The organism is Aerococcus kribbianus (genome assembly GCF_026805545.1).
In the GTDB taxonomy this organism is placed as follows: domain Bacteria; phylum Bacillota; class Bacilli; order Lactobacillales; family Aerococcaceae; genus Aerococcus; species Aerococcus kribbianus.
On record NZ_JAPRFR010000002.1, the window covers coordinates 1 to 57,671 of the forward strand.

General features: G+C 39.6%; 51 protein-coding genes, 1 rRNA gene and 1 riboswitch (1 of these 53 running past the window's edge). Of the genes, 4 read left to right on the top strand and 48 right to left on the bottom strand.

The features are described 5' to 3' along the window. The 4 genes from OW157_RS04990 to OW157_RS05005 form a co-directional block, all read right to left on the bottom strand. A 16S ribosomal RNA gene (locus OW157_RS04990) occupies window positions 1-60 on the bottom strand; the annotation flags it as partial. A gap of 716 nt (window positions 61-776) precedes the next feature. Then, window positions 777-2,120, bottom strand: a complete 1,344-nt coding sequence (locus OW157_RS04995; RefSeq protein ID WP_268752256.1) for a glucose-6-phosphate isomerase — start codon at window positions 2,118-2,120, stop codon at window positions 777-779. After that, the gene (locus OW157_RS05000) at window positions 2,107-2,520 is read right to left on the bottom strand and encodes a CvfD/Ygs/GSP13 family RNA-binding post-transcriptional regulator (RefSeq protein WP_268752257.1); all 414 of its coding nucleotides are present in this window, start codon (window positions 2,518-2,520) and stop codon (window positions 2,107-2,109) included. Before OW157_RS05000 ends, OW157_RS04995 begins: the two co-directional genes overlap by 14 nt. Continuing rightward, entirely contained in the window at window positions 2,520-3,137 is a 618-nt protein-coding gene (locus tag OW157_RS05005) for a peptidylprolyl isomerase (protein ID WP_268752258.1), read from the bottom strand. The genes OW157_RS05000 and OW157_RS05005 overlap by 1 nt, the downstream gene beginning before the upstream one ends. A 137-nt stretch (window positions 3,138-3,274) precedes the next feature. On the opposite strand from OW157_RS05005, the gene OW157_RS05010 reads away from it, so the two are divergent. After that, entirely contained in the window at window positions 3,275-3,784 is a 510-nt protein-coding gene (locus OW157_RS05010) for a divergent PAP2 family protein (protein WP_268752259.1), read from the top strand. 22 nt (window positions 3,785-3,806) lie between these two features. Next, entirely contained in the window at window positions 3,807-4,805 is a 999-nt protein-coding gene (locus tag OW157_RS05015; protein ID WP_268752260.1) for an NAD(P)/FAD-dependent oxidoreductase, read from the top strand. Between the two features lie 155 nt (window positions 4,806-4,960). On the opposite strand, the gene OW157_RS05020 is transcribed toward OW157_RS05015, so the two are convergent. The 40 genes from OW157_RS05020 to OW157_RS05215 all read right to left on the bottom strand — a co-directional run bounded on the left by OW157_RS05020 (window position 4,961) and on the right by OW157_RS05215 (window position 51,366). Next, a complete protein-coding gene (locus OW157_RS05020) occupies window positions 4,961-5,602 on the bottom strand; it encodes a TIGR01906 family membrane protein (protein ID WP_268752261.1) in 642 nt (213 codons plus the stop codon). Between the two features lie 12 nt (window positions 5,603-5,614). Continuing rightward, window positions 5,615-6,421, bottom strand: a complete 807-nt coding sequence (locus tag OW157_RS05025) for an HAD-IIA family hydrolase (protein WP_268752262.1) — start codon at window positions 6,419-6,421, stop codon at window positions 5,615-5,617. Between the two features lie 16 nt (window positions 6,422-6,437). Further along, the gene (locus tag OW157_RS05030; RefSeq protein ID WP_268752263.1) at window positions 6,438-7,058 is read right to left on the bottom strand and encodes a YutD family protein; all 621 of its coding nucleotides are present in this window, start codon (window positions 7,056-7,058) and stop codon (window positions 6,438-6,440) included. 27 nt (window positions 7,059-7,085) lie between these two features. Further along, window positions 7,086-7,559: a MarR family winged helix-turn-helix transcriptional regulator gene (locus tag OW157_RS05035; RefSeq protein WP_268752264.1), complete on the bottom strand. Its 474-nt coding sequence runs from the start codon at window positions 7,557-7,559 to the stop codon at window positions 7,086-7,088. 11 nt (window positions 7,560-7,570) lie between these two features. Continuing rightward, window positions 7,571-8,209 (bottom strand): DnaD domain protein, encoded by a 639-nt coding sequence (locus OW157_RS05040; protein ID WP_268752265.1) that lies wholly within the window; start codon window positions 8,207-8,209, stop codon window positions 7,571-7,573. 8 nt (window positions 8,210-8,217) lie between these two features. Beyond that, window positions 8,218-9,405 carry a pyridoxal phosphate-dependent aminotransferase gene (locus OW157_RS05045; RefSeq protein ID WP_268752266.1) on the bottom strand — a complete coding sequence of 396 codons (1,188 nt, stop codon included), beginning with the start codon at window positions 9,403-9,405 and terminating at the stop codon, window positions 8,218-8,220. A 10-nt stretch (window positions 9,406-9,415) separates the two neighbouring features. Continuing rightward, window positions 9,416-9,892, bottom strand: coding sequence for a cell wall elongation regulator TseB-like domain-containing protein (locus OW157_RS05050; RefSeq protein ID WP_268752267.1), 477 nt, complete (start codon window positions 9,890-9,892; stop codon window positions 9,416-9,418). Window positions 9,893-9,896: 4 nt separating this feature from the next. Beyond that, the gene (locus OW157_RS05055) at window positions 9,897-12,638 is read right to left on the bottom strand and encodes an exonuclease domain-containing protein (protein WP_268752268.1); all 2,742 of its coding nucleotides are present in this window, start codon (window positions 12,636-12,638) and stop codon (window positions 9,897-9,899) included. 17 nt (window positions 12,639-12,655) lie between these two features. Next, window positions 12,656-13,891, bottom strand: coding sequence for a CCA tRNA nucleotidyltransferase (locus OW157_RS05060; protein WP_268752269.1), 1,236 nt, complete (start codon window positions 13,889-13,891; stop codon window positions 12,656-12,658). Next, a complete protein-coding gene (locus OW157_RS05065; protein WP_268752270.1) occupies window positions 13,891-15,180 on the bottom strand; it encodes a tetratricopeptide repeat protein in 1,290 nt (429 codons plus the stop codon). The genes OW157_RS05060 and OW157_RS05065 overlap by 1 nt, the downstream gene beginning before the upstream one ends. Window positions 15,181-15,281: 101 nt before the next feature. Next, window positions 15,282-15,557, bottom strand: coding sequence for an HU family DNA-binding protein (locus OW157_RS05070; protein WP_268752271.1), 276 nt, complete (start codon window positions 15,555-15,557; stop codon window positions 15,282-15,284). A 133-nt stretch (window positions 15,558-15,690) separates the two neighbouring features. Then, window positions 15,691-17,004, bottom strand: a complete 1,314-nt coding sequence (der, locus tag OW157_RS05075; RefSeq protein ID WP_268752272.1) for a ribosome biogenesis GTPase Der — start codon at window positions 17,002-17,004, stop codon at window positions 15,691-15,693. A 79-nt stretch (window positions 17,005-17,083) separates the two neighbouring features. Further along, on the bottom strand, window positions 17,084-18,391 hold the full coding sequence (gene rpsA / locus OW157_RS05080) for a 30S ribosomal protein S1 (protein WP_268752273.1): 1,308 nt from the start codon (window positions 18,389-18,391) through the stop codon (window positions 17,084-17,086). 104 nt (window positions 18,392-18,495) lie between these two features. Then, window positions 18,496-19,185: a (d)CMP kinase gene (cmk, locus tag OW157_RS05085; RefSeq protein ID WP_268752274.1), complete on the bottom strand. Its 690-nt coding sequence runs from the start codon at window positions 19,183-19,185 to the stop codon at window positions 18,496-18,498. 9 nt (window positions 19,186-19,194) lie between these two features. Continuing rightward, a complete protein-coding gene (locus tag OW157_RS05090; protein WP_268752275.1) occupies window positions 19,195-19,989 on the bottom strand; it encodes a LysM peptidoglycan-binding domain-containing protein in 795 nt (264 codons plus the stop codon). A gap of 80 nt (window positions 19,990-20,069) precedes the next feature. Beyond that, the gene (locus OW157_RS05095; RefSeq protein WP_268752276.1) at window positions 20,070-21,551 is read right to left on the bottom strand and encodes a RecQ family ATP-dependent DNA helicase; all 1,482 of its coding nucleotides are present in this window, start codon (window positions 21,549-21,551) and stop codon (window positions 20,070-20,072) included. Then, entirely contained in the window at window positions 21,544-22,566 is a 1,023-nt protein-coding gene (locus OW157_RS05100) for a helix-turn-helix domain-containing protein (RefSeq protein WP_268752277.1), read from the bottom strand. The genes OW157_RS05095 and OW157_RS05100 overlap by 8 nt, the downstream gene beginning before the upstream one ends. Before the next feature lie 59 nt (window positions 22,567-22,625). Further along, window positions 22,626-23,252 carry an ECF transporter S component gene (locus OW157_RS05105; RefSeq protein ID WP_268752278.1) on the bottom strand — a complete coding sequence of 209 codons (627 nt, stop codon included), beginning with the start codon at window positions 23,250-23,252 and terminating at the stop codon, window positions 22,626-22,628. 105 nt (window positions 23,253-23,357) lie between these two features. Further along, a riboswitch (FMN riboswitch) is annotated at window positions 23,358-23,475 on the bottom strand. A 58-nt stretch (window positions 23,476-23,533) separates the two neighbouring features. Then, window positions 23,534-24,256 carry a pseudouridine synthase gene (locus tag OW157_RS05110; protein ID WP_268752279.1) on the bottom strand — a complete coding sequence of 241 codons (723 nt, stop codon included), beginning with the start codon at window positions 24,254-24,256 and terminating at the stop codon, window positions 23,534-23,536. Window positions 24,257-24,269: 13 nt separating this feature from the next. Then, window positions 24,270-24,833, bottom strand: a complete 564-nt coding sequence (scpB, locus tag OW157_RS05115; RefSeq protein ID WP_268752280.1) for an SMC-Scp complex subunit ScpB — start codon at window positions 24,831-24,833, stop codon at window positions 24,270-24,272. Continuing rightward, window positions 24,811-25,566: a segregation and condensation protein A gene (locus OW157_RS05120; protein ID WP_268752281.1), complete on the bottom strand. Its 756-nt coding sequence runs from the start codon at window positions 25,564-25,566 to the stop codon at window positions 24,811-24,813. Before OW157_RS05120 ends, scpB begins: the two co-directional genes overlap by 23 nt. Window positions 25,567-25,573: 7 nt before the next feature. Continuing rightward, window positions 25,574-25,984, bottom strand: a complete 411-nt coding sequence (locus tag OW157_RS05125) for a reductase (protein WP_268752282.1) — start codon at window positions 25,982-25,984, stop codon at window positions 25,574-25,576. A 126-nt stretch (window positions 25,985-26,110) separates the two neighbouring features. Next, on the bottom strand, window positions 26,111-27,382 hold the full coding sequence (locus tag OW157_RS05130) for a ClC family H(+)/Cl(-) exchange transporter (protein ID WP_268752283.1): 1,272 nt from the start codon (window positions 27,380-27,382) through the stop codon (window positions 26,111-26,113). 102 nt (window positions 27,383-27,484) lie between these two features. After that, on the bottom strand, window positions 27,485-28,387 hold the full coding sequence (xerD, locus tag OW157_RS05135; RefSeq protein WP_268752284.1) for a site-specific tyrosine recombinase XerD: 903 nt from the start codon (window positions 28,385-28,387) through the stop codon (window positions 27,485-27,487). A 6-nt stretch (window positions 28,388-28,393) separates the two neighbouring features. Further along, complete coding sequence (locus OW157_RS05140) at window positions 28,394-29,272, bottom strand: CvfB family protein (RefSeq protein WP_268752285.1); 879 nt, start codon at window positions 29,270-29,272, stop codon at window positions 28,394-28,396. A 94-nt stretch (window positions 29,273-29,366) separates the two neighbouring features. Continuing rightward, on the bottom strand, window positions 29,367-31,130 hold the full coding sequence (gene pyk / locus OW157_RS05145) for a pyruvate kinase (RefSeq protein ID WP_268752286.1): 1,764 nt from the start codon (window positions 31,128-31,130) through the stop codon (window positions 29,367-29,369). Between the two features lie 23 nt (window positions 31,131-31,153). Beyond that, entirely contained in the window at window positions 31,154-32,122 is a 969-nt protein-coding gene (gene pfkA / locus OW157_RS05150) for a 6-phosphofructokinase (RefSeq protein WP_268752287.1), read from the bottom strand. Between the two features lie 101 nt (window positions 32,123-32,223). Further along, window positions 32,224-35,622 carry a DNA polymerase III subunit alpha gene (locus tag OW157_RS05155; RefSeq protein WP_268752288.1) on the bottom strand — a complete coding sequence of 1,133 codons (3,399 nt, stop codon included), beginning with the start codon at window positions 35,620-35,622 and terminating at the stop codon, window positions 32,224-32,226. Window positions 35,623-35,681: 59 nt separating this feature from the next. Next, window positions 35,682-36,785, bottom strand: a complete 1,104-nt coding sequence (gene queA, locus OW157_RS05160; RefSeq protein WP_268752289.1) for a tRNA preQ1(34) S-adenosylmethionine ribosyltransferase-isomerase QueA — start codon at window positions 36,783-36,785, stop codon at window positions 35,682-35,684. Window positions 36,786-36,787: 2 nt separating this feature from the next. Further along, window positions 36,788-37,804 carry a Holliday junction branch migration DNA helicase RuvB gene (gene ruvB / locus OW157_RS05165; RefSeq protein ID WP_268752290.1) on the bottom strand — a complete coding sequence of 339 codons (1,017 nt, stop codon included), beginning with the start codon at window positions 37,802-37,804 and terminating at the stop codon, window positions 36,788-36,790. A gap of 17 nt (window positions 37,805-37,821) precedes the next feature. Further along, window positions 37,822-38,427, bottom strand: a complete 606-nt coding sequence (gene ruvA / locus OW157_RS05170; RefSeq protein WP_268752291.1) for a Holliday junction branch migration protein RuvA — start codon at window positions 38,425-38,427, stop codon at window positions 37,822-37,824. Between the two features lie 11 nt (window positions 38,428-38,438). After that, window positions 38,439-38,876, bottom strand: coding sequence for a peptide-methionine (R)-S-oxide reductase MsrB (gene msrB / locus OW157_RS05175; protein ID WP_268752292.1), 438 nt, complete (start codon window positions 38,874-38,876; stop codon window positions 38,439-38,441). Window positions 38,877-38,955: 79 nt separating this feature from the next. After that, window positions 38,956-40,956 (bottom strand): DNA mismatch repair endonuclease MutL, encoded by a 2,001-nt coding sequence (mutL, locus tag OW157_RS05180; protein ID WP_268752293.1) that lies wholly within the window; start codon window positions 40,954-40,956, stop codon window positions 38,956-38,958. Between the two features lies 1 nt (window position 40,957). Further along, window positions 40,958-43,522, bottom strand: coding sequence for a DNA mismatch repair protein MutS (mutS, locus tag OW157_RS05185; protein WP_268752294.1), 2,565 nt, complete (start codon window positions 43,520-43,522; stop codon window positions 40,958-40,960). Window positions 43,523-43,648: 126 nt separating this feature from the next. Continuing rightward, on the bottom strand, window positions 43,649-45,220 hold the full coding sequence (gene rny / locus OW157_RS05190; protein WP_268752295.1) for a ribonuclease Y: 1,572 nt from the start codon (window positions 45,218-45,220) through the stop codon (window positions 43,649-43,651). A 225-nt stretch (window positions 45,221-45,445) separates the two neighbouring features. Further along, complete coding sequence (gene recA / locus OW157_RS05195; RefSeq protein ID WP_268752296.1) at window positions 45,446-46,555, bottom strand: recombinase RecA; 1,110 nt, start codon at window positions 46,553-46,555, stop codon at window positions 45,446-45,448. 80 nt (window positions 46,556-46,635) lie between these two features. After that, complete coding sequence (locus tag OW157_RS05200) at window positions 46,636-47,859, bottom strand: competence/damage-inducible protein A (RefSeq protein WP_268752297.1); 1,224 nt, start codon at window positions 47,857-47,859, stop codon at window positions 46,636-46,638. Window positions 47,860-48,008: 149 nt separating this feature from the next. Then, window positions 48,009-48,587, bottom strand: a complete 579-nt coding sequence (pgsA, locus tag OW157_RS05205) for a CDP-diacylglycerol--glycerol-3-phosphate 3-phosphatidyltransferase (RefSeq protein WP_268752298.1) — start codon at window positions 48,585-48,587, stop codon at window positions 48,009-48,011. Window positions 48,588-48,644: 57 nt separating this feature from the next. Then, window positions 48,645-51,065 (bottom strand): DNA translocase FtsK, encoded by a 2,421-nt coding sequence (locus OW157_RS05210; protein WP_417882749.1) that lies wholly within the window; start codon window positions 51,063-51,065, stop codon window positions 48,645-48,647. Then, window positions 51,016-51,366 (bottom strand): DUF1033 family protein, encoded by a 351-nt coding sequence (locus OW157_RS05215; protein ID WP_268752300.1) that lies wholly within the window; start codon window positions 51,364-51,366, stop codon window positions 51,016-51,018. The genes OW157_RS05210 and OW157_RS05215 overlap by 50 nt, the downstream gene beginning before the upstream one ends. Window positions 51,367-51,515: 149 nt before the next feature. Here OW157_RS05215 and OW157_RS05220 point away from each other — a divergent pair, with 149 nt between their 5' ends. Together OW157_RS05220 and yidC are read left to right on the top strand one after the other, a co-directional pair. After that, a complete protein-coding gene (locus OW157_RS05220; protein ID WP_268752301.1) occupies window positions 51,516-51,794 on the top strand; it encodes an acylphosphatase in 279 nt (92 codons plus the stop codon). A 75-nt stretch (window positions 51,795-51,869) separates the two neighbouring features. Then, entirely contained in the window at window positions 51,870-52,808 is a 939-nt protein-coding gene (yidC, locus tag OW157_RS05225; protein WP_268752302.1) for a membrane protein insertase YidC, read from the top strand. A gap of 116 nt (window positions 52,809-52,924) precedes the next feature. Here yidC and OW157_RS05230 read toward each other — a convergent pair whose 3' ends face one another. The 4 genes from OW157_RS05230 to OW157_RS05245 form a co-directional block, all read right to left on the bottom strand. Further along, a complete protein-coding gene (locus OW157_RS05230; protein WP_268752303.1) occupies window positions 52,925-54,706 on the bottom strand; it encodes an ABC transporter ATP-binding protein in 1,782 nt (593 codons plus the stop codon). Next, window positions 54,706-56,421, bottom strand: coding sequence for an ABC transporter ATP-binding protein (locus OW157_RS05235; protein WP_268752304.1), 1,716 nt, complete (start codon window positions 56,419-56,421; stop codon window positions 54,706-54,708). The genes OW157_RS05230 and OW157_RS05235 overlap by 1 nt, the downstream gene beginning before the upstream one ends. A gap of 505 nt (window positions 56,422-56,926) precedes the next feature. After that, window positions 56,927-57,067 carry a hypothetical protein gene (locus tag OW157_RS05240; protein WP_268752305.1) on the bottom strand — a complete coding sequence of 47 codons (141 nt, stop codon included), beginning with the start codon at window positions 57,065-57,067 and terminating at the stop codon, window positions 56,927-56,929. Between the two features lie 94 nt (window positions 57,068-57,161). Next, window positions 57,162-57,671, bottom strand: the final stretch of a protein-coding gene (locus OW157_RS05245) for a sensor histidine kinase (RefSeq protein WP_268752306.1). It continues 573 nt past the right edge of the window; 510 of the gene's 1,083 nt are visible here — the last part of the coding sequence; the start codon falls outside the window, past its right edge; its stop codon occupies window positions 57,162-57,164.

Below are 57,671 nucleotides of genomic sequence, written 5' to 3' on the forward strand. Positions count from 1 at the left end.
TTGCATGTATTAGGCACGCCGCCAGCGTTCGTCCTGAGCCAGGATCAAACTCTCATGAAAGATTGTTTCATGAGCTTCTAGCTCATTTTATTGCTGACTTATTTATAGTAGTTCGCACTACTTTGAACTGTTTGGGTTGTTAACTTCTGTTAACTCCCTACACAAATTGGTTCGTCTTCTTTGTTCAGTTTTCAAAGGTCTATGTCGTTGCGTTTGCTGCAACTTTTATATCATATCACAAGCGATAAATGCTTGTCAATAGATTTTTAAAAAATATTTTTAGAGCATTTTGTGCTCCGTTGCTCTCTTGAAGCAACTCAATCAGTATATCAAGGACTTGATTCCTTGTCAATAACTTTTTTGAAAAAAATATTTTGTCGCTAAAACTTCTAAGTCATTTCCTAGTACTGTTTCAGCGGCTGATAAATATATTACCACCATTCAATAACTTTGTAAAGACTTTGTAAATATATTTTTTGAGTAAATTTACATTCCTTATAAAGAGATAGCGTAATACCTTATACCGATAAATTAAAACGATTGGACCATTCGTCCAATCGCTTTAAAATTTAATTTAAAAAATTTTATATTCGAGACTTAACGTTTTTTATTTCATCCTTTTAGTCTGGCTCCAAAAGTCAGAACAGACTGCCTTTCCCAAAATCCCTCAGATGGCTGTTTGCCATCTTTCAAGTTTTAGACCAAGGCCTCTGTTCTTAACGACTTGTGTCATGCCCATTAATTGAGTTCTGGAATGCAGTTCCTTCGACTTTTGATTAAAGACGTTGATTCAAGTCTTTTGCTAAGTCTTCAAATCCTGGTTTTCCTAACAAGGCGAACATGTTTTTCTTATAGGCTTCTACACCCGGTTGGTCAAAAGGATTTACTCCATTAAGATAACCTGAAATTCCCACCGCAATCTCAAAGAAGTAAATTAAATAGCCTAAAGAATAAGCATCCATTTTTGGAATTTCAACAATTAGATTAGGGACTTGACCATCAGTATGGGCTAGTACAGTTCCTTGGAAAGCTTTAGTATTTACATAGTCGACATCTTTTCCTTGTAAGTAAGCCAAACCGTCTAAGTCTTCTGCTAATTCTGGAATTGTAACATTTTTTTCAGCTTCTGCTACTTTAATAACAGTTTCAAAAATATTCCGCCGTCCTTCTTGGATGTATTGTCCTAGAGAATGAAGATCGGTTGTAAAATTAGCGCTTGAAGGGTAAATGCCGCGTTGATCTTTACCTTCTGATTCACCGAATAATTGTTTCCACCATTCTGAGAAGTAACGCATTTTTGGCTCATAATTGATTAATAGTTCAGTAACCTTACCTTTACGGTATAAGATATTCCGTAAGGCAGCATAGCGATAAGCCGCATTTTTATCAATATCAGCTTGACTAAAGTCATCCATAGCAGCTTCTGCTCCTGCTAGCAAGGCATCTGTATCTGCTCCTGAAACAGCAATAGGTAATAAACCTACCGCAGTTAAAACGGTAAAACGTCCACCAACAGCATCAGGGATAACAAAGCTCTCGTAACCTTCTTTATCGGCTTCTGATTTTAAGGCACCGCGCGCTTTGTCAGTGGTAGCGTAAATTCGTTCATTAGCTGCTTCACCATATTTTTTATGGAGTAAATCTTTAAAAATACGAAAAGCTACTGCTGTTTCTGTTGTTGTTCCTGATTTTGAAATCACATTAACTGAAAAATCACGATCACCAATAATTTCAATAAGATCAGCAAGATAAGTTGAGCTTAAGCTGTTTCCAGCAAATAAAATTTGTGGCGTCTTACGATCATCAGCGCTTTGAAAATCAGCAAAACTATGTGACAAGAAATCAATCGCTGACTTAGCCCCTAAATAAGAACCGCCAATACCTAAAACAACTAGGACTTCAGAGTCACTTTGAATCTTCTTAGCAGCTTCTTTAATTCGAGCATATTCTTCTTTGTCATAGTCGCGAGGTAGGTTTACCCAGCCAGTAAAGTCATGACCTGGACCTGTTTTTTCACGCAACATTTTATCAGCGGTGGATACAAATGGTTGCATCGCTTCAAGTTCGTGAGCCGCAACAAAATCAGCAATTTTTGAGTCATCTAATTTAATATGAGTCATGATTTGTCTCCTTTATATCATAATTTTGAATATTGTCTAAGGCCTGATCAATCCAACCAGGCATTTGTTTATCTAAAGATTGAAAACCTATATCAGGCAACTTACGTTTAGGGGGTCGGCCTAACTTTTTAGGTCGTTTAGGTGTTTTTAAAGGTTTTAAAGAACGCGCTGACAGAGAAAGTTTCTGAGTATATTCATCGATATCAATGATTTGTACTTTAATGGCATCACCCACTTGATAATGTTGGTGAATATCACTAACATAACCATGATTTAATTCAGAAATATGAATCAGCCCTTGCTGATATTTATCCAACTTAACAAAGACCCCATAAGGCTGAATACCAGTAATTTGACCTTCAATAATATCACCAATATGATAACTTTGTGCTGTTGTCATTAAGCATCCATCCCAAAACGATCCAACAAGGTCTCATCTTCAATACGAACACTTTCAATCACAATATCTTCTACTGGTTTATCAGCAGAATCAGTAGGTGTTGCCTCAATAGCATAGACAGCATCCATACCCGAAACAACTTGGCCGAAGACAGTATGCTTATGATCAAGCCAAGGAGTACCACCCTTTTCTTGGTAAGTGGTCACTAAGTCTTCAGGCCAGTCAAGGCTCTTCATTTGCGCTATTAGTTGGTCAGGGACAGCTTGGGCTGTGACAATAAAAAACTGTGATCCATTCGTATTTGGGCCTGAATTGGCCATCGATAGTGCCCCATTGAAGTTAAACAATTGCTCAGAAAATTCATCTGCAAAAGCTTGCCCAAAATATGATTGGCCACCAAAGCCTGAGCCACTTGGGTCACCACCTTGAATCATAAAATTAGGAATTACTCGGTGAAAAATTACACCATCATACTTCCCTTCTTTAGCTAAACCAATAAAATTCTCAACCGCTTTTGGTGCCTGGTCGGGAAACAAGACCAAGGATATCTCACCTTGATTAGTGACTAGAGTCACACTACTTTGCTCTCGAGTCACTTGATTTTGTGGAAATGTCATACATCATCCTCCTTCTCTCATATTGTATCAAAGCCAACCCGTTTAGGAAATAATTTATGCCTTTTTTGATTAATTATCATTTAATATCTACGTCTTTTCGTGCTATCATGAGACTAAAGAAAAATTTGGAGGCGGAAATGACAATCACAAGCATTTACCCTTTACTCACCTCATTTTCTGCCATTATCATTACGCAATTATTGAAATATCCCATTGCCTTAATCTTTCGAAAAGCCAATGCCAATCTTTCAATTATTCATGCCACTGGAGGAATGCCGAGTTCTCACTCAGCTGCTGTTACCTCCTTGATAATGGCTCTAATCTTCCAATATGGTTTTCTCTCACCTCATGTCGCCATATCTGTGACCTTTGGGGTAATTATTATGTTTGATGCCATGGGAGTTAGACGGCAAAGTGGTGAACAAGGCGTTTTATTACATTTTCTGGTAAAAACACTCAAAACTAAAGCACGAGAAACTGATGACCAACAACTATTAGAAAGCTTAAATACCCTAGACGAAGATGAAATGGTCATTAATGACTATCTGGGACACAAGCCTTCTGAAGTCATTGGTGGTATGATAACCGGTATAATCATTGCCTTCGTATGGCGGAGTTTATTAATTACTCTAGCCTTACCTATGTAAATCATCTAGAAAAGGAGTTACTATGATTCCCCCAAGAACAGACATTCTTATTGTCGGCGGAGGCCCAGCGGCTTTGTTCGCTGGGTTTTATGCTGGCATGCGACAATTATCCACTCGTATAGTAGAGAGCCATCCCACAATTGGAGGACAGCCAGAAATTCTTTATCCTAATAAAAACATTTTTGATATCCCAGCTTATCCTAAAATCACTGGCCATGCTCTTACTATCAACCTACAAGAACAGCTCGCTCGTTTTGAAAACTCTACTTACTTTTCACTCAATGAAAAAGTCACCCAACTGCAAAAACAAAATGATGGTTTTGCTGTGACCACCCAGAACACAACCTATTACGCTAAAACTGTATTAATTGCGGCAGGTAATGGCGCCTTTGCTCCACGCAAAATTAAGTTGGAGGGCCTCGAAGAAATTGCCGATAAATCTGTAGATTACTTCCTCCCAAAGCCCAATACCTTGCAAGATAAAAAGGTAGTCGTTTGTGGCGGAGGGGATACTGCTTTTGATACTGCTTTGGCCATAGCTGACCAAGCCAAACACGTCTACCTCATTCATCGTCGCAATCGTTTCCGAGCTCATGAACATAGCGTCTATTTAGCTAAAAATCATCCTAAAATTGATTTGCTTACTCCCTACGTACCCCAAACTGTTCAAGGCGATAAGGAGGGTAACTTGACTCAACTTACTTTGCAAAAAGCACGTTCAGAACAAACTATTGACCTAGCAGTTGACCATTTATTAATGGCTTATGGCTATGTTTCTTCCTTAGGCCCAATAAACGATTGGGGGTTAAAGTTTCATGATAATAAAATAATTGTCCATCAAGACATGCAAACTAACTTATTAGGTATCTTCGCTATTGGTGATATTTGCTATTATCCAGGTAAGACCTCTTTAATTGCCCAGGGCTTTAGTGAGGCAAGTATAGCTATCAATGGAATTTACCAATATTTAAACCCTGATCAAGACTTACATCCCTTACATAGTTCCGAAATAATGCACTAGAAAAAAGAAGAAAGGCTGGGATGAAATCCCAGCCTTTTCATATTATCTTTTAGTTGAGCTCGCAAATGCAGGACTGACATACGTTTCCCAAAAGTCTTTGCTAGCTTGTCGCTATCTTCAATCTTTTGGTCCAAGGATTCCGTCCTAGCGCTTTTTCAGCGTTCCCTATTATTTTTTAACTGTGTCAGTCCTAAACGATAAAAGAGCCACAAAAAAAGTTGTAACAAGATAAATACACCCACAAAACAGAGCAGAAAAAATGAGTCATTTAACACTAGAATAATGGGATCGGTGCTTGGATTAAATAACCAGGCATCATTATCAAAAAATATATGATGAAAAGTAGTAAACACCTGATTAAAATTAAACAATAAAACCAAAATAACTAGCAACGGTAAAAATTGCAAAACTTTAAATGATTTTGCCAACTGCCAGAGGCCTTGTTTTTTATTAAGATAGTTTATAAATATAATACTAAAAATTGCTGTAAACAATAATATCCTGTCATTAAATAAGAATAACTGCTTAACCTCATAAAAATGAAAACGAGCTGAATCAGACATTGGAAAATAAGTCAAAGACAGATCATTTATCCAAGGGAAATTTAAATAAGCAATCAAATTCCGATAATCAGCCATTATCTGATTAGGGGATAATCCGACTAATTCATGCAAATTAAATAAGGCTAGATTTAATCGGAACAAAGGGAAAGACCAAATAATAATAAAAATAGCTAGTGACAAGGAAAGGACTACTAGGCTAACAATACCCAAATAATAAATTATTTTTTCTTTCATAATTTCACCTAGTTAAACCCTATTAACTAACAATTGACTTTCTATTAAATCTGCATAATCAGCAAAAACATAGTCAGGATAAATAGCTAAGTGATCACAATCTTTACGATTGTGGACACCAGTTTCAATAAGTAGACTAGTGACATGGGCATTTTTGGCCGCTTGAATATCAGTCAATAAGTTGTCTCCCAAAAAATACGCCTGGTCGGCAGAAATCCCCAACTGTTCCAAGGCGCCTTGGATAATTTTAGCCTGAGGTTTACCACATACAATTGGTTTCGATGCAGAAACATCAGCAATTAAATTACCCAATGCCCCAGCTCCCGGAACAAAACCATCCTCACTAGGAAACTGCACATCAGGATTTGTTAGATAAAAACTCGCCCCTTTTTGGATGGCAAGGCCTGCAAAGGCTAATTCCTTATAAGTCACTTGACTATCTAAACTAACTACGACTGTATCCACATTTTCAGGATCTGACCCTTCAAAAGTGTAACCAAGGTCCGCAATACTGCTCTTTAAATGATCTCCTCCAAAGACATATACCTTTTTTTGGTGATCTTTGGGAAAATTTTCCTGATTCAACAAGCTAACTAGAGTATCTACCGAACTAAAAAATTTACTAGGAGAGACATGAATATCATGATAATTAGCTAAGAAGTCAGCTGCTTCTTGGTGTGAACGCGTCGCATTATTAGTTACAAACAGATAGGGAATATTTGCTTGGTCTAAATAGTGAATAAACGCTTTGGCACCTGCTATCTTGTTCTTCCCTCGGTACATGGTACCGTCTAAATCAATTAAAAAAGCTTTTGTCATAACAATTCCCTATCCCCTATCTAATTTCAAAGGTAGTTGGCTTACGTCCTTTATTCTGTTTAGTTGGTCGACTTGACACCGTCTTAGCTTTATCTTTGGAAATAATTTTATAGTCTTTCTTCGGTCCTTTATTCTTCCCTTTTGTTTTATGTCGGTGATTCTTATTCCGATTTCGTTTAATTTTGTTCCCTTTTTTATGACGTGATTTTTCTTCTTGCTTAAGTTCTTCTAGCTCTAACTTAAGGTTCTTATCACGTTGGATCATGGATTCATGCGACCGCTCTTGTTCTAAAACGAAATAAGCACAGCCGAAACTGCAATATTCAAGAATATAATCAGGGAGATGATTAATTTTTTGATCAAGTTTTCCCGCTTGGGCCTCTTCATAGTAAAATCCCTTGAGTCGTAATTGATCAAAAGACCAATCCCCCACAATATAATCATATTGGTCAAACAAGGCCATATACCGTTGACTCAAAGCTTTCATATCCAAAGCATCCTTATAATTAATCCGTAACATAAAATAACGGCCATTAATTTCCAGTTTATCCTGGTCAATTTTAGCGACTTGGGCTTGAGGATAAGGTAAATTATCATGAATTTCTTTTAATTCTTCCTGGCGCTTCCGCGATAGCATCCTAACCCTCCTTTCCAACTAATGATTTTATTTTTTTTGCTTTACTTTATTTTCTTCAACAATTTCTTGGGCCTTAAATCCTACCTTTTTCATCAAGCTAATATAATTTTGTCGCTCTTGACTAGTTAAATTAGCAAAAATAGCGGCAATACATTGTGTATGACTCGCAAAGGCAGCCTCCATTTTCTCACGGCCCAAATGAGTTATCGAAGCCATTATGATTCGCCGATCATCAGGATTTTTCTCCCGTTTAGCTAATTCTTTGGCCTCTAAGCGATCAATGACATAGGTTAAACTCGAATTAGGAATCAAAATTCGTTGTCCAATTTTTTGAATGGCTTGGGGACCACGGTTGTATAATAATTCTAGCACCGTGAATTCATTTTCACTTAAGCCATATTGGCGCATATCTCGTTTTAATATGTCTAAAATGTATTGGTTGGCACGTAAAGTTACACGCAAGGCATGTAAACTTTCTTGAGCTGTTTTATCTTGGGTCATAAGTCACTTCCTTAGTCGTCAATCCATTTTTCCAAGGACACAGGGGGCAATTTATTGGCCATATCATCACCTGATTGATGACGAAAAGCGGTTTTCTTGCCTTTTTTTCGCCAGTCAATCAAAATTCGATTGATATAACGCAAACTATAGGCTTGATTTAAAACAGCTTCTTTCACTGCTTCCTTAATGGTATCCGGATCAAAATGGTCCTTAGTCATCCACTCTGCTACCGTTTGATACTCAATCGGGGAGAGTTGCCGAGAAAATTCATCTTGAATTAAATTAAAGACACTTTCTTCCTTCTCAGCCGTCTCTCTGGCCTCTTGCTCATGGTTATCCACTTGTTTCAGTTGGTCCAACTTGTAATACAAAGGAGCGAGACTATAATACTCTGCTACCTGTCCTTGCTGGTTTTTATGGGTCTTTATTTGGATAATATTTTTATCAATTAGCCCTTCTATTCCAGCATAAATCTCGGTATCACTATAATTCATCCGCTCTTTCAAGCGTGATAAAGCCGGAAAATCTTCTCCTTGGGCTTGAAAACTAACTATATGAATCAGCAACATCATTTCGTTGTTAGAGATATCAAGTTGGTGATAATTTTCTAATATTCTCGTTCGTAATACAGTATAACGTTCTGCCTTCACAAATAATCCTACTTTCTGCGGTGTGTTTCAATAAAGGCGTGAATACGTTCAATCGCTTGGTTAAAGGTGTCTTGATCAGTAGCATAACTAAGGCGAATATGCTGGTCACTCCCAAAAGCAGATCCAGGAATGACTAAGACATAATATTCAGCTAGTAAGGCGTTGACGAAATCATCAGCAGTGGCAAAACCTGTCAGTTGACAAGCCTCACTAATATCTGGAAACAGATAAAAGGCGCCCCGTGCCTTACTGCTGAGTTGAAAACCAGGAAGCTGACTCACCTTATCATATGCATTTTCTAACCGTTTTGCGAAAGTCATGCGCATATTAGCGAAATCTTCTTGGCTTCCTTGCAAGGCAGCCAAACCAGCATATTGGCTCAAGCCACTAGCATTCGAATTACTTTGGCTAGCTAATTTCGCCAAGGCTTGGATAATTTCTTGGCGCGCAAGTACATACCCTAAACGCCAACCTGTCATGGCATAGGTCTTAGAAAAGCCGTTCACAATAATGACATGATCTAAATTATCAGTTAAAGACATGATTGATTGGGGTTGCGTGTCCCCATAAACCAAACGATAATAAATTTCATCAACCACTAAAAGAATATTATGCTCGCGGCAATAATCAGATATTGCTCTGACTTCATCTCCACTATAAACCATCCCCGTAGGATTAGATGGCGTATTCAAAATTAAAAATTTAGTTTGCTCATTAGCATGTGTGGCCACTTGTTCTACGGTAATTTTATAGTCTTGCTTTTCTTGACTAGGAATAATAACGGCTTGACCACCAGCTAATTTCACTTGTTCCAGGTAGGACACCCAATAAGGGCTAGGTATCAGTACTTGGTCACCTGGATTTAGTAGAATTTGACAAATAAAATACAAGGCCATTTTAGCTCCGTCACAAACAAAGACTTCTTCTTTTTCATAGCGATAACCGTCATGATCAGCGTGAAAATCAGCGATAGCTTGTCGTAATTCCGACATACCTGCACTCGGACTATAATGATGGCCCTTACCTTTATACATTGCCTCATTCACAGCATCCAAAATATATTTAGGCGTAGAAAAATCGGGTTCACCTAAGCCTAATGAAATCACATCTTTGCCTTGGTCCTTAAGCTCACTAGCTAATTGAGCCGACATGGTAGTTTTAGATGGTTTTAATTCATTGATTCGTTGACTTAACATGAAAGCCCTCCTACAAGTTATTTATTGTTTCATACCATTGCGCATCACTGGCATCAATATAATGATAGCCCAAATAGCCATTTTCATCACGGAAAGACACTTCCCAAACATATTCGCCATTCTCGATTCCGATATTAGCGGTTTTAACCTGAACATTACCTAGGTCATTACGCGTTAAGGCAAGGGCATTATCTTCATTCACCAATTCATCAACATTGGCAGTATAGGTTTGATCGTCATCAGGAGAATAAGTAAAGTAAATGGCTTGACCTTCGTCATTCTCACCACTGACAGTGTAATAAGTTTTGTTTTTAGTAAATACATAAAAATTGTTTGCTTGACGCAGTCCAGCTTTATTTTCAGCTAAAGCCAAGGTGTCGGCCTCCCACTGAGCAATATCCTTTTGACTAGAAAAATAAACAGCCCCAGTAGATAGAATGTAGGCAAATAAAATAAAAATAAGTGTATTAATCACCTTATGTTTCATGTGATTATTCCTCACTTTCCTGGTTAAAAGTAAATACATCTGCCAAATGACTCAAGTGAAACCTTAAGCCCTCTGGTAGTGCCCGCTTGATTTGCTGGTGATAAGAACTTTTGATCACTCTTTGATCCACTGAAAACAAGTAGACCTTGTCATCAGTGTTATGAAGGCAACGACCTATAATTTGTTGTAAACTAAGCAACATTTCCGGTAAGGCCACACTCTTGAAATAGTCATGCCCTTGATATTGGGCCCAATCTGCTTTAGCTAGCTCGCGAGCTGCCCTAGGATTAGCAAAAGGCAAACGAGTCATAATGTAAACATTCGCTCCTGATTGAAAATGCACGCCTTCATTAAAGGAATACATTGCCAATAGTACCCCTATCTCTAAACGATTAAATTGTTGACGAATTTTACGACGTGATTGTTGAGAGTTTTGGGCTAACACATTATTTTGCGTAAAAGCAGGAGCCAAAATCTGTAAGCGATCATAAACCTGACTTAGTAATTCTTGTGACTGAAACATCACCTGGATCTTATTGGCTTTTGTTGGCAAAGTATCCAACAAAAACAGGACAACTTGCGCAATATAATCCGCTGCTTGACTATCAGACAACTTATCAATGGAAGGTTGGTCGTTTAATACATAAGCTTCTATTTGTTTATTATACGCAAAAATAGCAGGATAAGTATAGTAATGATAATGCGTGAGACCAAAACTTTTTTCAATCATATCTTGTTGAACCATCAATTCCAGACTAGCTGACATCAAAAAGACTTGGCCAGGCCATGCTTTTAAGGCTGCAAACAAAGCGGACTTACTTTGGTATTTTTCCTGTATTAAGACTAGGTCTGTCTGCTTCTGATCATCTCTAGTCTGCTTTTTTAGTAAATAGTAATGGGCATTCTCTTCTTTAAGCATCTTTTGTATCGTTAGGTCTGCCTGATTTAAATTTTTTAGGACTTCCCATACTTTGCTTGAAAAACGACCGGTACTTTTAGTTGAGAACAGTTTTAGCTGTTGATTCGTCATTTCAATAACCAACTCTAGCCGCTGATAGAAATGGTGTAGCTGCTCTTCTAAAGCGAAACTACGGCTTCGAGATGGCGATAAATAAATTTCCTGGTCTTGATAATGACTGGAATGATAATAGTCTTCTCGGCTAATCTGGTCGATAATTTGACTCAAAGCATGCCACTGCTGACCCAATGCTTGGATATTTTCCTGCCAGTCATAAAAATCATGCCAGTCTTGACCAAGCTTTGGATTAGCCAAAAACTTATCACTTATCTGGGTATATATTTGCCACAAGGAGGCTATATTAATCTGTAAATGATGACTAGACAGCTGATAACGCCCATTTCGGCGACTAATTTCAGGTAGACGATGACATTCATCAATTATTAGCGCTTTATTTGTGAAGTGGGTGAGCTCCTCTAAATGAGCCATAAAAAAAGCATGGTTAGAAATTGTCAAATCTGCTTCTTTGGCCCGGCTAAATTGACGTAAATAAAAGTTATTGGCTAGGTTTTGATCACTTTCCTGGTGAGAATAGCTAGTCATAATCTGCCAATACCGTTGCCAAAATAAGTGATTGCGTAATGATGGGTGCAGTTCATCAAAATCTCCAGTTGATGTTTCTGTCAACCACACCATCGCAGCCATCAAAATCATAGCATCCCTTTTTAACTCGTCATCGACCTGTCGAGTCATATCACGCTTTAACTCGGCTAAGGCTTGAAGATTGACAAAATGTTTGGGACTTTTTAATAAGGCAACCTTTAGCGGCCGCCCCAAATAATCCACCAAAAGTGGCACAGTATCTTCATAAATTTGGTCTTGTAACAAGGTCGTTGGCGTTAAATAAAGCACGCCCTGGTCCGAATGTCTCAATAACCCAATTAAGGAGGCCAAGCTTTTCCCTGTTCCCGCTAGTGCTGAAAGCAAATGAAATTTATCATGCTTATCACGCTCTTGAAGATCAGTAATCATGGCCTCTTGAATCGAATTTAATTGAATGCTAGCGTGGGGATTATCATGTTGGTCGACTGCCAAAAATTGCTTGGGAAAGACCCTTCCCTTCGCCTTATCAGGAGCTAAGACAAAGTCATTCCAATAATAATCATTCTTATTGACATTTTTTGACTCCATGAACCATTGAAAAACATGCTGGCCAGTTTCTCTGATAAAGAAATGCAAAAATGGCTTAATATCTAAAAAGAATTCTCTAGGTAGGTCAGCAATTTTATCTTGAATCAGCATTAAAAGCTTACTTGTCGCTCGTGCATCTGCTAAAGCATTATGAGCATTCTCTAACTCAATCGCTAAATACTCAGAAATTTCACCTAATTTATAGGAAGGTGCCATTGGATAAAAAACTCGGGCCAACTCGACAGTATCAACACCATCTAGGTTAAGATCAGGATAACCTAAATCCTTAAACGAAGCATTTAAAAAACGATAATCAAATTGAATATTATGGGCAACAATGACTGTCCCTTGTAAGGCTTCCCATAAGTCCTCAGCAATATCATCAAACTTAGGTGCTCTTTCCACATCTTTATCATAAATACCGGTTAACTGACTAATGGCTTTGGGAATTGGGGATAAGGGATGGATGTTTTGTTCATAGCTAGCAACTACCTCTCCGGCTTCTACAAAGACAATTCCGATTTGAATTATCCGATCACCCCGCCGATAGGAAGGGCCTGTTGTCTCTAAATCCAAAACTGCATAGCGAATTGGCACAGTTGTCAGCTCCTTTGTTAGTAATCAGTGAGATAAGCAAATAAAGCAGTTGGCTCATTACTTACTTGTCCAAGAACCACGGCTTTTTCTGCTAGTTTTAAAGCTTTTCCTATCCAAGCTTTATTATCAGGGGCAAAATGATGGATGATGTCACGACCATTAATAGCTAAGTCTTTAAGTTGATGGATAGGTAAATTTTGATAACTTTTCTTGACCTGGTCAAGATCCAATATGTGAAAATAAGTAGCAAAATGACTGTCTTGGTCAGCTTGGCCATGGATAAAGCGCTCTAACTTTAATACTTGATCAATATCTTGCTGATATAAAAACCAGCTATCATAAGTCGCATGGTCTGACCGATAAATCAATAAAGCCACGTAAGCAGAAATACGGTCTCGATCTGCGTTAGATATTTTCCAGGCCCTAGCTAGTTTCTTATGGTCATCATCAGCCAAACAACCCGCAGTCCATAATAAAACTGCCCAAGCCAAAGAAGACTCTGTAAAAGCCATGTCAGAACTCAAATCTGCTAATAATTGAGAGAGAGGACTTTCCCAATTTTGGAGGCCAGGGCAATAAGCATAGAGGCCTGTCTGAGTATAGGCTGTTATTCCTTGATGCCAATAAGGGCTCTCCCAAAGTTTGTTCATTTCTACTAAAATACGCTCAATCGCAATTTTTTCTAAGAGTTGAGCGTTGTCACAGATTCCTTGCCAGGTCTCACTAGCAATCGTAAAGCCGAGTTGCCCTGAAAAGCGAACTGCTCGCATCATTCTTAGCGCATCTTCATGAAAACGATCATAAGGATTCCCCACTGCTACGATTTCTTTTTTCGCGATTGCTTGTTGACCAGAAAAATAATCCACAATTTGGCCTTTACTATTTAATGCTAAGGCATTCATAGTAAAATCGCGCCGCAACAAATCTTCCGACAAATCTTGAACAAAGGTCACCGAATCAGGTCGGCGGAAGTCTTGATATTCTGCTTCAGTACGGAAAGTCGTAATCTCATAGGTGTCTTGTTGAAACCAAACCATAACTGTTCCGTGCTCAAGGCCAACATCAAAATGTTTGGGAAAAAGCCTTTGAACTTCCTCAGGATAAGCAGAACTAGCAATATCAATATCATTTATTGGTCGTCCTAATATACCATCACGAACACAACCACCCACAAAGTAAGCATCAAAGCCAGCTGCCTCTAAGCGCTCTACAATCGGTAAGGCAGCTTGGAATTTAGGATTGTCAATTAGCATTAAAAATCCCCCTCCAGTTCCTCATAGCGAGCGATTATCATTTGTAGACTCATGGCTTGACGATAATTAGGATGGTCTCTTAGTAGCTCACCAATTTTTTTCCAATCGCCCATTTCTTGAAGAAAAGCAAAATAATCTTCAATAAAGGAAAGATTGTCAGCAAGGTTAGTGTAAGCCTCATTGTAGAAACTTTTTGCTTGGTCAAAAATGTCAGTTTCTTGGTAGACTTTGGCTTTTAACCATGCGTAATGAGGGTCAACAAAGTCTTGTCGGTCCATATCCATCATTAAGCCACGGGCCAAATCATAATCTTCTTGATCAATAGCTAATTCAAGCATTTTTAGCTGAGCCAAGCTATAATCGGGATCTAAATCAACTGCCTGCTCAAGTAATTTAAAAGCGGATTCCTTATTGCCTAGTTTTTCATCAATTTCAGCAGCCTGCAAATAATTAGGAGCATGGAATGGATTCTTAGCAATTGCCTCTTGGAGTAGTTCTTTTGCTTCTTCGTAATCATAAAAATGCATTTTTGTTGTCGCAAATAATGGTAGGAAGTCATCACTCAATTGCTCATCTTCATTTAATTGTTGAAAAATAGAGTTAGCTTTCTCATAATTAGCCAATTGGTAATAATTAAAAGCTAGTTGCTGCTTCGTATTGATTGAGCGGTCTTTTTCCGGGATGGCTTCCAATAGATCTGTTGCTGCTTCCCAATCTCCTAACCAAGTTAGCGCATAGGCATAATGGTCACGAATTTTAGTCAGGACATCATCATTTAAACCACTAGCATCAGCTAATAAATTCTTATAGAGAGGGAGCGCCTCTTGAAAATGGCCTTGATCAAACTCTAATTCAGCCAATCCAAAAGCAATTGCCTTTTCTTCTGGTGCTATCTGTGCTGCTTCAGTTAATTTTGCCAGGGCTACCTCTGGTAAGGCTAACATCTGATAGGCATCGGCTTGAAGCAAAAGACTATTTAAATAATAGTCACTTTGACTACTAATACTTAAGAGCGCGTCCAAAGCTGCTTCTAAGTCTCCATTATCAACCATTAATTCACCCATTAGAATTGCCCATATTTCATCATTAGGGAATAATTCTTTGCCTAAATTATAGAGACGTTTCGCATAATCAACCATACCTAGTTGAGCAAATTGGTAGCCATTCTCAGCAATCACTTGACTATTAGATTGCTTGAGTGCTCCTAGTAATTCCTCGAAGGCTTGGTCTGCCTTGTCGAGTTGGTTGCTTTGGATGTAGCTAATGACTTCTTCTTGCTTATTGGCCACAAAATCGCTCCTTCACTACTTACTTCAATAACTACTATGATAGCAGTTTTTTTCAACTAATAAAACAAAAAAACTATCTCTTATTGAGATAGTTTTTGTTTTTATTTAACAGCATCTTTTAACCCTTTACCAGGTTTAAAAGCGGGAACCTTGCTTGCTGGAATTTCGATTTCTTCTCCTGTTTGTGGGTTACGTCCTTTACGGGCCGCACGTTCACGAACTTCAAAGTTACCAAATCCAATTACTTGAACCTTTTCCCCGTCAGCTAATTTTTCTTCAATTGTCTCAAAAAGTGCATCTACAATTGGAGCAACAGTCTTTTTAGACTCGTCCACTTTACCAGCAACACTTTGTACTAAATCTGCTTTGTTGGCCATGTGTTTCACCTCCTTCGTCAAGTTACACAAGGCAACTCAAGCTTTAGGAGTATCCTATTTTTCTAAGATAATCCACTTACAATATAACATAGAAAGCCCATGACATCAACGTTTATACCTGATAAAAACGTGATTACTTCCGTTCTCTGGTAATCATATGAATCGGGGTTCCTTCAAAGTCAAAAGCTTCTCTAATTTGATTACTTAAAAAGCGTTCATAAGAGAAATGCATTAATTCCTTGTCATTAACAAAAGCAACAAAAGTGGGTGGACCTACAGAAACTTGCGTTAAATAATAGACACGTAACTTGCGCCCTTTATCTGAAGGAGCGGGATTAATTAAAATTGCTTGGTTAAGTACTTCATTTAAGACAGAAGACTGAACGCGACGTTGATGGTTATCGGCAACACGCTCGATAAGTTCTGGTAATTGTTTTAGACGCTGCTTGGTTTTTGCTGATACAAATAAGATTGGGGCATAATCTAAGAAAGCAAACTGGTAACGAATATCCTCGGTAAACTTCTTCATCGAATGGTTGTCTTTTTCAAGGGCATCCCATTTATTGACTAAGATTATAATAGCTTTACCTGCTTCATGAGCGTAACCAGCAATCGTCTTGTCTTGTTCTTGAATCCCTTCTTCAGCATTCAAGACCAAAACAGCCACCCGAGATCGTTCAATAGCGCGCATAGCACGCATAACAGCATATTTTTCAGTTTTTTCATAAACCTTACCTTTTTTACGGATACCCGCTGTGTCAATCATGGCAAAATCGCGGTTATCGTAGGTAAAGAAGGTATCTACAGCATCCCGAGTCGTTCCTGCTAAATCGGAAACAATTACGCGCTCTTCCCCTAATATGGCATTAACTAATGAAGACTTACCAACATTAGGCCGACCTATAAAAGAGAAGGTAATTAAATCCTCGTCGTCATTCAGATCAGGTTCTTTATGGGCAAGTTGGAAGGCACGTTCCAATAAGTCCCCCAAACCTAGACCATGACTACCAGAAAGAGGATAAGGGTCTCCCAATCCTAGACGATAGAAATCATAAATATCTGCTCTTTGCTCAGGGTTGTCTGCCTTATTCACGGCTAAAATAACGGGCTTATCTGTTTTACGTAACAGTTTAGCAACCATTTCATCAGTTTTTGTAACACCATCTCGGACATCAGTCAACATAATAATCACATCTGCTTCATCCATGGCAATTTCCGCTTGCATATGGATCTGTGACATAAAATCAGCTTGATTAAATTCTAATCCGCCTGTGTCAATAACATTAAGGGACCGGCCTAACCATTCTCCTCGGGCATAAATACGATCACGTGTCACACCAGGAATATCTTCAACAATGCTGACCCGCTCTCCTACTATCCGGTTGAAAATAGTTGATTTACCAACATTAGGACGGCCGACTATTGCTAATGTTAAGGCTTGTGCCATTTGTCTTCCTCCTTCCTATAAATAGAAAAGGTAGGCTAAAATAAATCTAGCCTACCAAAATAAGTGTTTTCACTACTAATTAGTCTTCATCATCAAATGAGAAACCTTTTAATTGGTCTCCTAAGATATCAGACATAGTGAATCCTGTATCGTCATCAGAAACATTTTGTTTGTTTTGACGTGCATTGTTTTTAGGACGTGATTTCTTTTGTCCGCCTGTTGAACGTTTTTTCGCTTCAGAGCGTGAACCTGATTGGTCTTGGCTTTGAGCTGGTGCTTCTTCAAGGGCTTTGATAGACAATGATAAGCGTTGTTCTTCAGGGTTAACATCAAGAACCTTAACTTTGATTTCTTGTCCTTCACTCAATTTGTCAGCAGGAGTTGCCACATGTTCATGAGCGATTTGAGAAATATGAACAAGTCCTTCAACACCTGGGAATACCTCAACAAAGGCACCGAAATCTACTAAGCGACGAACGATACCATCTAGTTCAGCTCCCTTAGGTGCTTTTTCTTCGATATCATCCCATGGTCCAGCTTGTAATTCTTTGATTGATAAAGAAATACGACCATTTTCTTCGTCCACAGATAAAATCTTAACATCAACATCTTCGCCCTCAGTTAAAACATCAGATGGGTGTTTAACATGATGGTGAGCAATTTGAGAAATATGTACAAGACCATCAATACCACCAAGGTCGATAAAGGCACCGAAGTTAGCTAAACGAGCAACCTTACCAGTCACTACAGATCCTTCTTCGAATGATGCTAATTTTTCAGCGCGTTCTTGCTTACGTTTTTCAGCAGCAATTTCTTTGTGTGATAGGATTAAACGATTTTCTTTTGGATCAATTTCAACAATCTTAACTTCTAATTCTTGACCTTGATAAGGAGAGAAATCATCAACGTAATAGTCTTCTACCATTGAAGCAGGGATAAAACCGCGAATACCAGCATCAACAACTAATCCACCTTTAACTACACGAGTTACTGGAACAGTAATTGTTTCATCATTAGCTGCTTTTTCTTCAAGTTCTGCCCAAACTTTTTTCGCTTCTACGCGACGTTTAGATAGTAAGAAAGAACCATTTTCTTTTTCTTTGATTTGTTTAACAACAACGAGATCTACGACATCGCCAACGTTTAATACATCGGTGATTTCTTCGAAAGGTTGTGCTGAAATTTCGTTGTAAGGTACTACCCCTTCAACACCAGCGCCTTCGATTCCAACGATTACTTGTTTATCATCGTCGATAGTTAAAACTTCACCCTTAACAGTGTCGCCAATTTTAACTTCCATAGATTCTGCAAATAGGTCTTCCATTGATGGAATTTCTTCATTTGCTTCTACTTCGTTATTGTTCTGTTGTTCTAATTCATTTGCCATAAACTATATCCTCTCCTAATAAGTACTCACTCATTCGCTAATAAGCCAATGATACAAGCTTTATAATACCATGAACAAGTGAGTAACTCAACTTTTTTCTTAATTTATCCTAGTTTTTTCTTAATTTCAGCTAGTATTAAGCTTTCTACTTCAGCCAAAGTCAAATCCGAACTATCCAATAGAATTGCATCACTAGCTTGTCGCAAGGGACTTTCCTCCCGGTTGGAATCATAGGCGTCTCGTCGTTCGATATCCGCCTGTAACTCAGCTAAACTAGTTTTTGAGTAGCCTTTCGCTTGGTTTTCTGCATAACGTCGTCTTGCTCGCTCTTGAGCTGAGGCTGTTAAGAATATCTTGACCTGTGCATCAGGTAAAACGACCGTGCCAATATCCCGTCCATCCATAATGACGCCACGTCCAGATTCAGCAAAACGTCGTTGTCTTGCTACCATATCTTGACGCACTTCTTTGCGTGCTGAGTAAGCGGACACTGCCTGTGAGACACGATCTTGACGAATTTTTTGGCTGACATCTTGACCATTTAGAAATACCTTTTGACCTAAACCATTCTCTGCCTTAGCAAAGTCAATGCTAATATTTGCCAATAGCGATTTAAGACCCTCTATATCATCAGCAGATACTTGCGCTTGGAGAGCGGCTAAAGTTAAAGCCCGATACATAGCGCCGGTATCCAAATAAATATAATTTAATTCTTGTGCTAATTGTTTGGCCACCGTACTTTTACCTGAGGATGAGGGGCCATCAATAGCAATTTGAAATCCTGTTTTCGTCACTTTATCCACCTAATTCACCTGCAATACTGTTCCTGGTCCAATTGAGGAGCTCGAAGACAAACCATTCAATTCTAACAACTCATCCAAAGTCATGCCATGGTTAACCGCAATACGATATAAATTGTCACCAGGTTGGACTGTATAAGTGCCAGAAGCTTGGCTTTCGGCCTGACTTTCAGCTTCGCTTTCTTGAGCGGCTTGGTTAGCTGCTTCTTGCGATTGGGCAATTGAGGCTTGCTCTGCTTGCCGTTGTGATTCAGCTTGAGCGGCTGCTTGTTCTTGAGATTCTTGGGCTAAACGTGCGTCTTCTTCGGCTTGGCGACTCGATGCTTCCTTAGCCTGAGATTCTGATTCTGCTTTAGCGACAGACTCTGATTCTGCTTTTTTAGAAGCAGCTATCGATTCCGATTCTTTACGACTGGCTTCTTCTTCACTAGAGTTTTGTGTTTTGGAAACCATCACTTGTTCTGCTGTTTCTTTTTCTGGTAGTTTTTGTTGATTGGAGTAATAGCCATAAACTAATACAGGAACTAATATTACCAAGACCGCTAGGAACAGGAGCACCTTTTGCAGTGGTGTCACATTAGCAGATGTTTTCTTCTTGTTACGCGCTGACCGTGAATATTTGCGATTTTTTAAGTTCTCATACTCATCAAAAGATTGGTCTTCAGAACTCACATTATCTTGCTCCTCATCAGAAGCAAGCTTCCAACTCTTAGTGGTATCTTTGTCTTCAATATTTTTTAAGTCATTTTTCGGGTCTTTATCTTTATTTTTTTTATTAAAAGGATTCTTAAATTTCATCTTCTAGCCCCTCTTTCATTCTTCCAAATTGTACCATTATTTAAATTGAAAGTCAGTAACTGACCCTACTTTAAATCACTTTACCCCAGTAATGCTTGCAAATGTTTTTGCCAATCATAAGAAGACTTAGCTTTACTATTTTGCCGACCCATATTTAGATAGGTCTGGTACCAGTCTTGATCCTTATAGTTTTTTTGACAATTGGAACAACACGGTACTTGGCCATATTCCTTTACTTGATTTTGGCTAGACTTTAATAATTGTAATCGAAAACAATCATCAGATTCTAACAATGAGACCACCTGACCTAACTTCTCTTGCTTACGTTGATAATTATATGTTAAATGAGTCAGTGCTGCTTGATAATTACTATAATGTCGATGATAAAAAGTAAGCAAGGCTGCCTGGTTTTCAGGGAGTTTAGCTAACATGGTATCAATGGCTTGCTGAGTGCGTGTTTGCTTCAATTGGAACAAAGCATCTAATAATTGTTGGTTTTCCTGGTAGCTACGGGTCTGTATTTGTTGTAAATGGTTGAGTCGGCTGATTTCCTGGCTATCAACCAACCAAAGAGCCAAAGCTTGTTTACCATCACGACCAGCTCGACCATCTTCTTGAATTAACTCTTCCAAGCTTTGCGGAAAATGATAATGAATGACAAAACGAACATTGTCTTGATTAATTCCCATTCCAAATGCCGACGTCGCCAAAATTACATCAACTTGCCCAGCTAAAAACTGTCCTTGAATCAATTGTCGATCCGCATCAGACCGATCACCATGATAGGATTCTAAATTAAGAGACGTTTGCTGTCGTAACTGCCCTAAGAGCTTTTCCAATTCTTCTTTATGATGGACGTAGACAATTCCTGGTTTAGGTAGATTTTCCAAGGCGGCTACTAGGTAACTTAGTTTATCCTTAGATTCTACATAGTCACGCCCATAAAATATATTGGGGCGATTTGTATCACTAGCCACGAAGGCTAAATTTTCATCCTCTGTAAAAAGTAACTGCTGGATATCAGCAATAATCTCCTGGTCTGCAGTGGCTGACAGAGCTAAGGTAAGTGGTAGGCCTAAATGCTTGCGAGCCTTAAGAAGATCAGCATACTCTGGACGAAAATCAAAGCCCCACTGTGAAATACAATGGGCTTCATCAACCACCAGTAAACGAATAGGTACTTCTTTTAGACGGCGAAGTATTTTATCTTGTAAGAGAGTCTCAGGAGATAAAAAGAGAAATTGCAAGTCTCCCAGTCGATTTAGTAACCAAGCCCTTTCCCTAGTGTCCTGCTGACTATTTAAGCTGGCCACTTTTTGGATTCCTAAGGCTTGACTTTGCCTCACTTGGTCTTGCATCAAGGCAATCAGTGGCGACACTATGACTGTCAAACCCGGTTCTTGATACTGAAACAGCTGATAAATCAAGGATTTTCCACCTGAAGTGGCTAAGATAGCTAAGGTATTTTCTCCAGCAGATAGCTTGTTTAACGCGTCTTCTTGGCCTGGCTTAAAATTCTGAAAGCCTGTCATAGTTCTTAACTGCTCTTCCCACTTAATCATCCCACACACCTCCTAAAGGTAATTGTTTAACCCGATCATAATATTGCCATAAGCGAAAGAGATAAAAAGGCTTATCTACACCGTAAAGCGCTTGAAAATCTGCATAACTTTCGGGTAAGTTTTTGGGCATAGCTTCTAAGTCCTGGCCTAATTGTTGGCAAAAATCTTGCTTAAAAGCCTGGGGAAAATACAAGAGTATTTCTTGCAAATGATCATTAATAGTAGAGACTTTTAAGCCTCTCTTGCGAGCAATTTCTTCCATGCCCAATCCCTCGTTTAAATGACAAAAAGTAATTTCTATGCTTTGGTTCCATGGATGGGCATGCTGAACTAATAACCGAAAAAATTCTCCCAAAACCCCATTAGACTGTATACAAGTAGCCAGCAAAGTATCAAAGTAAGCAGAGCTAATCAAGGCAACTTCCCTACTGTCATAATTAGCTTGACGGGCAACTTGGTCAACGGTAGCCCCTAAGACCTGGTCCCCAGAGAATTGGGGCCAAAACAAATCATTAAGCCCTTGAGGATATTGGTTAGCAAAGCGTTTAATTTCTTCAAAACAAGCCTTAGCAATATCAGCTTTAGTCATGGTCCTATTCTTCTGGCGATAATGGGCAAAATAAAGTTTGACAATATGCTGCGCTTGGTGGGTCTGGCTAATAGGAATAAAACTATTGTTTTGATGACGAGTATAACTTAAACTTTGTAGCAACAAAGCAAAACTTTCCCACCACAGGTTTCGCACCGCTTTAGGGATTTGATTATTAGCTTGTAACCATAAGTCTTTGGCTTCTACCAAACGAATTTTATCCCAATTAGGGCGAGTATTATCCTGGCAAAAGACTTGCCATTGCTCCTTACTTAAATGAGGCAATAAGCCATGAAAGGCTTGCACCTGGGCTTCAACAGCAAAAAAAAGTGTGGTAGCAGTTCGCCTGCCTACCAACACTTGGTAAAGACGGTTGTCTGAAACCGTCTGTCTTTTTTCTTGTAATGAGGCCACAATCATTTTCATTACTGTCATCCTTACTCAATCAAAATCTCACAAGCTAGGGTTGAATGCTACTACACACATTATACCCGATGTTCTTGCCAATTGGCCACACCAAATTTAGCAAGTAATTGAGGTAAGACCTTGACGACAACCACGTGACCTAATATTGAAACAATCACACCTTTGAGAAGATTAAAAGGTAGAACACCATAAATAATATAAGCTCGCATGTCATCAATTGGGAAGTTCATCATGTAAATGTAGAGTGGAGTAATAATAAAATAATTTAAGACAGTCATAATAACGGCCATGGAGAGGGTACCAGAAAGATAGGCCAATAGTTTTCGACCCCATGAAATCTCATGGTCGATAAGATTCTGCGTCATCGCTTTACCTTGCAAAGGCTTTTTTAGAATCCAATAAATAGGTAAAACATAGGCCAATGAAGCGATTAATGAAGCTATATCACCAATAGGTATTCCCATCTCTCCACCTGTGAAGAGATAGTGTAAGCCCCGAGACAAGACGGCTGACATTAATGCACCGATAGGCCCTTGAACCATGGCCACTAAAATTATTGGAATGTCAGCAAAGTCTACCTTTAAAAAAGGTAGGGCTGGCATCACCGGAAACGAAAAGTACATTAATATATAAGATAAAGTGCCCATAACAGTAGCAAGTAGTAGATGTTGTGTTTTTTTACTCATCAGCTTCTCCTTCTACTCCAGAACATTTTACTGAAGATAGAAAAAACTCTTTCTATCTTCAGATAAAAAGAGTTTGAATGCAGATTAAAAAATAAATTGTTCTGTATCCATCTTCTTCCATCCTGACTATACAGTCGGTTCTAGAATCACACTAGATCAATCGCTGACGCGAGTCGCGGACTTTACCGCCGATCGGGAATTTCACCCTGCCCTGAAGATTTAATATTTTTATTCATCTTACATTGTTCATTATACCCCTTATATAAAATTAGTCAAGCGCTTTACTTGTCTTGGCTAATATTTAATAAACGATTAACTTCTTTTTTAAGTAGAGGACGCCATTCACCTGGTTGCATGTTGCCTAATTCGAGGAAGGCATAGGCTTCACGTTTTAATTTGTCAACAGGATAGCCGATTGTTTCTAACATCTTACGAACTTGGCGGTTACGGCCTTCATGAATAATCAATTCAACAATAGCTGTTTGTTTTTTGACATTATGATCAAGAAGACGGGCTTTAGCACGAGCGGTCTTCTTACCATCAATAACCACACCTTTTTGTAATTGAGCTAAGTCTGACTTATTAGGGATACCGTTAACCTTAGCAATATAGCGTTTATTGATTTCATAACGCGGATGCATTAAATGATTCGCAAATTCACCATCGTTTGTTAATAGGAGTAAACCAGAAGTATTATAATCCAAACGACCAATCGGGTAAATCCGTTGCTCCACTTCCGGAAAATAATCGGTAACGACTGGACGATGACGATCGTCTGAAACAGCAGTAATCACACCAGTAGGTTTATAAAACAGGAAGTAAACAGGTTCCTCTTTATAGATAGGCACATCATCTACTTCCACGCGATCATCATTACTAACTTTAGTTCCTAATTCAGTGACCAGTTGACCATTCACCTTAACCCGACCAGCCGTTATCATTTTTTCTGCGTCCCGTCGTGAGGCGATTCCTGCATGGGCAATAACTTTTTGTAAACGTTCCACTTTATTCCCTCCTCTATTGCTCTTCCTCTGATGAAAATAAATCATTAATTTCAGCTGACTCATCGGTAAACAAACTATCCAGGCTTGGTAATTCATCCAGTGAATCAATCCCAAAATACTGGTAGAAATAATCAGAGACTCCATATAATTTAGGACGGCCTGGGGAGTCTTGACGACCAACAACAATCACTAAGTCTCGAAGCTCTAATTTTTGAATCATGGCCTGAGAATTGACACCACGAATCTCGTCAATAGCTAAACGGGTTACTGGCTGCTTGTAGGCAATAATAGTTAAAGTTTCCAAGGCGGCTTGAGATAGTTTCTGGGCAAAGGGGGATTGGGCATAACCCTGAATAATCGAAGCATTTTCAACCTTAGTCACCAACTGATAACGATGGTTAACGACAACTAGCTGCAAGCCACGTTGGGGATCCAAGGCATAGTTGCGTCTTAATTTCGCCAAATTATAGGCCAAATCTGCACGTTTAGTCTCTAACAAAGTAGCTAACTCGTCAAGTGTTAACCCTGCCTCTCCCGAAACAAACAGTAAACTCTCAATTTGACTCATTAAATGCATGATTATCCTCATTTCTCACTAAATTAATCTCTGAAAATAAAGCATCTTGCTGTAAAAAAATATACTTACCCTTAACCAATTCCAGTAAAGCTAAAAATAAAGTTACCACACGCGCACGACTAAGCGGATGCTGGCGTAAAACCGTTGAAAAAGCCAACATTTTCTCCTCTTGTTGATTAAACTGCCCCATAATATTAGTCATGGCTTCCTGAATAGAATATGCATCTCCACTTACCTTGGTTTCAATAGGTGCTTCTTTTTGAAGACGGGCTACCATTTTTTGTAAGGCCATAAATAAATCACTGGTTTCTAACTCATCTTCAGCTAAAGGGATTTTTTCTTGAAAAGCGGTCAAATTGGACGCTTCCTTAGGATATTCTAATTGCCGCTGTTCCTGCTTGGCTTCTAAAATGTGACTAGCTTCCTGTATTTGTTTATAGGCCAAGAGCTGGCGCACTAAGTCCTGACGGGGATCCTCAACTTCTTCTTCATCAAGGCTTTGCGGTTTTGGCAATAAAGTTCTTGTTTTAATCTCAATAAGTTGAGCTGCCATAACAAGGTAGTCACTAGCTAGATCTAACTGCAAAACTTCCATTGCTTCTAGGTAAGCTAAATACTGCTCGGTTACTAGGACAATGGGTATATCAAAAATATCAATTTTTAGCTCTTTAATTAAATGCAAAAGTAAATCTAGCGGCCCTTCAAAAGCCGCTAGATCTACAATTAATGGCATTTTTTCCTTACTCTTTGTCAAAATCAATATCCCTCAGCGCTTCTAATTCTTGAGTAATATTACGTTTATGAGCCCATTTATTTAATAAAGGAGCCATTTTAATTGAACCTGTAATTGTAAAGGTAGGAAATTCATTACGAACACCAGTTAGTAGGTCATAAGACAAGCCTTCCTCACGAAAAGAGGGGTTTAGACTTAAATAACGAATGACAATTGTATCGTCATCTGAATCAAGGTCAAAGCCAATTAAACCTACCATATTATCGGTTTCTTCGTCTTTCCACAAATATAGGTGTCGTTTCCCATCTTTAATTTTTTGTATTTCTTCTGTTAAGAGTTCATAATCTTTAAATTCTTCGATATAAGAGAGTAGGCCCATAACAACCTTCTCATTATTGCTTGTAAATGGCACTAACACAGGCAAACCTCCTTATCAACGTCATTTGCATTAGTGTTAGACTAGCATAAAAGCTATCCTATAGCAATTTCTAAGTCATTTTACCATAATCTCAAACAAAGAAAAGTCATTTGATTACTTTTAACCCTAAGATTTTTCTTCTTGTCCCATTAATTTGAGATATAACATTGTATAAACTGGTTTCACTTGTAAAAATTCCGCCAACATCGCAGCAATTATTGCAGCAATAGCTAATGGCATCAAGGTATTAGGATTAGATGTCATTTCTGAAATCAATAGAATTGACATAAAAGGAGAACGCACCACTGCACATAAAACCGCTACCATACCCAAAATCAAGAAATTCACAAGAGGCAGTTCTATAGGAGCAAATACCAAGGCCACTTGGTGAACCAAAACACCGGTTGCTGCCCCGATAAGAAGAACAGGGAGGAAAATCCCTCCTTGGGCCCCAGAGGCATAAGAAGCAGTAGTAAAAAGCATGTTTCCGATTAAAATAACAAGTATCAAGCCAATACTTGGTGCGTTTTCGACTAAGAGTTCCACCAAATCATGGCCTCCTCCCATTAAATAGGGAAAGCTTTGGCTAACCAGTAAGGATAAAATAAACACTAAAAACAAGAGTTTATCAGTGCTCATCTTCCATCCCTGAAAAAGACGTTGGTTATAATCCAAAACAATATTAAATAAACTTCCTACTAAACCTCCCATTAACCCGACAATAATAATCCAATAATACTGATCAAGAGGAATAGCTGCATCAACTATAAAAGTAAAGGCCGGCTCCACTCCAATCAAATAAAATGAAACAAAGTTAGCCACTACAGAAGCAATCAAAGCCGGTAAAACAATAGGGGCTGCAAAAGAATGATACATTTCTTCTACAGTAAATAAAGTTCCTGCAATAGGTGCATTAAAAGCGGCAGATAAACCAGCTGAAGCACCAGCAGCAATCAAATATTTTTTCTCACTAGGACTACGGTGGTCCCCAATAGCCAGTAATTTAGCAACCATCCCGCCAATTTGAATCGATGGTCCCTCACGACCTAAACTCAAACCAAGAAAATTATTAATCCCCCCACCTAAGAACTTAGAGAGGAGGGTTGGCAAGGGGCGATCAGAAATTTTATCATCTAGTTCTGCATGAATCTGTGGAATACCAGATCCCCCTGAATATGGAGCTAATTTCAATAAGTAAGCCACTAATTTAGCTAATAGCCACATGACAACTAAAATGAATAAGAGCTGCCACCAAGAATCAATAGTAAAAAAACGTAGCTGCCAACCAGTTAAACTTTCTAGAAATAAGCGGTAGGCAACAGACCCCAATCCAGATAGCAATCCGACAAATATACTGTCGACAATTAAACGTTTCATATTAATATTTCTTTCCTTCACTACTTGCTCCCTTCTGCAAACTTTGTGATTATTTTTAACAGGGAGAGTCGATAAGATGATGGTCTCCCCACTCACCCAAAAATTTAACTTCTTCCCAGTCAACTAAGCACGTGGATGGGTTTTATCATAAATTGCCTTCATATGTTGGGCATGAATATGAGTATAGATTTGCGTCGTAGAAATATCACTGTGCCCTAACAGTTCTTGAACAATGCGCAAGTCCGCACCATTCTCTAATAAATGTGTCGCAAAAGAATGTCGCAAAGTATGAGGACTCACTGTTTTTTTAATAGCAGCCAGTTGAACATAATGTTTTAAATTTTTCCAGACTCCTTGCCTAGACAAGGGCCGACCATGAAAATTCAAGAATAGTCGGTTTTGGTCCTTACCATCCTCCCGACATAATTGTGGCCGTCCTGTTTCTAAATACTTGGTCAACCAATCTTCGGCAACTTCGCCTAAAGGAATAATTCGTTCCTTCTGGCCTTTTCCCATGGTTTCAATAAAGCCTAGGTCACTATGCAGGTCAAAAAGTTGCAAATTAACTAATTCGGACACTCGCATGCCCGTCGCATACAAAAGTTCCAAAATGGTACGATCACGTAAGCCAGTTGCTTTCGAGAGATCTGGACTGGCCAATAAACGATCCACTTCCGCTAAACTTAGTACTTGGGGTAAAGATTGCCCAAGTTTCGGCATAGAAATCTGTGCCATAGGATCTTCAGCCAATAAATCTTCTCTTTTTAGAAACTGATAAAAGCGACGCAGACTAGTCAAGTAACGAGAAATAGTGCTTGCTTTAAGTCCTTCTGCCTGCATTATTTGCAACTGCCTAACAATGTCTTCTCGTTTTACCTGTCTAAGGTTCTTAGCTACTTCGTTTTTCTGTATATAGTTTTGCAAACGATCCAAATCATGTTGATAGGCCTTGAGGGTATTGGGCGATAAGGCTTTTTCTACTTGAAGCATAGCAAGAAACTCTTCGATTAAAGCTTGATCTTGCATATTAAATTACTCCTTGCTCTCTTTTAAGGCAATCCCTTGATCTTTTAGATCAATCTTTTTATTTTTTAATAGATTACCGACTGCCCGCTTGAACTGGGCCTTAGAAATATTGAAATAAGCACGAATATCGTCAGGGTCTGATTTATCGTGGTAAGGCAAATAATGATTCGGCTGACGTTCTAATAAGGCGAGTATCATGGCAGCATCATCAGAAATCATTTCGAAAGCACGTGGTCTCAAGGACAGATTTAAGTTCCCATTTTGTCCAACACCAATAACCCGTCCCTTAACTGCTTGACCGAGACGAGGTTCTATGTCACGTTCACTCTCATGGATAAAGGCAAGATGGTACTCCTTGGTTAGTACATAGCTACCTACTAACTTAGCATGGTAAACAAAACCTTCAACTTCTTCATTTTGAAACTTACGTGATCCTGCTGGTAATGGACTAGCTAACTGGGCGATAAGTCCATCGTCAGCCAAGTGGCCCCAAATACGGTCCTTTTTATCAACTTTAAGACTAATCATTAATTGGTCGCCTTTTTTAGGCCATAAACTAGTCTCACTCGGCAAGTCATCAAGAGAAACTACAATTTCCTTATCAGGGAGGCCAATATCCACAAACACCCCTAAATCTTTTCTTACCTTAGTCACGGTAGCAAGTCCATAGCGGCCTTGTCTAATAGCTGGTAAGTTTTCACTTATTACGGCTTGCCCTTTTTGGTTTTCATAAGCAAAGCCACGGACCATCTTCCCTAGTCCCAAAGACTCACGATTGGCCCCTTTCTCAACCCGATAAGTAAGACCATCTAATTGGGCAAAATAATGGCTTTGATTCTCATCAATAATCAGGGCTGATACAACCCTTCCTAAGTGTTGGTTCATCTTCTACCTCCAAAATCATTATCACTGACTTATTAATATAATAACAAAAAGGCTGGGCAAATACCCAGCCTCTGTATCGATTTTATTTAAAAGATTACATTGTAGTTGTTGCACCGTCATAAACAATACCACGGCGAGTATCAACTGTGATGAGTTGTCCATTTTCAATAAGTGATGTCGCGTTTTCAGCACCAACAATCACTGGGACTTGACTGTCAACTGCAATCACTGCTGCATGACTTGTTAAGCCGCCTTGTTCAACAACTACAGCTGCTGCCCGCTTAATGGCGTCATTATAATCAGCATCAGTAGATTTAACAACTAAGATTGAGTTGTCCAATACCTCACGTTTGGCACTAGCAGCATCTTCAGCTAATACTGCATGACCAATCACTGACTTTTGACCAATTCCTTGACCACGAACAATCTTTTCGCCAATTAATTGGATCTTCATGATATTAGTTGTACCACGTTCGCCAACTGGAACACCCGCTGAAATCAAGATTAAATCACCAACTTGAGCATAGCCAGATTCAACCGCTATCTCAGCTGCTTTAGCCATCATTTCATCGGTAGATTCTGGTTTATCCATAACATAAGGCTCTACACCCCATGCTAAAACAAGCTTGTTGGCTTGGCTTTCAGAGAAAGTTGCTGCCAAAATAGTTGCGTTAGGACGGTATTTAGAAATCATCTTAGCTGTATGACCAGATTCGGTAGCAGCAACAATCGTATTAATATTCAAGTTGCGTGCAGTATGGGCCACAGATTGACTAATTGCCTCAGCCATGTCGTGCTTAGAATTTTGTTTCAAGACTAGAGAGTCTTGACCAGTTAATTGGGCTTCTGTAGAAAGAGCAATCCGGTACATGGTTTGTACAGCTTCTACTGGATAGTCACCTGCCGCTGTTTCACCAGAAAGCATGATGGCATCCGTACCATCATAAATGGCATTCGCAACGTCAGACGCTTCGGCCCGAGTTGGACGTGGGTTACGTTGCATAGAATCTAACATTTGTGTGGCGGTAATAACCGGTTTACCTAATTGGTTACATTTATGAATCATATCCTTTTGTACAGCTGGGACAGATTCAGTTGGAATTTCTACCCCTAAGTCACCACGGGCAACCATTAAACCATCAGAAACAGACAAGATATCATCTAGATTGTCTACCCCTTCTTGGTTTTCAATTTTTGGAATAATTTGAACAGTTTCATTACCTGTTTCTTCCAAAATTTCCCGAATTTCTAAAACATCAGAAGGTTTACGCACAAATGAAGCAGCGATATAGTCGATATCGTTTTCTAAACCAAAGCGAATATCATTGGCATCTTTTTCAGTAATACCTGGTAATTGCACAGAAACACCTGGTACATTAACGCCTTTTTTATCTTTGATAATACCACTATTTTCAACCACTGTAACAATTTCACCATTGGCCTTGTCTATAGCAGTAACACGGAGGTCAACTAAACCATCATCAATCAAGATATGAGAATCTTCAGCAACATCATTGATTAAATCAGTATAAGTTACGGAGAACTTGCTAGCGTCACCCTCAACTTCAGTCATTGATACGCGGACTTCAGAGCCCTTTTCTAATAAAACTGCTTCATGGTTTTTCATATTATGAGTACGAATTTCAGGTCCCTTAGTATCTAATAAGATACCCACTCGTTGGCCAGTATTTTCAGCTGCCTGACGGATATTTTTTAGACGAGCCAAATGTTCTTCATGGTCACCATGAGAGAAGTTTAACCGAGCAACATTCATTCCTGAGCGAATTAATTGCTCTAGAGTCTCAACGGATTCAGAAGCAGGTCCAATAGTACATACAATCTTAGTTCGTTTTTGCATAATGAGTGGTCTCCTTTTTTCTACTAATATGAAATTTCTTTATTGATATCGTATAAGGACATGTAGGATTGATGGTTTGATCCACCAGCTAAGACGTCCGTTAATTCATTGTAAACAATATCTTTTCCTTGAATACCGACACAAACACCAGATTTTCCTTGGTTCAATAACTCAACAGCAGTGTAACCAAAGACACTAGCTAAAACACGGTCACGGGCAGATGGTGAGCCTCCCCGTTGCACATGGCCTAGAACTGTTACCCGAGCATGGTAATCGCCACGAGCATTCAATTTTTCTTCGAATTCTGCTCCACGCATGACACCTTCAGCTAAAATAATGATGGTATGTTTCTTGCCTCGATCACGACCGGTATCGATTTCAGAAACAATTTTATCCATATCAAACTCAGCCTCAGGAACAATAATTTGTTCTGCACCTGAACCTAAGCCAGTCCATAAGGCAATGTCTCCAGCATCACGACCCATAACCTCTACAATAAAAGTCCGCATATGGGAAGTGGCAGTGTCACGTAACTTGTCAACAGCATCTAAGGCTGTATTGCAAGCAGTATCGAAACCAATTGTAAAATCGGTTCCAGGAATATCATTATCGATGGTTCCAGGAATTCCAACAGTTGGGAAGCCAGCTTTAGATAGGGCCTCAGCTCCGTGATAGGAACCGTCACCACCAATAACAATCAAAGAATCGATTCCAAAGCGTTCTAATTGGGCAATGGCTTTTTCTTGACCTGCTTTTTCTTTGAATTCTGGGTAGCGGGCTGTATAAAGCATTGTCCCACCCTTACTCAAAGTATCAGACACGTCATTAATCGACAATTGTTTAATTTCACCTTCTGCAAGGCCTTTATAACCGTTACGAATACCATAGATCTCATTTCCATCAAAAATTACTTTACGAGCAATTGCACGGATAGCGGCATTCATACCAGGGGCATCCCCACCACTTGTCAAAACTCCAATGCGTTTAACCATGTCTCTTTCACCTCATCATTGTTAATCATTTCACCATAAGTTTAGCATTATTTGCTAAAAATGTCTTTTGTTTTCATCTATTTCCTTAGATGTAAACGTTTTTAATACACTTTGACATTATTCGCACCATAAATTGTTTTTAAATCTTTTATCGTACTAGTATTAGCGGCTAAATCATAATGCCGTCCTAAATTATAGCTTTTTTGCTCCGCTAACATAGTAAAACGAATAGTCAACTTACCAGGATGTTTTTTTCCCAAGGCAAGTAAGTCTGCCTTTTTGGCAGTAGCTTCTTGGCGATTGGCTACCTGTATCTCAACTCCATGACATGTTGACAAATAGTTATTAGATAACTTTTCCAGTAAGTCATCATTTAAATGTTGGGTTTGTTGAACAATTAATTGTAGGTAACCCTTACGCTCTTCTACACGTCCTTGGCAGTAGAGATCATGGTCAAGTCTAACTCGGCCAGCTTCAGAAACATAAGTATCAGGAAATAGTGTCAAAGAAATTTCCCCACTCTCATCTTCTAAATTTGCAAAAGCCATGGGATCACCTTTTTTGGTGTGAATTTTCTTTAGACTGCTGACACGTCCAATAACTGCGACAGTCTCCTTAGCTTTAACTTCAGCAATAGGACGCAATAAGCCTTGGCGATAGAAGAAGTCATAGTCTGCATAAGGATTAATAGACAGGGCTTGCCCCAAAGTCCCTATTTCACCAGTCATTAACTCATGGTCAGTATACTCCTCCTTATTAATAATTTCTGGTTTAAAAAGATCATCATAGGAGGTTTGACCATGAAAATTCAGCTGACCCTGTTGGTTCTGGCTATGACCGAAAAGGTCAATATGGGCCAACATTTTAGGGATAGCTTCTTCCACCAGTGTGCGTCGATTAAAACCAAAGCAGTCAAGCGCTCCCGCCATGGCTAAACGGTTCAGAGGATCAGGGCGCAAAGCTTGTTGGGGCAAACGATTAACAAAATCGAAAAAGTCTTTATACGATCCCTGACTTTGTCGGTCGTTAACAATATCATAGCTAACTTGTTTGGGTAGGCCCTTAATGTTTAATAGACCCAAACGTAGATGCTGGCTATCCGTTACCGTCAAGCCGATATAGGAAGCATTCACATCGGGCAAACAGGTCTGAATACCATGCTGTTTAGCCTCTAAAATCAGTTGTTTCCCCTTACTATCATAAGGGTTAATCACTGCCAAGTTACCATAATAAAAGGCCACTGGATAATACACCTTCAACCAAGCCAAGGCATAAGCCAAATAAGAATAGGCAAAGGCATGGGATTTATTGAAACCATAGTTAGCAAAAGCTTCTATATAATGGTAAATCGATTCGGCCACTTCACGATCGTATCCTTGGTCTTGAGCCCCTTGAATAAAGGCAAGCTGCATTTCTTCCATTGCCTTTTGATTCTTTTTAGAGATGGCTCGGCGTAATAAATCAGCCTCTCCCAATGAAAAGCCGGCAATTTTTTGAGTTACCTGCATGACTTGTTCTTGGTAGACCATGACGCCATATGTAGGGGCTAAAATATCGGCCAAATCAGGATGGGGATAAGCAATATTTTCCTGTCCATGTTTACGTTTGCTAAAATGATTAATCTGTTGCATAGGTCCAGGTCTAAACAAGGCATTAACTGCAGCCAAATCTTCCATGGAAGATGGTTGAACTTGTCGCAACACTTGGCGAATTCCATCTGACTCAAATTGAAAAATCCCTAGAGTATCTGCCTTACGAAATAAGGAATAAACACGGTCATCTTGACGGTCAATTTGGCTGGGGTCCAAGTCTTTATGGGCTAAACGACTGGCAACCGTAATAGCTTCATCTAAAATCGTCAAGTTGATTAAACTCAAGAAATCCATCTTAAGCAATCCAAGCGCCTCAACATCACCCATCGTGAATTGTGAATTCCAAATGCCATGGCTACCTGCTTGCAAGGGCAAGTGATCTAATAAGGGCTCTTGAGAAATAATAACGCCAGCCGCATGAGTGGACACATGCCTAGGCAAGCCTTCCAACTTTATGGCTGTTTCCAACCATAATTGTCCCAAGTCATCACTTGCCACCAAATGTTGTAGGCTTTTTGATTCTCGATAATGCTGGCTTAATCCTGTTTTTCCGTCAGTAGGAACTGTATTGGCCCAGTCTGACTGGCTTTGTGGACTACGGCCAAGTACCGACCCCACGTCACGAATCGCCTTACGGGCAGCAAAGGTTCCAAAAGTAGCAATTTGAGCGACATGATCTGCCCCATATTTTTTATAAACATAATCCAAAATCTTTTGCCGTTTATTATCGGGTATATCCAAATCGATGTCTGGCATATTCTGACGCTCAGCATTTAAAAATCGCTCAAACAGCAATTGGTTGGCTATAGGGTCAACCCCCGTAATCTCTAAGGAGTATGCGACCAAAGACCCCGGTGCTGATCCTCGACCTGCGCCCAACATAATCTTTTCTTTACGGGCATAGGCAATGACATCCCAAACAATTAAAAAATAATCATCATAACCCATCTCATGGATAACTGCTAATTCATGATCTAAACGTTCTTGATAGTCACTATTTACTTGACCTAGTCGTTTTTTTAGCCCTTCTTGAGCGAGCTGGCTGAGCTTCTCTTGAGCACTTTGTCCCTGCAAAGGATATTTGGGTAAGAGTTGCTTAGCTTCTGGCATTTGAAAATCAATGCTTTCAAGTAAACTTTCTCCCCTGTGATAAGCTGCTTCCTGACCTATGGCTTGATATTTTTCATAATAAGCTTTAGGACTTTCTAAATAATGGTGTCCAGCTTGTTGGCTTAAACTTTGTACAAGTTCAATATCTATTTTTTCTCCTCTGTCAATGGCTACTAATACTCTCTGACTAAAAGCATCATTACTGTGCAGATAAGCGACATAAGGACAAGCAATCAGGTCAAGCTGACTCTGTTCAGATAAAGCCTCTAACTTGTCTAAATGATAATATTCGTTGGCTTGGGCGTTAAGTCCAATAAACAAACGGTCTTTGGGTAGTTTATCTTGCCAAGCTTTAACAATAGGTAATGCCTTTTCCCAATGACCTGATTTTATTGCTTGCATATGAGGCCCGTGACTAGGGTCTAAGATAAAATAGAGGTCTTGTTTAGCCGCCAACATTTCTTTCTCAATTTTAATCGTTTGTTGGTCAGGGGCAGTCTTCAATAGCGTTGAAATTCGCATCAAAGCCTGGTAGCCAGAGTAATTTTGTGCGATTAGAATGATACGATCAGTTTCCTCGTGATCAGTAGCTTTTAGGGCAACTGTTAAGCCAATGACAGCTTGGATGCCCGCTGATTGACAACGACGGTAAAAATCAAGGCTACCATAGAGGACATTTTGATCACTTAAAACCAAAGTTCGGTAACCCAAGTCTTTGCCGCGTTGTACATAGTCAGCAACTGACATTGGGCTGGCCAACAATGAATAGGCTGAATTAACTTGTAAGGGGGCAAACACTTAAGCAACTCCTCTCTTATAATAGACGATTAAAAAAATCATAGCTTAATAATTTATATTTAAAGCTGATTGCGCTTTTGGGCGGCTGCCTTATCTTCAAGACTAATTTCTGGGTCATTGAATTGAGGACCCTTAATAAACATGGCATCTCCAAAGCTAAAGAAGCGGTAGCCTGATTGAACAGCATGCTCATAAGCGGCTAAGACATGACTTCGACCTGCAAAAGCAGAGACTAACATGATTAAAGTGGATTTAGGTAAATGGAAATTAGTAATAAAGGCATCCACTAATTGGAATTCATAACCAGGCGCAATGAAAATATCTGTCCATCCTGACTCAGCCTTAACCTGTCCTTGGTGTTTCGTACCAATTGTCTCTAAAGTGCGAATTGAAGTCGTTCCCACTGCGATTATACGCTTACCTTGCTCTTTCGCTTTTTGGATTAATGCTGCATTTTTTTCATCGAGACGATAAAATTCCGAATGCATATGATGGTCATCAATATTCTCAACTGATACCGGACGAAAAGTCCCTAGACCGACATGCAGAGTCAAATAGGCAATTTTTACCCCTTTTTCCTGTAATTGGTCTAAAAATTTTCTGGTAAAATGTAAGCCAGCAGTGGGCGCAGCTGCTGAGCCGTTTTCCTTGGCATAGACTGTTTGATAGCGATCGGGATTATCCAAATGCTGTTTAATATAAGGTGGCAAGGGCATCTCCCCTAATTCTTCCAAGATTTCCATAAAAATTCCTTGATAAGAAAATTCAACAATTCGGCCCCCATGTTCCAATTCTTCAACAATAGTAGCCTTTAACTTTCCATGGCCAAAATCAACAGTGGAACCAACCTTCGCACGACGAGCAGGTTTCATTAACACTTCCCAGCGGTCACCTTCAATATTATGTAACAAAAGGACTTCTTGGTGGCCACCTGTGTCCTCCTTAACACCGTATAAACGAGCGGGTAACACCCGAGTATTATTTAAAACCAGAACATCGCCGCTGACTAATTGGTCGGCTAAGTCAGGAAAGTAGCCATCCTTATAAGCTCCACTTTGGGCATCCAACTGTAAAAGCCGACTCCCCAAACGCTCTTTGCTAGGGCTTTGGGCAATCAGTTCTTCAGGTAAATCAAAGTCAAAATCTTGTGTGCTAAGCGTCATTATTATTCATCCTCCTGGTAGGGATAACCTAAATGTTGGTAGGCAAGGGCAGTCACAACCCGTCCCCGTGGTGTACGCTGTATGAATCCTTGTTGAATAAGATAAGGTTCATACATATCTTCGATGGTGGTTGCCTCCTCTGACAAATTGGCCGCAATCGTTGTCAAGCCAACTGGCCCCCCTTGGTAAAATTTAATCATTGTATCAAGAATCTTACGGTCTAATTGATCCAAACCTTTCTCATCAACTTGTAAAACAGTTAAGGCTTGGCGTGTAATATCTAAATCAATCATATGATTGTCGCGATAAACTTGGGCAAAATCACGCACCCGCCGGAACAAACGGTTAGCAATACGCGGGGTCCCTCGCGACCGCAATGCAATTTCATGACTAGCTGGACTAGCAATTTCACTATCAAAAACTTGACTAGACCGTTTAACAATTTCTTCTAATTCTTCTACCTGATAGTAGCGCATATGTTCCATTATCCCGAAACGGTGACGTAGGGGTGACGATAAGGCTCCGGGTCGAGTCGTTGCCCCAATGAGCGTAAAGGGAGGCAAAGGAAAGTGCAAGGCCCGTGCCCCCTCATCTTGACCGATGATAATATCAACATAAAAGTCTTCCATTGCACTGTAAAGCATTTCTTCTACACTGCGCGGCAAACGATGAATTTCATCAATAAATAAAACGTCCCCAGCTTCCAATTCATTTAGGAGGGCCAATAAATCACCTGTTTTTTCAATAGCTGGTCCTGAAGTGGACTGCATATTGACCTGCATTTCATTGGCAATGACCTTGGCCAAGGTCGTTTTCCCTAAACCTGGTGGCCCATAAAGCAAGACATGGTCCAATGATTCTTCACGAGATTGAGCTGCTTGAATATAGACCGATAATTCTGCTTTTAATTCTGACTGACCAATATATTCCCCCAAAAACTGCGGGCGCAAAGATAAGTCAAAAGCTTCTTCATCTGCTTGTTGTTGTGGGGCTTGATCGCGATTATATGCATCAGTCATCTTCTTCTCCCCTTCTATTATGATTTAGTGATATAACGTAAGGCCATACGGATAGCTTCCGCCGTATTTTCTGCTCCAGAAAAATCAGCTTGTTTAACGACGCGCTTCACTTCCCTATTACTATAGCCGAGACTTAGTAGGGCTTCTTCCAGGTCAGTCATAAGGGCTTGATCTTGATTTTCAGCAGGTGGCACTGTAGCCTTTACTTCAAGACTTGGAGCTAAATCACCCACCTTATCTTTTAAATCTAGGACAATCCGTTGGGCAGTTTTTTTTCCTACCCCTGGAAACCGCGATAAGAAGTTTAGGTCATTGGTCTGAATGGCTCGGATTAAACCAGGATTATCGTCTAGAGTTAGTATAGACAAGGCAGATTTAGGGCCAATACCAGACACTGAAATCAGTTGCATAAATAAGGCTTTTTCTTGGGCATCTTTAAACCCATAGAAACGGCGGTCATTATCAGAAACTGATAAATATAACCAAACTTTGACTTCCTGTCCTTGTTGACTAGAAAAGCGATAAGGATTGGCCATATAAATAAAATAGCCAATCCCTGCATTTTCAACAACTAGACCGTTTGCATACACATCGATCAAGCGCCCAATCATATATTCAAACATTAGACCCTCCCCTATTCAACTAGGGACTTATATTGCCCGTAGCCTTCTTGGTCCATCTCTTCTAGAGGTATAAAACGTAAGGCCGCTGAATTAATGCAGTAACGTAATCCCCCCTGGTCTTTGGGACCATCATTAAAAACATGGCCTAAGTGAGAATCAGCTGACTGACTACGGACTTCAGTTCTTACCATACCGTGAGATGTATCAGTAACTTCAGCTAATTCATCATCAGCAATCGGCTTAGAAAAACTTGGCCAGCCACAACCTGCATCATATTTTTGACTAGAAGCAAATAATGGTTTGCCATCTACAATATCAACATAAATTCCTTTTTCATAAAAATCATCATATTGTCCCGAAAAAGGGCGTTCGGTAGCAGCATTTTGAGTAACTTCATATTGGATTGTGTCTAATTCAGATAGACGTCTTTGCTTTTCTTGTTCGTTCATTTTTATCGACTCCTTACACGCATACTTACTAACTATTTTAGCATAGGAAGAAAGCCTTGCCGAATATTTCACTTAGCATTTATTGACGAGCTTGGTGCGGATCTTGAATCCGTTTAAATAATCGTTCAATTTCATAGTTGGAGAAATGGACTAATACCGGGCGACCATGAGGACAATTGTAGGGATTCTCGCATTTACTTAAATCTGCCAATAAACGTCGCGCTTGGTTATCATCCAAATAGTGATTAGCTTTAATCGACCGTTTGCAAGACATCATTATCGCCGTGGCTTCACGATAATCTTTTAGACTAGCATTAGGGTCCTCGATGGCTAAGGCTATTAAATCTTCCATAATACTTTGGATATTTTTCTTACCCATCCAGAGAGGATGTTTTTGGACAATATAAGCAGAGGTCCCAAACTCTTCTAACATTACGCCCATATCAGCTAGCTTTTCTTTTAATTGATCAATAACAATTTTTTCTGCTTGGGTATAGTCTAAAACAATGGGAAAGAGTAGACTCTGCATACTTTGCCCATAATCAACAATACTTTCTCGATAATATTCATATTTTATTCGCTCTTGAGCAGCGTGTTGGTCCACTAAATACATACCGTCCTCATTATAACAAGCGAGATAGGTACCTTGAATTTGACCCGCATAGTTAAGGTCAGGAAAATGTTTTGAAGAATCTAACTGTTCTTGGTTGGTTTTTTTAACGGTGTCCCATATCTTTTCTTGATGGCCAGAAGGAATTTGTAGTAATTTATCAGTATCGAGGTAGGCTAATTCCTGGTCTAGACTAGCTACCTTATCCTCGTGAATCTGGAAGTCATCATTTGAAGAATCATCAACTTGAACATAATCAGTTAAAAATTGCGGCATGTGATGTGTCTCTTTATTTGATTCTATAGGCTTTTGATCCAAAGAAAAACTTTCCTTGGCTTGACTAGAAAAATCCAAATGTCCTTGTTCGAATTTTTCTCTGGTAGGACCTTTCCGGGTTGCCTCCAAGTCTTCCTCTTGACTAAAACGAGACTGCCACCTATCTTCTTCCCCTTTCTCATCCTTATGACTTGTATGGATACTCGGAATCCGTTGTATAGGAGTCAAGGCCTCAGAAACAGCCTTCATAATGAGCTGGTAAAGATCAGCCTCACTGGAAATTCGCACTTCTTGTTTTGTAGGGTGGACATTAACATCAACCAATTGTGGATCTAATTCAATATAAATGGCAGCAATAGGATAACGTCCAATCATTAACTTAGATCCATAGCCCTTGATGATGGCTTGATTTAAGGCATAATTTTTGATATAGCGACCATTCACAAATAAGGACATATAATTCTTACTGGCTCGAGTTAATTCTGGTTTGGAGATATACCCCGTCACCTTAAAGTTAACCTCTTCTCCACTGATAGCTATCATATCCCGGGCTTGTTTGTAGCCATAAATTCCTGCTAGAACTTCAGCCACATGCCCTTTGCCATTAGTTTCTAATAAAATTTTTTCTTCATGTTGGTAGAGAAAACGTACCTGAGGATGACTCATAGCCAAACGGTTAACCACATCACTGATATGGGCCAATTCAGTTTTCAAACTCTTAATATACTTCAAACGTGCTGGCGTATTAAAAAATAAGTTTTCAACTTTAATGTCGGTGCCTTTTCTTAATGCAGATTGGTCTTGATCAACAATTTCGCCAGCTAATAAAGACAAGCGGCGACCTGTTTTCCCATCAGAAGACTGGATAGTGACTTCAGAAACGGAAGCAATACTAGGCAAGGCCTCACCTCGAAAACCTAAACTACGAATACGAAAAAGATCTTCTGGACGATAGATTTTTGAAGTAGCATGACGTTTAAAGGCCAAGTTTAAGTCATCACAAGACATTCCACGACCATCATCCGTCACTGAAATCAAGGAAAGTCCAGCTTCTTCAACTTTTATAGTAATTTCACTGGCACCGGCATCCAAAGCATTTTCGACCAATTCTTTTACCACTGAAGCGGGGCGTTCTACCACTTCACCCGCAGCAATCTGGTTGGCTACTTGAATCGGCAATTCTTTGATGGACATGTCACTCCTCCTTTAATTCTTCAATCAAAGTATCTAATAATTTAAAGGCCTCTTTAGGTGAAAGGTCATCAGTATCTAACTGACGCAACTTATCTAAGACATCGATTTCCGTTGTGCTTGCTGCATAGCTATTAGCCTGACTAGTATCAAAGAGTGACAATTGCTGGCTCTGGCCTCTAGCACCCTCTTGGGCCTCTAATGCAGACAAAATGCTCTGAGCATTTTGGATCAAGCTATGTGGTAAACCAGCCAGCTCAGCCACATGAATCCCATAAGACCTATCTGTTGCTCCAGCAAATATTTTATGTAAGAAAACCAAATGCCCATCTTCTTCACTGGCCCCCACATGGACATTACGTAGTCCTTGTAGTTTGTCTTCCAAATCCACTAACTCATGGTAATGGGTGGAAAACAAGGTTTTGGCATGGTAATGATCGTGCAAGTATTCTAAAATGGCCTGGGCTAATGCAATCCCATCATAAGTGGACGTCCCTCTTCCCAATTCATCAAATAATAGCAAACTATAGTCACTTGCATGCTGTAAGGCTTGGTTGGCTTCCATCATTTCTACCATGAATGTCGATTGACCAGCTAAAAGATTATCAGCAGCACCAATACGGGTAAAGATACGATCAAAAATCGGTAATTCAGCTGATTGAGCCGGAACAAAACATCCCATCTGGGCCATAATAACAATCAATGCTAGTTGCCGCATATAAGTCGATTTTCCAGACATATTAGGACCCGTAATCATTAATATCGACGTGTCTTCATCCATAATAATGGAATTAGGGACAAAGTTTTCTTTGCCAATCACCCCTTCAACCACAGGATGACGGGAGTCAACCACATTGATTACCCGCTTTTGCATAGACAAGCTAGGCCGGACAAATTGCTGGTTTTCCGAAATTTCCGCAAAGCTTTGTAGGACATCAATAGCCGCAATAGCCTGAGCAATACTTTGTAATTGACTTTGGGCCTCTTTCACCTCAAGTCTTACCTGGGTAAATAATTCATATTCCAAAGCCAAGGACCGCTCTTCAGCTTCTAAAATTTTAGCTTCCATTTCCTTGAGTTCAGGTGTAATAAAACGTTCAGCATTCGTCAAAGTTTGTTTACGATCATAGCGCCCTTCCTCTAATAGATGTAGATTCGCCTTGCTGACTTCAATATAGTAGCCAAAGACTTTATTGAAACCAATTTTAAGTGATTTAATGCCAGTTTTCTCCCGCTCTTGCGCTTGTAAACTTGCCAACCATTGGCGTCCATTGCGCATCGCATCACGGTAGGCATCCAATTGTTCATTAAAGCCGTCTTTGATAACATCGCCATCTTTTAGAGTAGCCTTAGAATCTTCATTTAGGGCACCATCAATCAATGCCACTAAGTCTGGCACTTCAACCACTTGGTTAAGTAAAGCATTCCAATGCTCACTAGGTAATTCTTTGATTTGTTCTAAAATAGCTGGGAGACGCATAAGGGAGTTTTTCAACTGATTAAGCTCTCTAGGGTTAACTGTTCCCATGGCTACCTTTGCTACTAAGCGTTCTAAATCATAAACCCCATGTAAATTTTCTTTAATTTCCATACGGTTAAAATAATGATTAATTAAGTCTTGAACTTGATCATAGCGATTATTAATATCATCCTCAGCAATTAAGGGCCGGTCTAGCCATTGTTTTAAAAGCCGCTGTCCCATAGCGGTTTCTGTCTGATTTAAGAAAGCTAACAATGAGGCAGATTTTTTTCCAGTACGAACTGATTGGGTTAATTCTAAATTTTGTTTAGCAAAATAATCCATATGCAAGTAATGAGACACTTCATAGTGAGCTGCTTCTTGCCAATGATCAATGGCCTGCCCTTGCATCGAATTGATATAAGAAATCAAAAAAATCAAGCAATCCCGTTCTACTGGAGAGTCAATATTAGCCAAAATATCGCCATAAGTCTGGTCAGAAGATTGAGATTTGGAACGAGACAAGGTAAAAGTATGCAGATTTTCTAAGGCAGTGATTTCTTCTTGACTAAGACTTTGATCAAGCAAGAGCTCATTGGCGTTCAATTGCATGAATTCTGTCTTCACTGCTTCAAAATCAGTGACTTGGGTCACCTTTAACTCACCAGTTCCGACATCTGCATAGGCAAGTACATAAGCCTCTTCCACTGCCCGGATGGCTAAGATAAAGTTATTAGCTTGGTTACCCACTTCTTCACTCATATAGGTTCCAGGTGTTATAACTTGAATCACATCACGCGCCACCATTCCCTTAGCGGATTTAGGATCTTCCATTTGTTCAGCAATGGCAACCTTATAGCCATGTTCAATCAATACCTTGATATAGGCTTGGCTTGAATGATATGGCACACCACACATCGGAATAGGATCTTCAGCATTTTTGTTTCGAGAAGTTAGAGTAATTTCTAAAATTTGTGCGGCCTTACGGGCATCATCATTAAATAGCTCATAAAAATCGCCGAGTCGAAAAAATAAGAAAGCATCGGGATACTGATCTTTTAGTTTTTGATACTGGGCCATCATAGGTGTTTGTTTGGTTTTTTGGGGCATAAATTTCACTTTCCTCACTAGTCATTTCTACTTGTCATTTTAGCATAAAGTCATGTTTAAGATTGACAATGGCGACTAATTATTAAAATTGAAAAAGGCTGGGAAATAGTCCCAACCTCTTCTCTATTATTTAGCATAGGCAACTGCACGTTTTTCGCGAATTACCGTTACTTTAATTTGACCTGGATAATCAAGTTCATTTTCAATCCGTTTGGAGAGCTCATGTGATAATTTAATCGCTTGCAAATCATCAATTGCGTCTGGTTTAACCATAACACGAATTTCACGTCCTGCTTGAATAGCAAAGGCATTCTTAACGCCCTGGAATTCATTGGCAATGGCTTCTAGACTTCTAAGTCGCTGGATATAATTTTCCAATGACTCGCTACGGGCACCTGGTCGCGCAGCTGATAAGGCATCAGCGATTGCTACTAAGGACGCTATGATACTGTTAGCTTCAATGTCGCCATGATGACTTGCTACACTGTTAACAACCACATCATTTTCATGATATTTCATTACCAGTTCTGCCCCAATTTGGACATGGGATCCTTCAACTTCATGATCAAGGGCTTTACCAATATCATGAAGCAAGCCAGCCCGTTTTGCTAGACTGACGTCTTCGCCTAATTCGGCAGCCATAACACCGGCTAATTTGGCAACTTCTATACTGTGATTGAGGACATTTTGTCCATAAGACGTCCGATAATTTAATCGTCCTAGAATCTTAATTAAATCAGGATGAAGGGAATGAATGCTTAAGTCAAAGGTGGCTTCCTCACCAACTTCGCGAATTGTCGTGTCCATTTCTTTACGTGCCTTTTCAACCGCCTCTTCAATCTTAGCGGGATGGATACGCCCATCAGCAATCAAGCGATCCAAGGCATTCTTAGCAATTTCACGACGAATCGGGTCAAAACCACTTAAAACGACAGCTTCAGGTGTATCATCTACAATCAGATCAATACCGGTTAGTGCTTCTAATGTCTTAATATTACGTCCTTCCTTACCAATAATCCGACCTTTCATGTCATCATTTGGCAAGTGGACCACGGTTACAGAATTTTCTGAAACAGTGTCAGCACCTGATCGTTCGATTGCTTGTAGAATAATTTGTTTAGCAATACGATTCGCTTGGTCGTTCGCTTCTTGTTCAGCATTACGTATCATCACTGCTTTATCATGGACCAAGGTCTGATCCATTTCATCTAATAATAACTGACGGGCTTCATCACGAGTCATCGCAGCAATCTCGACAACTTTGGCTTGTCGGTCTGCGATTAATGATTCTGCCTTAGCCTCATTGGCCTCTAAATTTTTCTGACGATCACGTAAGGATTGTTCTCTCGATTCCAAGTGACTCTCTTTGTCAGAAAGTAAATTGTCTCGACGTTCTAAATTCTCTTCCCGTTGATTCAATCTATTTTCTTGTGCTTTAACTTCACTACGGCGTTCTTTTAAGTCGTCTTCAATATCATTACGATATTGTTGCGCTTCTTCCTTCGCATTAATTTTAATTTCTTTGCTTTCCGCTTCTGCATCACGACGAGCATTTTCGATAATGCTCTTAGCAGATTGCTTAGCATCATCAATTTCTATACTTTGTTGCGTTTTTATTGTGCGAATACCGATGAATGCACCAATAATGAAGCTAACAATTAAAGTAACGATAGCGAAGGCAATTTCAGTAAACCCCATAGTCTCACCTCCGTATCTATTTAATTGTTAATTACATTGCTTTTAATCACTATATGTCTATAACATACATTAGTAATTGTATATTTACATGAGCTAATTGTCAACGGACATCCCTACGCTACCCTCCATATAAGCCAGTTAAAATAAACAGTTATTATTCAAAAATGGCCACTAGTTTCTCTATCACTAGTGGCCATAGTTGATGCTATCAATAAAATAGACAGCTTATTCTGTCGCAGTATCAGATTCTTGGTCTAAATCTAAACTTTCTTGACCTTCTTTGTTTGCTTCTTCTAGAGCAGCCAATTCTTCTGCTGATAATTTGCCATCAGGTCCAATACCGAAATGAAGACGCACTTTACGGTCAACGTCAGCTAAAATTTCAGGATTTTCTTTCAAAAATTGTTTTACATTTTCCCGTCCTTGGCCGATACGTTCATCACCGTAAGAGTACCATGACCCACTTTTGTTAATAATGTCTAATTCAGAGGCTAGGTCAACCAATTCCCCTTCTTTGGAAATTCCTTGGCCATACATGATATCCACTTCTGCGGTTTTGAATGGTGGGGCCACCTTATTCTTCACAATTTTAATCTTAGTTCGGTTACCAATCACTTCCTTGGCTTCCTTAATTTGCTCTGCCCGACGAACTTCTAAGCGAATAGTAGAATAGAATTTTAAAGCTCGACCACCAGGAGTGGTTTCAGGGTTACCAAACATAACACCCACTTTTTCCCGAATTTGGTTGATAAATAAAGCAATGGTTTTGGTTTTGTTGATTGACCCTGATAATTTACGCAAGGCTTGTGACATTAACCGCGCTTGCAAACCAATATGAGAATCGCCCATCTCTCCTTCAATTTCAGCTCGTGGCACTAAGGCTGCAACAGAGTCGACAACGACAATATCAATTGCCCCTGAAGACACTAAGGCATCAGCAATTTCTAAGGCTTGCTCCCCAGTGTCTGGTTGCGATAAGAGTAACTCATCAATATTTACCCCTAAATTAGCTGCATATTCAGGGTCTAGGGCGTGTTCCGCATCAATAAAGGCAGCAATCCCACCGCGCTTTTGAACTTCTGCAATGGCATGGAGGGCGACGGTTGTTTTACCAGAGGATTCCGGTCCATAGACTTCAATGATACGTCCCCGTGGATAGCCACCAACACCTAGGGAAATATCCAAAGCTAGTGAACCAGTTGGGATGGTTGATACCTTACGATCAGCTTGTTCCCCTAACCGCATAATAGAGCCCTTACCATAGTTACGTTCAATTTTCTTCATGGCTTCATCAAGAGCACGTTTACGGTTTTCATCGTTTTTTTCGTTAGTCATTCACTGTTCCTCCTCTATTCTTCTCTCACTCATTGTAGCGATTTTTTTACAGTAAAGCAAGTAAAATGCGAACAAATGTTCTAGTTAATTAATTCTAAGTAAGCCGCATAAACAACACGATGACGAACTGCCTCACGATTACCATTAAAATGGTAACTTTTTACCTGAGTATGGCCATTCTTATAAGCGAAACCTACAAAGACTGTGCCCGGTTTATGGCCTTCTAAAGAATCCGGACCAGCTACCCCTGTAAAGGAAACGGCAATATCACTAGCAAATTTTTCACGAGTTTTTTCTGCCATAGCCCGTGCACAAGCCTCTGATACCATACCCTCACTGTCTAGAAGATCTTTAGGAATCTCTAACAGTCTTTGCTTGGCTTGACGACTATAGGTAACCAGGCCCCCTTCCAGAACAGCTGAAGCTCCAGGCACACTAGCCAATAAATCAGCTGCCAAACCAGCTGTCAAACTTTCTGCAAATGCAATCCGTAAGTGGTCGGCCTTCAACTTATTCTGTAAGGCATGGGCAGGGCTGATATGCTCCCCTTCACCGAAGATATACTCACCCGCAATCGCTTCAATTTTTGCTATCATATCCGCAATTAGACCATCAGCTTCTTCCTGAGTCTGGGCACTAGCAGTAATTCGTACCGTAATTGTATAGTCAGAAGCATAAGTGGCTAAAGTTGGGTTTTCTTGGTTCCGAATCAAGTCGTCAAGTTTATCAGCCAACAAAGACTCTCCAATACCAAAGAAACGTAGATAGCGTGACTTAATCACTAGGTCTTCATTCAACCATTGACGAATATAGTCTTGACCATAATTTCTGAACATAGCTTGTAATTCCTTAGGTGGACCAGGAAAAATGAGATATAGATGTTGATTTTTCTCAATCACTGTCCCAATAGCTTGGCCATTATCATTAGGCATCAAGTCCCCATTGGCAAGGGTCGCTGCCATCTTTTCATTAGAAGAGACCATGACCCGCCCTTTAAAGGAGGCTTTCACATTCTCTAAAGACTCTGAGTCAATCACAAGTTCCTCATTTAAATACTCACCAAGACACTCCTTCGTTAAATCATCACGGGTAGGCCCAATGCCTCCCGTTAAGATAATGATATCAGACCGTTGCTCGGCTTGTTGAATCACCGCTATCAAACGTTCAGGATTGTCTCCCACTACCGTTTGAATATGGTGAGACAATCCCATTTCATTGAGGCGTTGAGCAATAAACTGGGCATTACTATTAACAATCTGTCCCATCAATAATTCCGTTCCTACAGCAATAATTTCTGCCTTCATATAAACCTCCTAATTATAAATACGTATTTTATTCGCAAAAAAAACAAGGAAAATAAAAATTTAGAAAGGAGAGGCTGGAACAAAACGTTCCAGCCTGCCTTAATTATAAAAACTTGTCAATTAAATATGCATTAGGCAATCCTCTTACCTTATAGCCCATCTTTAAATACATGAGTATTCTTAGCAAAATAGTCGTAACCAGAATACAAAGTAAAGAACAAGGCTAGATAGAGTAAAAGTGTTCCCAATGAAAATGGTAAGAAGCCAAAAGGAAAGTCACCAATAAGCAAGAAAATTATGGCCAACATTTGCGTAAAAGTTTTAACCTTACCTGGCCATTTCGCAGCCATCACTTCACCCGATTGCACTAAAAGTAATCGCAAACCAGTCACGGCTAGTTCACGCATAATAATTAAAGCGACTACCCAAGCCGGTGCCAAACCAATTGTAACCAGTTCAATCAAAGCAGTGGCTACCAGCATCTTATCTGCCAAAGGATCAGCAAATTTACCAAAATTTGTCACAATATTATCGCGACGTGCAATATAGCCATCCAACCAGTCGGTAAAGGAAGCTAGCGCAAAAATTAACATAGCTATGACTAAGGGGATATTAAGGGTGGAGCCAAATACAGCATAAGTCCCGCGGCTCGCTCCCCATTCGGCAAAAATCATAAAAACAGGAATCATGGCAATACGGATAACGGTTAATTTATTTGGTAAGTTCACTTTACCACTCCTTCTCAAAAAATCTTTGACTTTAACCTTATGTTAACACGAATTCAACTATTGAGGGTCGTGATTTGATTGGTCTTCTTCTGTAATCAAGACCTGACGTGGTTTGGATCCATCTTGGGGACTCACATAATTATGAGCTTCTAAATCATCAACCAGGCGGGCTGACCGATTATAGCCAATACGAAACTGTCTTTGTAACATAGAAATAGAAACGGTATCACGACTTTTCACAAAATCAAGTACTTGATCCCACAATTCATCTAAGTCTTCGCTAGCTTCAGTACTGGTTGATTCACTAGGCATCATGGCTTCAACATAGTTGGCTTCCTGTTGGTTTTTAACAAATTCTACTACATGTTCAACCTCTTCATCCGTAATATAGGCCCCTTGAACACGGATTGGTTTGCCTTCACCCATTGGCGTAAAGAGCATGTCTCCTCGCCCTAGCAGTTTTTCGGCCCCATTTTGGTCAATAATAGTTCGGGAGTCAGTTCCACTAGAGACAGCAAAGGCAATTCGAGAAGGGACATTGGCCTTAATAATCCCAGTAATAACATCCACTGAAGGTCTTTGTGTGGCTAGAATCATGTGAATTCCAGCCGCCCGGGCCATTTGAGCCAAACGCATAATAGCTGCTTCTACCTCTTTAGAGGCAACCATCATTAAATCAGCTAACTCGTCCACAATAACCACAATATAAGGGAGCTTAGCCTTAGCTTCACCCTCTTCTTGGGCGTTCTGAATATGCTCATTATAGCCATCAATATTTCGCTGTCCTGTCATGGCAAAGAGTTCATAACGACGTTCCATTTCTTCGACTACCTTATTAAGGGCTTGTGCTGCCTTACGTGGATTAGTCACCACTGGAGTTAATAAGTGAGGAATACCATTATAAACGTTGAGTTCAACCTTTTTGGGATCAATCATCATTAATTTGACTTCATTAGGTTTGGCTTTCATTAGAATGCTAACAATCATCCCATTAATGGCCACTGACTTCCCTGATCCAGTTGAACCAGCAACCAATAGATGGGGCATCTTAGTGAGATCAGCTGATTGGATATTTCCTGAAATATCCCGCCCCAAGGCTACATTAAGTAACTTATCCGTTTGCTCTTGGTTTTCAAAACTGTCCCTAAATGAGACCAGGCTCACTCTTTGATTAGGCACTTCGATCCCGATAAAGGACTTGCCAGGAATGGGCGCTTCAATACGGATATCCTTGGCAGCTAAGGCTAGAGCAATATCATCAGCTAAATTAACAATTTTGCTCACCTTAACCCCAATAGCCGGTTGGATTTCATATTTGGTTACAGCTGGACCTAAGTTAGCCTTGGTCACTTTAGCATCCACATTGAAACTAGCAAAAGTAGCTTCTAACTTGCGCACATTTTCCTTAATGACTTCATATTCGCTACTTTGGTCAACCTGGCGAATCGGGCGCAATAATGTAGAAGAAGGCAATTGATAGTCAGGATTTTCGTGCTCACCATCCATTGTAATAGCCCCTAATTCTTCTTCACTTAAGACTTCATCGTCTTCTTCAGCATTCCCTTGGTCAGGATTTACTTGACTTTCAGGGCGATCAACAATATGGTTACCCTTCTTGGATGATACGCTAGGATGATTATCCTCGACTAAATCACTTTGATTACTAGTAATAGGTTTAGGGCCAACAATTTCTACTTCAGAATGGTCATTACTAGTAGGTGTTGGTGCTTCTGTCTCAACGACATTTTGTCTATCTTCTTGAGTTGGTAAGCTAGCTTTGTCTTTATTATTTTTCCCCGCAGCTTTATCAGCTCGAGCTTCTTTTCGTTTAGTGTGCCACTGAGTGATCTGACTTTTACTTGCTTGATAAAAATCTGCCCACCAGTCGGCCAGGCTTAGTCCAATCAGTTGAAAAGCCTGCAAAAGGTCACTAGCAGAAATACCAAACAAGAAGCATAAGATAGCGATTAAAGCCATGCCGATGATAATATAAGTCCCTAATTGGCTTAAGGCAAAATAACTTAAACTATAGAGAAGGGCTCCTACTAGCCCTCCCCCTAGCGTAATATTAGTACTTTCCGGCATAAAATTAGCCACACCTCGTTGCCAGGTGCTCGTAATTATGGAATCATCGCTTGCTGCTACATTTTGGTAAGTCCAAGCATGGAATAATAGGGCCAGTACCGGTAGCAAAAGTAAGACCGTAAGATGGAGACGATTCCTGATTTTTGGCAAATGACCCGAAAATAAATAGGTCAATGCCCCGTAAGCTAAAACAATTAGGACTGCAATATAAAGGTCTCCAATAAAAAGCTGGATTAAGTGATTAATTAAACGTCCAAAAAAGCCTAAATGGGCAATTCCAATAATACTAATAAATAAGATAATAATTGCTGTGACTTGCCATTGGACATTTTGTTTTTGTTTTTTATTCGTGCGTTTTTTTCTCGTTTTGGCCACAAATGTCCTCCCTTTCATCTTTGTTTTCGTTAACTTGGTGACTTGCTTGGTCAATCATTACCCCTATATAAACCTGTTCATCATCCCCACAGGCGGCACAATAGGCATAGTCTCCAGGGGTCCAAGCAGCCCACATGTGAGGTGATTTTTCTTTCTTGTATGCAAATTTGTCGGTGTATTTGGCTTTTTCTTTTTGGTAGGCTGACTCTGCTGCCGGTAAATCAGTCCATGAAGAGCGATGCAAGACTTCTATGCTATCTTGTTCCCAATCCAACCACCAAGGTTCTGAGAAAGCTTTTATCGTTAAGACGTGAAACATATCAGTTGCCTCCAATCAGTAGCTAATTATAGCAAATAATGCGTTATTTTTCATTCATTGAGGTATAACGGAAATTTAATTGAAAATACAACTTAAGTTGCTTTTGTTTTGCCTATGGAAAAGTTATAATCTATCAAAGAGGTGATAATATGAAGACTTATAAATTACTAGCTCGTGGCCGGGTACAAGGTGTCGGCTTTCGTTATACTTGTACGTCCTTAGCAAAGAAAGTCAATGTCTTTGGTTCGGTTAAAAATCTTGCTAATGGTGATGTGGAAATTATCCTCCAAGGTGAGGGTAATAATCGTGAAGAATTCATCACGCAAATCAAAAACAACCAAGTTAATTCTGCAGCTCAAGTTGAATCCTTAGAAGTCATTGATACATATGATGCTCAAGAAATGAATGACTTTCAGATACGATATTGAAATTGTTAAGGCTTTTAGATAAAATAGGAACGTTATTAACTTTTATCAAAAAACACTATATAAGGAAGTGACTGTGTGCAAAACAAGAAAAAACAACTGCCTTGGCGGTTACTCACGTTGACGGCAATAACGAGTCTGGTTTTATCCGGCTGTGCCAATCCAAATAATCCAGACGGTATTGTTTATCGGACCATTGGTGGTCCCATTGAAGCCTTAATTGAATGGTTGGCTTCAACTTTCAATGGGAATTATGGGATTGCGATTATCCTAATCACGCTTTTAATTCGCTTGATTTTACTTCCCTTGACTCTTAACCAGTTAGAGTCATCCACCAAACAATCCATTAAAATGCAACAATACCAACCTTATCTCAAAGAAATTCAAGAGCGGCAAAAAAATGCGCAGACCCAAGAAGAAAAAATGGAAGCTGCCATGGCTCAACAGGAATTTATGAAGGAAAACAACATTAACATGCTAGGCGGCATGGGTTGTCTACCCCTCCTATTACAATTACCTATTATTACTAGTTTGTATACTGCCATTCGAGTAAGTGAGTCCATTAACTCTGCTAGTTTCTTAGGTATTCCGCTTGGTGAGCCAAGTACACTTCTAGGAATCATTACCATCTTACTTTACTTTGTTCAATCCTGGATTTCTGTACAAGGCATGCCTGAAGAACAACGCAAACAGATGTCCATGTCGATGTATATGATGCCAATCATGATGGCAATGATCGTCTTTACCTCTCCAGCTGGTCTAACCCTATATTTCTTAGTCGGAGCTTTCTGGGCAATTGGTCAATCACTCTACACTACCTTTATTTACAAGCCAAAAATCAAAGCCCAAGTAGAAGCGGAACTCGAAAGCAACCCGATAAAGGTTAAAACTAAACAAGCTCAAGCTAAAGATGTTACCAACTCCGTCAAAAAAGAAAACACCAACAACAAGGAAAAACAAAAACAAATCAATCATAAAAATCGTAACCAAGGCAAACAACAAAATAACAAAAAATAAATTCGGAGTGTGGGCCAACCGCACTCAGTAACCTAATAGATTACGACAAAAAAGAGCCAAGCCACTTCATTTAAAAATGAAATGGCTTGGCTCTTTTAATTTTTGACTTCATTTAATTAAGCAAATTGAGCATTGTAAAGATTAGCATAGAAACCATCCATAGCCATTAATTCATCATGGTTACCAATTTCTACGACATCCCCTTTATTCATCACCACAATTTTATTAGCATCACGGATGGTAGACAAACGGTGGGCAACGACAAAGGCTGTTCGTCCTTCTAAGAGTCGTTGCATGGCTTTTTGAATCATAACCTCCGTCCGAGTGTCCACACTAGAAGTGGCTTCATCCAAAATAATAATTTCTGGATTACGTAGAAATGCCCGTGCGATAGTGAGTAATTGTCTTTGTCCTTGTGACAAGTTACCCCCATCTTCACTTAAAATAGTGTCATAGCCGTCTGGTAGAGTCGCTACAAAGTGATCCACATTAGCTGCTTTAGCAGCTGCTAAAGTTTCCTCTTCGCTTGCATTTGGCGACCCATAACGGATATTGTCCCAAATGCTGCCATTAAACAACCACGCATCTTGCAGTACCATTGAAAAACGTTCACGTAGATCATCGCGACTGATATTACGCACATCCACTCCATCTAGACGAATCGCACCAGAGTCAACATCATAAAAACGTTCCAACAAGTTAATCAAGGTCGTTTTTCCTGCACCTGTTGGCCCTACAATAGCAATAGTTTCTCCTTCAGCAACATTCAAGGAAAAATCCGTCATAATAGGTTGGTTTTTCTCGTAGCCAAAGGCAATATGGTCGAAGCTAACCTTATAGTCATTATCTACTTGATCAGGTAAGCCTTCAGGATTGGCCATCTCTTCTTCATCCAAGACTTCAAATACTCGTTCCATGGCAGCAATAGTCATTTGAATAGAATTAGTTAATTGGGCTAACATTCTAAATGGGTTAGAGAATTGATTAACGTATTGCAAGAAAGCTTGCACTGTCCCAATTGAAGTTGAACCAGAAATAATCATCAACCCACCAAAGAAAGCAACACCAATATAGGCCATATCTTTAACGGCTCCTACCATTGGATTCATTAGACCCGCATAGAATTCTGCCTTCCAAGATGCTTCATTCAAATCATTAGATTTCTCAGCAAAAACTTGCGCTTCATAATCTTGTTGGTTATAGACCTTCACAATTTCTTGTCCTGTGTAAATCTCATCAATATAGTCGTTAACCACACCCAAACGAGATTGCCGTATACCAAATTGCTTTTGCGCACGAGGAACGATAATTCGCATCACAATTAAGATTGCCGGAGCCATTAGTAAAACAATAATTGCTAATGGTCCTGACATAGAAAACATAGTAAAAAATATGGCAATAATTTGTACTAAGGATGTTGTCACTTGGGTAATAGTTTGCCCCAAAGCATTAGAGACTTGGTCCATATCATTAATCGCCCGAGACAGGATTTCCCCTTGACCATGGTGGTCAAAATAAGCAATTGGCAAACGTCCCATCTTAGCTTTTAAATCACGACGTAATTCATAGACTGTGTTTTGGGCAATTCTAGCAGTTAGGAATTGCTGTAAATAACGGAAGAGACTAGCAAAACCATAAATTCCTGCCAAAACTGCTACAGTCCGTTTGACTGCATCAAAATCAATAGGAAATTGGCCGTCAGTCTGCCCTTGTGACACCCCATCAAAAATAATATTAGTAATATCTCCCATTACTCGTGGCAATTGGGCATGGAGAACAGCAGATAGCGAGGCCATCACTAAAACTAGGAGGACCAACCAGGATTTAGATGACATATAACGAATCATACGTTTCAAAGTCCCAAAAAAGTTATTGGCTTTAGTGTGTCTATTTGCCATTAAATATCCTCCCCTCTCATTTGTGAATCAATAATATCTTGATAAATTTGGTTATTGGCTTTTAATTCTTCATGACTACCTAAACCAACAATTTTACCTTCTTCTAAAACTAGTATTTGGTCAGCATCTACAACTGTATTAACACGTTGAGCAATAATAAATGTGATCGCTGTTTGCGTCTCTGGTTTTAAGGCTGCTCGTAGTTTAGCATCTGTTTGGAAGTCTAAGGCAGAGAACGAATCATCGAAGATATAAATATCTGGCTGACTGACAATAGCTCGAGCAATACTCAAGCGTTGCTTTTGCCCACCAGAGAAATTGTTCCCACCTTGTTCCACACGGGCATCTAATCCATCTGCTAATTCATTAACGAAATCAGCTTGAGCAACTTCTAAGGCATGCCAAATTTCTTCATCACTAGCTTGCGGATTTCCGTAGCGCATATTTGAGCGAATTGTTCCAGAGAATAAAATACCTTTTTGTGGGGCATAGCCAATAAGCGCTCGCAAGTCGGCTTGTTTAGCCTCACGTACATCCACGCCATTAATTTCAACACTACCTTTGCTAGCATCATAGAGCCGGGTAACCAGGTTAGCGATCGTCGATTTACCAGCACCTGTTCCCCCAATGATCGCTACGGTTTGACCAGGTTGAGCAGAAAAAGAAATATCTTCTACTGCATAACGATCAGCCCCTTCAAAGCCAAAACAAACATCATTGAACTGTACACTCAAAGCTTTATCTTTTAAACTTTGCGCTTGGTCAGGATCACTGATTGAAACTTCTTGGGCTAAAACTGCATTAACCCGCTCTGCTGATACTTCCGCTCGTGGCAAGAAGAACATCAACATTGAAACCTGCATAATACTCATTAAGACTTGAACAGCATATTGAACAAAGGCAATTAAATTTCCTGTTTCCATTTGACCCACACTAATTAATTGTGCCCCATTCATAAAAATCAAAACATTAGATACCCCAATTGTCATAAACATAATCGGTAGAATAAGGGCTAATAAGGTAAAGGCACGAATGGCTGTTTGCCGGAAATCATTATTTACCTCATCAAAACGATTTTCTTCATATTCAGTGGTATTAAAGGCCCGAATAACTCGAGTCCCACTCAGACCTTCACGGAAAACTTTATTCAAACGGTCTGTTTTCTTTTGAATAGACCGGAACAAAGGATTGGCAAATTTAAATAAGATAACAATTCCTAAAACAATTAAAGGTAGGGTAATCGCAAAAACCCAAGCTAATTGAGGTTCGCGTTGATAAGCAAAGAAAGCTGATACCAACATAATAATTGGTGACAAAATAATTAAACGCAAGGTTAACATGGTCACCAATTGAATTTGCATAATATCATTTGTCGTTCGAGTCATTAAAGTAGATGTCCCAAACTTAGAAATATCCTTCTTAGAAAAGGCCATCACTTTAGCAAAAATTTCTTTGCGCAAACGATTCCCTAGACCTTGCGATTCTTTGGCAGACATCCGGGTACTGGTTATTGCTAATACAATCGTTAGCAGATTAGCCAAAAGCATGATGCCTCCAATGCGATATACAGTTCCCGTATCACCTTGGATGGAGCTAGAATTCAGCACATCTGCTGCCATAGATGGCAAAATTAAAAATAGCGCGGCTTCCATAAAAACTAGTAAACAGATAATCGCTACTTTGGTCTTATTTAGTTTTCTCCATATTTTGAACACGTATTACGCTCCTTTCATATAATTCCGTATAACAATTTGGTTCGATTGAGGCCACTTGTTTGCTTATAATGAATTGAAAAGTAAAAAAATAGGCATAGAATGCCCATATTACAACTTATGTTATTAAATTCTGACAAATATAATTGCTTCAAGTACCTATAATCAACACAACCACTATCCTACCGCTTATTGTTAAGATAGTCAATCATTCTGATTAGTTTTAGCTAGTAGATAGGGACATGAACTTCATAAAAGATTAAGGCTGGTATATCATTTCCAGCCCCGTTGTTTTATATGACAATCTACGATTCAACCCAAGAACTTTTCATCTCATCCTCACAGTCGAGTTCTGAAATGCAGCTCCTTCGACTTTTTCTTAAAGACGTTTGGATAAGTTTTTCTTACCCGTCACACTTTAGTTCAACAGCTCCGAGCTCCCGCATTTCATCTCATCCTCTATAGTCGGGCTCCAAAAGTCAGAACAGACTGCCTTTCCCAAAATCTCTTAGATGGCTTTTTGACATCTTTCGCGTCTTGGTCCAAGGCTTCTGTTCTTAGCGACTTTTGTCACACCCTGTTTAGTCGAGCTCGCAATCGCAGGGTCGGCGTCCATTTCTGAATGAGCCATTAAAATGGCTGCCACCATTTTTTTGTCTCCTTCCGATATGGTCCGTCCCTGGTCACGATTGACTCACATCCTTTTAGTCGGGCTCTGAAATGCAGGAGTGGCATCCTTCACATTAACCTTCGTTTTGTCTTAAAATTGGTAATCGAATGTGGAAATTAGATCCAGCTCCTAGAGCAGATTCCACAAATATACTTCCTCGATAACCTTTAATGAGTTCCTGAGCAATGGCTAGTCCCAAACCATTACCGCCTTTTTCTCTGGACCGCGCCTTATCAACTCGGTAGAAACGGTTAAAGACTTTGCCTTGATCTTGGACAGACATCCCTTCACCAAAATCTTGAATGGCAATTTCAATATAGTCAACAGCTTCTACTGACACTGAAATATGGACTTCTTTTCGGTCAGTTGAATATTTCACGGCATTATCCATTAATATAATTAAAACTTGTTCCAAATGATTACGATACATTTGAATTTGATAATTGGTGCGTAAATCATCTTCTAAGAAGAAATGAAAATCAGGATAAAGAAGTTTAAAGTTTTGATACACCCCATGAATAATCTCTTTGACTTCAGTAGTAGCGTCATGGAACTGTATATCTACCTGGCCAGCTCGGGATAA

Excerpts from the sequence above, each read along its gene's own strand:
- OW157_RS05030 (WP_268752263.1), bottom strand. The coding sequence starts at position 7,058 with ATGCTATCGCGGAAGCGCCAGGAAGAATTAAAAGAAATTCATGATAAT.
- OW157_RS05210 (WP_417882749.1), bottom strand. The coding sequence starts at position 51,065 with ATGAAAGGGAGGACATTTGTGGCCAAAACGAGAAAAAAACGCACGAAT.
- OW157_RS05050 (WP_268752267.1), bottom strand. The coding sequence starts at position 9,892 with ATGAAACATAAGGTGATTAATACACTTATTTTTATTTTATTTGCCTAC.
- pfkA (WP_268752287.1), bottom strand. The coding sequence starts at position 32,122 with ATGGTTAAACGCATTGGAGTTTTGACAAGTGGTGGGGATGCCCCTGGT.
- OW157_RS05200 (WP_268752297.1), bottom strand. The coding sequence starts at position 47,859 with ATGAAGGCAGAAATTATTGCTGTAGGAACGGAATTATTGATGGGACAG.
- xerD (WP_268752284.1), bottom strand. The coding sequence starts at position 28,387 with ATGCAAGATCAAGCTTTAATCGAAGAGTTTCTTGCTATGCTTCAAGTA.
- OW157_RS05015 (WP_268752260.1), top strand. The coding sequence starts at position 3,807 with ATGATTCCCCCAAGAACAGACATTCTTATTGTCGGCGGAGGCCCAGCG.
- OW157_RS05090 (WP_268752275.1), bottom strand. The coding sequence starts at position 19,989 with ATGAAATTTAAGAATCCTTTTAATAAAAAAAATAAAGATAAAGACCCG.
- mutL (WP_268752293.1), bottom strand. The coding sequence starts at position 40,956 with ATGTCCATCAAAGAATTGCCGATTCAAGTAGCCAACCAGATTGCTGCG.
- OW157_RS05025 (WP_268752262.1), bottom strand. The coding sequence starts at position 6,421 with ATGACAAAAGCTTTTTTAATTGATTTAGACGGTACCATGTACCGAGGG.
- OW157_RS05140 (WP_268752285.1), bottom strand. The coding sequence starts at position 29,272 with ATGAACCAACACTTAGGAAGGGTTGTATCAGCCCTGATTATTGATGAG.
- scpB (WP_268752280.1), bottom strand. The coding sequence starts at position 24,833 with ATGCATTTAATGAGTCAAATTGAGAGTTTACTGTTTGTTTCGGGAGAG.
- OW157_RS04995 (WP_268752256.1), bottom strand. The coding sequence starts at position 2,120 with ATGACTCATATTAAATTAGATGACTCAAAAATTGCTGATTTTGTTGCG.
- OW157_RS05220 (WP_268752301.1), top strand. The coding sequence starts at position 51,516 with ATGAAGACTTATAAATTACTAGCTCGTGGCCGGGTACAAGGTGTCGGC.
- der (WP_268752272.1), bottom strand. The coding sequence starts at position 17,004 with ATGGCACAAGCCTTAACATTAGCAATAGTCGGCCGTCCTAATGTTGGT.
- OW157_RS05215 (WP_268752300.1), bottom strand. The coding sequence starts at position 51,366 with ATGTTTCACGTCTTAACGATAAAAGCTTTCTCAGAACCTTGGTGGTTG.
- OW157_RS05035 (WP_268752264.1), bottom strand. The coding sequence starts at position 7,559 with ATGACCCAAGATAAAACAGCTCAAGAAAGTTTACATGCCTTGCGTGTA.
- queA (WP_268752289.1), bottom strand. The coding sequence starts at position 36,785 with ATGACGCTTAGCACACAAGATTTTGACTTTGATTTACCTGAAGAACTG.
- OW157_RS05045 (WP_268752266.1), bottom strand. The coding sequence starts at position 9,405 with ATGTTAAGTCAACGAATCAATGAATTAAAACCATCTAAAACTACCATG.
- ruvA (WP_268752291.1), bottom strand. The coding sequence starts at position 38,427 with ATGTTTGAATATATGATTGGGCGCTTGATCGATGTGTATGCAAACGGT.
- OW157_RS05005 (WP_268752258.1), bottom strand. The coding sequence starts at position 3,137 with ATGACATTTCCACAAAATCAAGTGACTCGAGAGCAAAGTAGTGTGACT.
- ruvB (WP_268752290.1), bottom strand. The coding sequence starts at position 37,804 with ATGACTGATGCATATAATCGCGATCAAGCCCCACAACAACAAGCAGAT.
- msrB (WP_268752292.1), bottom strand. The coding sequence starts at position 38,876 with ATGAACGAACAAGAAAAGCAAAGACGTCTATCTGAATTAGACACAATC.
- rpsA (WP_268752273.1), bottom strand. The coding sequence starts at position 18,391 with ATGGCAAATGAATTAGAACAACAGAACAATAACGAAGTAGAAGCAAAT.
- rny (WP_268752295.1), bottom strand. The coding sequence starts at position 45,220 with ATGGGGTTTACTGAAATTGCCTTCGCTATCGTTACTTTAATTGTTAGC.
- OW157_RS05240 (WP_268752305.1), bottom strand. The coding sequence starts at position 57,067 with ATGGTGGCAGCCATTTTAATGGCTCATTCAGAAATGGACGCCGACCCT.
- OW157_RS05120 (WP_268752281.1), bottom strand. The coding sequence starts at position 25,566 with ATGCCATTAATTGTAGATCTAGCGGCTTTTGAAGGGCCGCTAGATTTA.
- OW157_RS05100 (WP_268752277.1), bottom strand. The coding sequence starts at position 22,566 with ATGAAAATGATTGTGGCCTCATTACAAGAAAAAAGACAGACGGTTTCA.
- OW157_RS05095 (WP_268752276.1), bottom strand. The coding sequence starts at position 21,551 with ATGATTAAGTGGGAAGAGCAGTTAAGAACTATGACAGGCTTTCAGAAT.
- recA (WP_268752296.1), bottom strand. The coding sequence starts at position 46,555 with ATGACTAACGAAAAAAACGATGAAAACCGTAAACGTGCTCTTGATGAA.
- pyk (WP_268752286.1), bottom strand. The coding sequence starts at position 31,130 with ATGCAAAAACGAACTAAGATTGTATGTACTATTGGACCTGCTTCTGAA.
- OW157_RS05020 (WP_268752261.1), bottom strand. The coding sequence starts at position 5,602 with ATGAAAGAAAAAATAATTTATTATTTGGGTATTGTTAGCCTAGTAGTC.
- OW157_RS05010 (WP_268752259.1), top strand. The coding sequence starts at position 3,275 with ATGACAATCACAAGCATTTACCCTTTACTCACCTCATTTTCTGCCATT.
- OW157_RS05070 (WP_268752271.1), bottom strand. The coding sequence starts at position 15,557 with ATGGCCAACAAAGCAGATTTAGTACAAAGTGTTGCTGGTAAAGTGGAC.
- OW157_RS05060 (WP_268752269.1), bottom strand. The coding sequence starts at position 13,891 with ATGCTAATTGACAATCCTAAATTCCAAGCTGCCTTACCGATTGTAGAG.
- OW157_RS05230 (WP_268752303.1), bottom strand. The coding sequence starts at position 54,706 with ATGGCAAATAGACACACTAAAGCCAATAACTTTTTTGGGACTTTGAAA.
- mutS (WP_268752294.1), bottom strand. The coding sequence starts at position 43,522 with ATGCCCCAAAAAACCAAACAAACACCTATGATGGCCCAGTATCAAAAA.
- OW157_RS05000 (WP_268752257.1), bottom strand. The coding sequence starts at position 2,520 with ATGACAACAGCACAAAGTTATCATATTGGTGATATTATTGAAGGTCAA.
- OW157_RS05105 (WP_268752278.1), bottom strand. The coding sequence starts at position 23,252 with ATGAGTAAAAAAACACAACATCTACTACTTGCTACTGTTATGGGCACT.